Here is a 57,671-nt window from a genome sequence, read left to right as displayed (position 1 = left end):
ATTGAACATCATAGACTTCGATTTTATCGAGCACTTTGATGTCTTTATAGCCTTTGACTGCAAGACCACATTCCATACCAGCACGAACCTCTTCAACCACTTCTTTATAACGGCGAAGTGATTCAAGTTCACCTTGGAACACAACCACGTCATCACGTAAGACACGAATTGGTTTATTACGGTGTAATAAGCCCTCAAGAACCATACAACCTGCTGCAGCACCAAACTTACTCGAGTGGAATACTTCACGTACTTCAGCCACACCAAGAATTGTTTCACGATGTTCTGGTGCAAGCTTACCACTCATTGCATCTTTCACATCATCAATCAATTGGTAAATGATTGAGTAGTAACGGATGTCGATACCATCTGCGTCAGCTTTTTGGCGCGCTGTATTATCTGCACGAACGTTAAAGCCTAATAAGAATGCTTCTGAAGATTCTGCAAGTGTGACATCAGACTCAGTAATCGCACCAACACCTGAACCAATTACACGCACTTTCACTTCATCAGTTGAAAGTTCAGCCAATGCAACATGAAGCGCTTCCAATGTACCGCGAACATCTGTCTTCAGAACAACATTCACAATCGGCACATCTTTTTTGCCCATTGAAGCCATTAAGTTTTCGAGACGCATTGCAGATTGACGCTCTAAACGTTTTTGACGTTCACGATCCATACGCGCATCAGCCACTTCACGTGCTTTCTTCTCATCATTTACAACAAGAACTTCGTCACCTGCCATTGGCGCTTCTGGAAGACCTAAGATTTCAACTGGAATCGATGGACCTGCAGACTTAATACGTTGACCATTTTCATCAGTCATCGCACGTACACGACCGTAAGATGCACCAGCTAGAACAAGGTCACCTACTTTTAATGTACCATTTTGAACAAGAATCGAAGTAACCGCACCACGGCCTTTATCAACACGTGCTTCGATTACAACACCTTGTGCCGCACCTTCTTCAGAAGCTTTAAGCTCTAGAAGTTCAGATTGAATCAAGATCAAGTCAAGAAGTTCATCAATACCTGCACCGGTGTGCGCAGAAACCATCGCGACAGGGACATCACCACCCCATTGCTCAGGCACGATTTCTTTAGTTGTCAATTCATTCAATACGCGATCTGGATCAGCAGATTCTTTATCCATCTTGTTGATTGCAACAATGATTGGCGTACCTGCTGCACGAGCATGGTCAATCGCTTCCGCTGTTTGTGGCATAACACCATCATCAGCTGCGACCACCAATACAACGATATCAGTTGCTTTCGCACCACGTGAACGCATCGCAGTAAATGCTGCGTGTCCCGGAGTATCTAAGAAAGTGATAATACCTTTATCCGTTGTAACGTGATAAGCACCGATATGCTGTGTAATACCGCCCGCTTCACCTTGCGCTACTTTCGCACGACGAATACGATCAAGAAGCGATGTCTTACCATGGTCAACGTGACCCATGATAGTAACCACTGGTGGACGCGTTGTTTGTGCACCACGTGCTTCTTCAGCCGCTTCAAGCAAGTTATCTTCCGCTTGAGTATCTGATACTAGAACTGGGTTATGACCCATTTCTTCAACCACTAGAACTGCTGTATCTTGGTCGATTGATTGGTTTTGAGTGACAAGCTCACCCATTTTCATGAGTGTTTTAATTACTTCACGAACCTTAATCGCCATTTTTGCAGCAAGGTCAGCAACAACAATAGTTGCACCGATTTCAACATCATAAACTTGCTTTTTAACTGGCTTCTCGAAACCATGTTTATTAGCTTGGCTTGATTTCAAACCACGTTTATGAGAGTTGTCACGGAAAGATTGCTCTTCTTGACCACGACGACCGCCTTTCTTAGGAGAACGCGCACCTGGTGTGTTATTACCACGCTTAATGTCACGGTCTTCTTTCGCAAATGAATCTTCGTATGCTTGACCAACAAGACCAGCAGCCAATGGAGAATCATCGACCACACGAATCGTTGCAGTTGCATCTTCATTAGAGTACTTAGAAGCCATCTGACGCATTTGTTCAAGCGTACGTTGTTGTGCTTCTTCAGCTGCTTTACGACGTGCTGCTTCTTCGACTGCTTTTAATTTAGCAGCTTCAGCTTCACGTGCTTTTTTCTGTTCTGCAGTTTCAGTTGGCTTAGTTGCTTGTTTAACAATCGGTTTATTTGTTGACTTGCGCTTAACCACAACCGCAGCTTTAGCAACTTCTTGCTTCTCACTCGATTGTTTCGCTGCAGCACGCATTGCATCTAAGTTCGCTTTCGCTTTACTTACTGCAGGTTGCGCCTTCTCTTCAGCTTGAGCTGGTTTAACTTCAACTTTTTGCTGTGCTTTTGCTTCAGTTTCAGCTTTTGCTTTTGCCAATGCTTCAGCTTTAATTTGTTCAGGATCTGGCTTAGTGAACGTATGCTTCTTACGAACTTCTACGTTAATAGTTTTAGCTTTACCTGATGTACTTGCTACTTTTGCAGTACTCGTAGTTTTACGTTTCAACGTGATTTTTCCTGCGCTGCCGCTGTCTTGCCCATGCGCTTTTTTCAAATGAGCGACTAAACGGTCTTGCTGTTCTACTGAGATTGTGTCTTCTGCCTTAGATTGAGGCAACCCAGCATCTCGCACCTGATCTAATAGTTTTTCAACTGGAAGACCTACGCTGACTGCTAACTCTTTAATTGACTTATCCGTCATGTATGACCTCCTCGTTAATTAAACCATGATTCACGTGCTTTCATGATCAATTGACCTGCTTTCTCAGCACCTAAACCTTCGATATCAGAGATATCATCAGTTGCCTGATCTGCTAAATCATCTACTGTGATTACACCGCGAGCCGCTAATGCATAAGCAAGCTCTGAACTCATTCCTTCCATCGCTAGAAGCTCTTCGCTCGGTTCTTGAATATTTTCTTGCTCTTTCAGTGCATCTGCTAATGCAACTTCTTTCGCACGGCTTTGTAAAAGCTCAACCGTTTCTGCATCTAATTCGATTTCATCAAATGTTTCAGCTGGAACGTAAGCAATCTCTTCAAGTGAAGTAAAGCCCATTTCTACCAATGCCATCGCAAGGTCTTCTTCAATATCAAGACGACCTACAAACATATCGAGATATTGCTGTGCTTCATTTTGTTGACGAGCACGGTACTCTTCTTCAAGCATCATATTGAGCTTGTAACCAGTTAACTCAGAAGCTAAACGTACGTTTTGACCTTGAGAACCAATTGCACGCGCCAATTGATCGCTTGTAGCAAAAATAATATCTGCTGTGCGTTCTTCTTCATCAATCACAATACCCGATACATCTGCTGGCTCTAAAGCACTTGCGATATATTGAGCTGGATCATCTGACCAAACTACAACATCAATACGTTCACCGTTTAATTCTTGCTGTACAGCTTGGATACGTGTTCCACGCATACCAATACATGCACCAACTGGATCAATACGATGATCGTTCGTTTTCACTGCAATTTTAGCACGAACACCCGGTTGACGTGCAGCAGCTTTAATTTCGATGATTTCTTCAGAAATTTCTGGAATTTCTTTTTTCATCAATGCCATTAACATTTCTGGCTTAGCACGAGAAAGTTGTAGCTGCGCACCACGACCTTCACGGTTTACGTTAAATAAAATCGCATTTACACGTTGTTTAGGACGTAAAATTTCTTTTGCGATCATTTCTTCGCGTGCAAGATATGCTTCCGCATTCTCACCGAGGTCAATGATGAAACCATCTTTAGTTTGTTTCTTTACTTCACCGTAAATTAACTCACCAACTTTAGATTCATATGCATCTGCAATAAGCGCACGTTCAGCTTCACGAATTTTCTGAACAATAACTTGCTTCGCGATTTGAGCTGCAATACGACCAAATTCAATTGATTCTACTTCAAGCTCACGCACATCACCGATTGACCATTTCGCTGGGTCCACATCAGAAATCGCGTCTTGGCATGCAGGCATTTCATGATCTTCATCTGCTACTACAGTCCATTGACGGAAAGTACGGTATTCACCAGTCTTACGATCGATTTCAACGCGCAACTGTGCTTCTTCAGAATTTGTGCCTTCGTAGAATTTTTTCTTCGTTGCAGCAACTAGAGCTTGCTCGAGCGCTTCGAAAATCGCTTCACGACTAACACCTTTTTCATTACTAACCGTCTCAGCAACGGTAAGAATTTCACGGCCCATAAGTCACCTACTATTCAAATTCTTTTAGTTAAGATTAATTTAGTCTTGGTAGATCAAGTTGGCCTTATCGATATTGTGACTATCGATCTCGAGCACTTGTTGCTTTTCAACTTCAACTTGGATCATTTCATTTTCTACATCTACAGCAACCAGTTTCGCTTGGAATTTACGGCGGTTATCCACTGCAGAAATCAAACGTAAAGCAACTTGTTGACCAATATATGCTTGCATCTGTTCAAGTTTAAAGAAAGTGCGATCCCAACCTGGTGATGAAACTTCTAATGCATATTCACCAGAAATTGGATCATGAACATCGAGGATTGCACCAACTTGTTGGGTAACACGTACACAATCTTGCACACCCACACCACGACCAAGATCAATTTCACCGTCTTCGGAAATAACAGGTTCTTTGTTTGGATCTTCAGGCTTGTCAATGTAGATACGTACTAGCGAACGCTTACCCTGAGGTGTAAATTCTAAACCCCATAGTTCAACATCGCACGCCTCAACAGCGGGTGCGATCAGTTCATACAATGCTTGGGTTTTATTTGATAACTTCATTTACTCTCGTCATTTATGTGCGATTCAATCGGCCAATAGACCGACACAGACTAACTATAGTGATAGCATGATTATTTGACCAATTGATGTCCACACTACACGATAGATAACAAAAAAGGGCGCATTCGCCCCCATTATTGCACAGAAAAGCAATGCCCACTGTGCAAAAAGGCCCACCTAGTTGTGAGCCTCTTTAGAAACTTGGTAGCGGGAGCTGGATTTGAACCAACGACCTTCGGGTTATGAGCCCGACGAGCTACCAGACTGCTCCATCCCGCATCAACGTGCAAAATTATATCTAAATTTGAATCATTTTTCAATCAGAAAAATTTTCTAATTAGACTTGATTAAGTTGCACCTTAATCAAAAGTGGTAGCGGGAGCTGGATTTGAACCAACGACCTTCGGGTTATGAGCCCGACGAGCTACCAGACTGCTCCATCCCGCATCAACGTGCAAAAAGTATATCTCAACTCAAACCTTGTTTAAGTTGCCTATCTTAAGTTTGCATCTTAATTATAGGATTGATTGGTAGCGGGAGCTGGATTTGAACCAACGACCTTCGGGTTATGAGCCCGACGAGCTACCAGACTGCTCCATCCCGCATCAACAGATTTTGCTGCAAACACCAACTTAAACTTCTGGATTATAAGTTGGTGCGGAAGGGGGGACTTGAACCCCCACGCCCGAAAGCACTACCACCTCAAGGTAGCGTGTCTACCAATTCCACCACCACCGCAGCTGTGACGCATTCTAGTGGTTTCAATGAAAAATTGAAAGCGAAATATTCAATTATTCAGCTGGTTTTGGTGCAGTTGATGAAGTTTCAGGCGATTTTTGATCAACTTGCTCAGTTGTGTTAATCGTTTTCAAACCATAAGCATCTGTCGTTTGCTGCTTTGCAAAGTAAGCCAAACTAATACTTGTAATAAAGAATAAAGCAGTAAGTATCCCGGTTAAACGTGTTAAGAAGTTACCAGAACCAGAAGCGCCAAATACAGTCGCTGCACCGCCACCGCCAAAAGACGCACCAGCATCTGCACCTTTACCATGCTGTACTAGAATTAAAATAATCATCAATAACGCTAAAATGATGTGTAGCACCAGTACAAAAGATTGCATGATGAACTCCTAATTATTTTGATTGAGCAAATGCTTGCGCAATTTGAACAAATGATTCTGCATTGAGTGATGCACCGCCTACGAGGGCACCATTAATATCTGGGCATGCTGCCAATTCAACAGCATTCTCAGGTTTTACACTACCACCATAAAGAATTGCTATATTTTGACCTTCAGGTGTAATTTGACTCAATCCTTCACGAATTTTAGCATGCATTGCTTGTGCATCATCCGGGGAAGCTGTTTTACCAGTTCCAATTGCCCAAATTGGCTCGTAAGCGACGGTAATATGCACCCATTGCTCTGGATTCACAACACCTGCAATGTCACAAATTTGTTGTAACACCACTTGCTCAGCTTGCCCACTTTCACGCTGTTCAAGGCTTTCACCCACACAATAGATGATATGTAAGTTAGCAGCTAAAGCATTTTTTATTTTTTCATTAAGAATCGCAGGCGTGTCATTAAATATTTCACGACGCTCAGAATGTCCAATTAATACATAATCGACTTGGCTATCCTTTAAAAGATCTGCGCTAACTTCACCTGTAAATGCACCAGTACCCGCAATACGTGATACATCTTGAGCGACCACAAACACTTCATGAGCATCTGTTGCAAGTTCATTTTTTACTTGGAGTAAAGCCAATAAAGTTGGCGCAACACCAATTTTACAAACATCATGAGCGATTGAAGCTTGCTCAAGCTGTTGTTTCAAATCAGCTAAAAGCTGTTGCGTGTTAGCCTGCATTGGGTTCATTTTCCAATTGCCTACAACCCACGGAGTAATTGTCGAACCCGACATAGATCTAACCTTCTATCAAAAATGCGCACATTCTACACGGATTTTAAAAAATTAACGTAAAAATTCAATGGATACAGATTCAGCACCTAGAATTCTTTAAAAAAAGACAACATAAGACACAATACCCAACAGAATAAGTGAAAAAATTCAATTTTTTCATAGTTTTCGGATAATATTAATGATTTTAAGTATAGAATTTTCTACTTATAACCGTATAATTTTAATATTCGAATTATAAAATGAATTTAAGGCGTATTGGGGATGACTTTAGATCAAAGTGGGCCAAAATTTTCTGGGTTAAGTCGTCGTTTGGTTGATGAAGGCATTTTGACCTCCCAGCAAATGCAAAATGCTATTATTAATTCAAAAAAATCTCATCAAAAATTAGTACCTTACCTCGTTGAACATCTCAAAATACGAGCAAATACGATTGCTGAAATGGTTGCTCAAGAGTTTGGGGAGCCATTGTTCGATTTAGATGCATATAATGTTGAGTTACTACCCAAAGATATCGTTGCAGAAAATCTTGTTACAAAACATTTAATCTTACCTTTATATCAACGAGGTATATCTTTATTTGTAGCGACGAGTGATCCTACAGATATCGAAGCATTGGAAGCAATTCGATTTAATAGTAAATTAAACGTCGTTCCTATTACTGTAGAACATAATAAACTTGAAAAACTGATCGAAAAGCATTTTTCTGAAAATGAGAATTTCAATTTCGGTGATGAAGATCTTGACGTTAACGTGGTCGAGAACGATACACCGCAAAATAATAACGATGATGGTCCTTCAGGTGATGATTCCCCGATTGTTAAGTACATCAACAAGCTTTTGGTTGACGCCATTCGCATGGGTGCATCAGATTTACACTTCGAACCTTATGAAAAAACGTACCGAGTTCGATACCGCGTTGATGGTGTTTTAAGAACTATTGCAAATCCACCATTGCAACTCGCGAATCGATTAGCTTCACGCTTGAAAGTTATGTCTCAAATGGATATTTCAGAAAAGCGTATTCCGCAAGATGGCCGTATTAAGCTTAAATTATCTCGTACTAAAGCGATTGATTTTCGTGTGAACTCATTACCAACCCTATTTGGCGAAAAAATCGTATTACGTATTTTGGATCCGTCTAGTGCAATGCTCGGTATTGATGCATTAGGTTATGAAGAAGATCAGAAAGCTTTATTCCTTGAGGCACTTGAGAAGCCTCAAGGCATGTTACTGATTACGGGTCCAACAGGTTCTGGTAAAACAGTATCGCTTTATACAGGATTGAATATTTTAAATACTGAAAATGCCAACATCTCTACAGCAGAAGATCCCGTAGAAATTAACTTAGAAGGCATTAATCAGGTCAACGTTAACTATAAAGTGGGCTTAAGCTTCTCAGTCGCATTGAAATCATTCCTGCGTCAAGATCCTGATATTATTATGGTCGGGGAGATTCGAGATCTCGAAACAGCTGAAATTGCAATTAAAGCAGCACAAACAGGCCACATGGTGATGTCTACACTTCATACCAATAGTGCTCCTGAAACCTTAACCCGGTTGCGCAATATGGGGGTTCCCTCTTTTAATATTGCAACTTCGGTGAATCTCGTCATTGCTCAACGACTTGCTAGACGACTGTGTGTACACTGTAAAGTACCTGCTGATATTCCTAAACCAAGTTTGTTAGAAATGGGATTCACAGAACAGGATTTAGCAGATCCAGATTTTAAAATTTATCAACCTGTCGGTTGTCCTGAGTGCCGTGATGGTTATAAAGGACGTGTCGGTATTTATGAAGTCATGAAAGTGACACCTGAAATTTCGAAGATTATTATGGATGATGGCAATGCGTTAGAGATTGCAGCTGCATCTGAAAGACTGGGGTTTAAGAATCTTCGACGTTCAGGATTAATTAAGGTCATGAACGGACTTACTTCTTTACAAGAAGTGAATCGAGTGACCAGTGAATAATTAAAAATAAGGAAATCATTATGGCGGTGAAAAAAGCACAGATGATGCCAACGTTTGTATATGACGGCGTGGATCGCAAGGGAACCAAAGTTAAAGGTGAAATGCCTGCGCGTAATATTCAACTTGCAAAAGTCATGCTCCGCAAACAAGGCATTACGGTGCGTAGTATCCGCGAGAAGCGCAAGAATATTCTTGAAGGCTTAATGAAGAAGAAAGTGTCTACTTTGGACATCACCATCTTTACGCGTCAGCTTGCCACCATGATGAAAGCAGGTGTACCACTTGTTCAAAGCTTTGAAATTGTTGCAGAAGGCTTAGATAATCCTGCAATGCGTGAAGTGGTTTTGGGTATTAAAACTGAGGTCGAAGGTGGTAATACTTTTGCAGGTGCACTACGCAAATATCCTCAGCATTTTGATCAGTTATTCTGCTCATTGGTAGAATCAGGTGAGCAATCAGGTGCGCTTGAAACCATGCTCGATCGAGTCGCGATTTATAAAGAAAAAAGTGAAGTTCTCAAACAAAAAATTAAAAAAGCGATGAAGTATCCAATTGCTGTCATTGTTGTTGCAATTATTGTGACCATTATTTTGATGGTCAAAGTGGTTCCTGTCTTCTCTGAGATGTTTAGCTCATTTGGCGCAGACTTACCTGCGTTCACGCAACTCGTAGTGGCAATGTCTGAGTGGGTGCAAAAATATTGGTTTATTTTAATTATCGGTATCGCGCTGACCATTATCGGCTTTATTGAAGCCAAAAAACGTAGTCAAAAATTTGCGGATGCATTAGATCGCACGGCTTTAAGGCTGCCTATTTTTGGTGATTTGGTTTATAAAGCAATTATCGCACGTTATAGCCGTACACTTTCAACCACATTTGCTGCCGGCGTCCCTTTAATCGATGCACTCCAATCAACAGCTGGTGCAACGAATAACGTGGTATATGAGCAAGCAGTTATGCGTATTCGTGACGACGTTGCGACTGGTCAACAACTTCATTTCGCTATGCGCTCGACCAATTTATTCCCATCTATGGCTGTGCAAATGGTAGCGATTGGTGAAGAATCGGGTTCACTCGATGCTATGCTAGATAAGGTTGCAACCCATTATGAAAGTGAAGTCGACAATGCTGTCGATGGCTTAACCTCCATGATGGAGCCTTTGATTATGGCCATTCTAGGTGTCTTGGTCGGCGGCTTAGTCATCGCAATGTATCTTCCAATCTTCCAAATGGGTTCTGTGGTGTAATGAACGAAATAATTGCGTATTTAATTCAATCGCCTACAGCACTCTATTTAACTGTAGGAATCATCAGCTTATGTGTCGGCAGTTTTTTAAATGTTGTCATTTACCGCACACCTAAAATGATGGAGCAAGAATGGCGTCAAGACTGTCAGATGTTTTTACATCCCGACCAAGCCATAATTGATGAAGATAAGCTCACGCTAAGTAAACCTGCATCGACCTGCCCGAAATGTAAAACACCTATTCGTTGGTATCAAAATATCCCCGTGATAAGTTGGTTATTTTTACGTGGAAAATGTGGTGAATGTGAAAATCCGATTGGCATTCGTTATCCACTGGTAGAAGTTTTGACTGCTGTTTGCTCATTAGTGGTCGTCGCGGTATTTGGTCCAAGCCTACAAATGCTTTTTGGCTTAATTTTAACGTGGACACTGATCGCACTCACATTCATCGACTTCGATACACAACTTTTACCCGATCGATATACTCTCCCCTTGGCTGCACTTGGTTTAGCGGTAAATAGCTATGCACTCTACACCTCACCTACCTCCGCCATTTGGGGTTATTTGATTGGTTTCCTCTGTTTATGGGTGGTGTACTATCTATTTAAAATCGTGACAGGCAAAGAAGGAATGGGATATGGCGACTTCAAATTACTGGCCGCGCTTGGTGCATGGATGGGTCCATTTTTATTACCGCTCATTGTCCTACTTTCATCCTTAGTCGGTGCAATCATCGGCATCATTTTGATGAAAGTCAAAAAAGAAAATCAGCCCTTTGCTTTTGGACCTTATATTGCGATTGCTGGATGGATTGCATTCTTATGGGGTAACGAAATTATGAAGGTTTATTTAGGCGGTTAAGCTAAAATAAGCCCCATTATGATAATTACAAGGTTTTTTACATGCGCTTTATTTTGGGCTTAACAGGTGGTATTGGAAGTGGAAAAACTGCTGCAAGTCAGTGGTTTGAAACACAAGGTATTACTGTTGTTGATGCAGATATCGTAGCACGTGAAGTGGTTGAAATTGGAAAACCTGTACTACAAAAAATTAAAGATCATTTTGGGGATTGGGTGCTATTGGAAGATGGCGCACTCGACCGCAGAGCGTTAAGAGACCATATTTTTAAACATCCTGAAGCTAGAAAGATATTAGAAAATATTACGCATCCTGCAATTCGCCTATCGATTATTGAACAACTACAACGGGCGACCAGTCCTTATGCCATTTTAGTTTCCCCACTCTTATTTGAAACCAATCAACACCAACTTACTCAACGTACTTTACTGATCGATGCATCCACAGAATTACAAATCTTGCGTGCTTCGCAACGTGATCATCAAGACATTGAGCAAATTAAAAAAATAATGAGTGCGCAAATGTCTCGTGAAGAAAAATTAAAACGTGCAGACGATGTTGTTATTAATGATGGTGAACTTGATCATCTCTATCAACAACTCGCAGTAAAACACCAATATTATCTTAGTCTTGCACAACAAGCTTAGATTAAAAAAAAGCAGTCTAAGAAGACTGCTTTTTTTGTTGCTCAAGTTTTTGGCTTAGTGCATCTTGGCGACGCAGCCATCGCCATGGTTGTAATGCGCCTATCGCCATACCCAACAACCCAATTAACATTGCAATACTTAAAGGTTCATTTAACAAAGGCACTGCCAAAATTGCAGCTAAAAAAGGCGCTAAATTGGTAATGCTCCCTGCTTTAAAAGCCCCGAGTCTTTTAATCGCTTCCACATAAGTTAATGTTGCAATAATGACCACGAATATGCCATGAAATATTGTTTGAAACAGTAAATGCTGAGGCTCAGGAGTACTAAGATTTTTGGGTAAAAATAACACGTAAATGGGTACATAAATCACGGCTGACCAGATGGCAACTCCACACATCGCCTGCCATGCACTCAGTTGGAATTTACGCAGTAATACGGTAAATATTGCCCAAAAAATGGCGCTCAAGAAGAATAATCCATCACCAGCACCAAAAGGAATGCCTGATTCACGATACATCAGGAGACTCATAATACCGAGCACGGTGATCATAATGATCAAACTTGCCCATGTATGACGATCAAAAGCCTGCTTCATCAATATAAAAGCCACAATGGCAGTACAAATAGGAATACAACCATTGAGAAAAATTGCAGCATGCGCAGTCGGTGCATAGTGAAATGCGCTATAAGCCAACAAACAATAGATCACACCACCAATCATTGCCAAGATAAATGGTTCTTTTTTAATTAAAAAAGAGGCTTCTCTACGATAAAGTAGAATCGGCATTAAGATCAAAAAAGCCAGTGAAAAACGCAGTGCCACAATGTCCCACGTATTGATATGCCATAGCGCATTTAATCGTGCAGTGAGGGTAAATCCCCCCCAGATGCACATGGTAGTAATAAGAAAAAAATAGCCTTGGGCTCGATCTGAAAGTGCCATCTCTAATTAGGCTTGACGTTGTCTACACGCTTCGTAAAGTGCCATGCCTGTCGCCACACTCACATTCAAACTTTGTAAATTGCCACTCATTGGAATATAAACTTTATGATCACATTGCGCCTGTGTAATCGGTCTTAAACCAGTATCTTCAGCACCCATAATCACTGCAACAGGACCAGTCAAATCACATTCGTGAATAGGTAGAGCATGCTCATCTAACATCGTGCCAATCACTCGTACATTAAAATCATCTTTGATTTTGGCTAAAGTACGAGCCAAATTCGTCACTTGGATAAATTTAACTTTCTCTGCACCACCAGCAGCAACCTTACGAGCCGTTGGTGTTAAGCTCGCAGAACGATCACGAGGAACAACAACCGCGTGTACGCCCATGGCTGCCGCAGTTCGAATACACGCACCCAAATTATGCGGGTCCGTCACTTGGTCAAGCGCCAGTAAAAAAACATTGTCTGTACTTTTGATTAATTGCTCAAGATCATTTTCATTCAGCGTTGGATGAGGACGAACTGCAGCAACGACACCTTGATGAAAAGGTTGTCCAGCCAGTTTTTCAAGGCTGTCTCGGCTCGCTTTTTGAATACTAATTCCGAAAGGTTCAGCCAACTCAAAAATACGTTTTAAACGTTGATCTTCACGACCTTTTAGTGCAAATAGAGTCAAAACGCGTTCAGGTTCTAACTCCAACAATGACTCCACAGAATGAACGCCATAATAATATTCGGGTTTAGCCATGAACGACCTCAACTCACTAAGACAATACAATAATATAGAAAAGAAAAATCCCGCAAAGCCAACTTTACAGGATTTTATATAGCGAATAGTTTAACCGATTTGACCATTGAATGTTGGTCAAATTTTTTTTGGGTAATTAGCCTTCGAAATGACAAACGTAGTCTAATACGTCATCTGTTTCGATTTTGAAACGGCTCTCACCAGGCACGTAAAACGACTGCCCTGCACGGAAAAGCTCATGTTCTTCATTGTCTGCAATTGTGACACGACATTCACCAGAAATAATTTCCATACGCTCTGGTACATGTGTTTCAAAAATAAGCGGTTGTTCCGTCGGTAGAATAACCCCAAGTGTTTTTTTCGTACCGTCTTCAAATTGAACAGTGTGGCTAATACACGTCCCGCCAAAATAAACATTTGATTTTTTTACAACAGATACATGATCAAATTGTGATGACATGCGTATTCTCCAAATAATGCGCATTTTATAAATTTTAATTGCCGTAGTTTAATTGCGCTCGAGCAACTAATCAATCAGTGTTTTGCAATGGTTTTTATAAGCAACTTTTGTTCCCTAATGATGAAATTTAAAGATTTTTTTGATTTCTTCTATATATCTTTTGTACACAGGTAAAAGAATATATTCAGTCACTAGTAATCAACCTAATTTCAGTTAAAATGCAAACTAAAAGTTCTCATATTCAAATGTCGTGACTTGAGACTAAAACAAAATTTCTCTATCTTAGAATCCACACTTTCGCAGCTCGGATGCGTTTATGCTGACACACCTTAATCTGATCAACTTTGCTTTAGCCGATAACTTAGCCATTGATATTGATCAAGGTTTCAATGTTCTTACGGGTGAAACTGGTGCAGGTAAATCTTTATTACTCGATGCATTATCAGCGTGTTTAGGCGAGCGTACTGATACGAATTACGTTCGTTATGGTTCAGATAAGGCTGATGTTACAGCCGTATTTAGTTATCAAGATCAAAGTCCTGAAGCTGAATGGTTAAGCACTCATGAGCTGGCAGATGAATCGGGTGAAATTCATCTAAGACGGGTAATATTTGCTACAGGTCGTAGTAAAGCTTGGATCAATGGACGTCCAAGTAGTCTGTCAGAATTAAAGGAAATAGGCAGACTCTTAGTCCAACTTTACAGCCAGCATAGTCAGCAACAACTGTTAGAACCGCCCTATCCAAAACATTGGTTAGATCGTTACAGCAACTTTGGTCAACATACGCTTGCTGTCAAAGACAGTTATAACACATGGCAAAAAAATATCCGACAGCATCAAGCTGCGCTTGATGCACAGACCACCCGCCTTCAACGCATTGAGACACTTAATCTTCAATTAGAAGAATTAGAAGAAGTGGTTCGACTTGACTATAAAGAAATTGAACAAGAGTTCGATCGCTTAAGTCATCATGAACACATCATGCAAGATTGTAGTTATGCAATCAACGTTTTAGATGAGTCTGATCAAAATATCACTCAGGAAATTTCAAGTATTATTCGCAAGCTTGAATCTCATGCAGGTCGTAGTGATTTACTCTCTGAAATTTATAACTCATTATTAAATGCGCAAAGTGAACTCGATGATGCCAGTGCTAATTTAAAACAATTCATTGACCGTCAGAGTTTTGATCCTGAACGAATGGAAGAGTTAAACACACAACTGGAAATATTCCATCGTTTAGCGCGCAAATATCGAGTACAACCCGAAGATTTAAAATCAGAATACGAACATTGGCAGGCAGAGCTAGAACAATTACATCAGCTTGAAGATCCAGAGACTTTGGCTGAACAAGTTGAAATTTCACATCAACAGTTTATAGAGAAAGCTCAATATCTAGATGATATCCGTCGTAAAGCAGCAGAACCCTTAGCCAAACTCTTAACAGAACAAGTCAAGCAACTGGCTTTACCAGAAGCTCATTTTGAATTCCGTTTTGATCCTCTGGAGCAACCTTCATCTGAAGGGTTTAGTTTTATTCAATTATTGTTCACAGCAAACAAAGGGATTCCACCTCAACCGCTTGCGAAGGTTGCGTCTGGTGGTGAATTGTCACGTATTGCATTGGTCATGCAAGTCATGAATGCAGAAAAAACTGAAGCTGAAGTACTCGTTTTTGACGAAATTGATGTGGGCATCAGCGGTGGAACAGCTGAGATTGTCGGTCGCTTATTGGCTGGATTAGGTCAACATGTTCAAATTCTATGTATTACACATCAAGCCCAAGTTGCAGCGCAATCGGACCAACATTTGTTAGTGAAAAAACTGCAAACAGACCCTGCTAGCAGCACTATCGTTGAGCTTGATGAAGATCAACGGATATTAGAGCTTGCTCGTATGACTGGTGGTGTCGAAATTAGCGAGACTACCCTTCAACATGCAAAACAATTAAGACAATTAAAGTTTCAGACCAGCACATCTTGATTATTTTAAAAGGATTGTTGAAAACCCATAAGTCTAGTATGTTGAAGTATAGTGATACTCAAACATAGGAGAAGCCATTAGGTGAGTAAACAATTTCTAACGCACCGTTGCCTGATTGCCCCACCTGATTTAGCAGATGATTTCTTCGCAAATAGTGTGGTCTATATTGCTCGTCATGATCATGAAGGTGCGCAGGGAATTATGATCAATCGTCCAGCTGGGATTCAGGTTAAAGAACTCTTAACAGATCTTGATATCGTTGCAGATCATGTTCACCCACATGATGTCTTACAAGGTGGTCCTTTACGACCAGAAGCGGGTTTTGTACTTCATACGGGTCAACCTACTTGGCATGCGTCCATCGCTGTAGGTGAAAATCTCTGTTTAACAACTTCAAAGGATATTCTTGATGCAATCGCACACAATGAAGGTGTTGGTCGCTATCAAATTGCTTTAGGCTATGCAAGTTGGAGTAAAAACCAGTTGGAGCAAGAAATCGCTCGAGGTGACTGGCTCATTTGTGACTCTGATATGGATTTGATTTTTAACTTACCCTATGACGATCGCTGGGACGCTGCCTATAGAAAAATGGGGGTCGATCGTACATGGCTTTCATCTGAGATTGGACATGCCTGATTCAACTACCGCTCAACTCATTATGGCCTTTGACTTTGGCACACAAAAAACAGGAATGGCTGTAGGATCGTCCATTATTGAAAGTGCTACGCCACTTTCACTTTTACCGATGAAAGATGGCATTCCCAATTGGGATGATCTACTCAAAATTGTAAAACAGCATTCTCCAAATCTGTTTTTAGTCGGGCTACCACTGAATATGGATGATAGCGAATCGGAACTATCAACACGAGCACGTAAATTTGCTCGTCGTTTAAGACACCAAACCAATATAGAAACATGGATGGTGGATGAGCGATTAACAACTCGCGAAGCGCGTGATGAACTCGATCATTATCAGGCGCAAGGGCGTGGAAAAAAGTTGTCCGCAGACAGCTTGGCAGCTGCTTTATTTATTGAAAGTTGGTATCGTAATCCTCAAGGTATTCAACCTTAATAGAATACTTACCATTTCATCTAGGATAAAAATAGCGAAAGGTTAAATTGATTCTAGGCTCTAATACTTTGGTTGATTTCGCTAAAGTGTGTTTCCAAAAACGCTGTGTTTGACCTTTCATCACAATCAACTGTCCTGATTGTAGATACATTTCCGCAGTATGAGTTTTATCACGATGTTTAAATCTAAATTTTCGTGTTGCACCGAGACTCAGTGAGGCAATGACAGTCTCGCCATTTTCAGGATCTCTTAATGCAGCCTCATCATCACTATGCCATCCTACACCTTGAGTTCCATCTTCATACAAATTGGCCAAACAAGAATTAAATTGAACTCCTGTTATAAGTTCAATTTTTTGCTTGAGTGCTAATAATTTCAAATCCCACATCTGTGCTTGTTTATCCATTCCTGAATAGTGATATTGATAGTTTTGGTCACCATACCATACGACTTTACGACCCGTCTTAAAATATTGGCCGTATAAAATCACTTCATCCTGTTTCCAAGCCAAAGCTTCTAAAAAATAATCGAAATAATCCTGTGATTCAGCATGAGTAAGTATAAGACCGTAATCTTCTACAATCCCATCATAAGGTAGGAGATTTGAATTGGGTTCGGGTGCAAACAGCTCGAAGTTCATAACCAATTTGCCATGAAAATATAACCGTATATTAGCTGAATATTTTAACTGACAAATTGAAACATTGTGAACGCTTGTGACACTGGACAATCAAGCTTAGACTGGCATAAATCTAGACAATAAAAACAATCGCTTATGAATTTATGGCAACTTTTTCTAAAACTTAAACCTTTCGTTCGACCTTATCGCTTTTTAGTGATTGCCACTCTCTTTCTTACGCTCATCGGCTCTTTCACAGCTCAAGTGAATGCACTCACTTTGCAGTATGCGGTTGATGAAATTAATGCACTGGTTGAGAATGGTTTTGGCTTAGCCGAAGGCTGGAATATCCTGATTACCATTACAGCGATATTATTGGGTAAAGAAGTGATTAATGCTTTTGTTCAATTCGGACAAAAGTTTTATGGTGAAAAACTTAGAATTTTTATTTCTCAAGATCTAGCACAAGGCATCATTGAAAAATTTTTGACCTATAGATTAGCTTTTTTCAACGAAGAGAATAATCAGGCGGGAAAATTACAAACACGAATCGATCGTGGTATTGGCTCTCTGACTCGTCTAGTTCAAATATTCTTTATTGACATTTTGCCGTTATTTACCAGTGCGATCGTGGCTTTAGGATTAATGTACTACGCCAACTTTTATGTTGGCTTAGTGGCGACCACTATCGTTCCAATCTACTTCTGGTTAACTTATAAACAAGCACAAAAACTCGGAGGCTGGCGTCGAAATTTACGTGATGGTCGAGAAAAGAAAAGCCAAGGTATCCTCGGAATTATTAATTCAATTACGGTTATCAAATCTTTCAACCGCGAGTCAATAGAATCAACCAAACAACTCAAACTACAAAAAGAACTCACAGATAATCAAATGCAAACCCGTCAAGTCAGCTTTTTATTTGATGGGTTAAAAACCTTTATTGAACAAATAGGCATTGTTTTAATCATCATCCTAACTGCGTATTTTGTGCTTGATGGTCAGATGAGCATCGGTATGATCATGTTTCATGTACTGTTGTTCAATAATGTATCCGCGCCAATTCGCTCCTTACATCGTATATATGATGAAGTAAATGATGCCATGATCTATTCAGAAAGCTTCTTTAAAATTTTAGAAGCAGATGATCAAATTGAACCTACAGGTCAACTCAAACCCGAAATTCAAGGAAAATTTACGCTGAAAAATGTTGAATTCTTTTATCCAAACGGTCACCACGCACTAAAGAATATCAATATGGAGATTCGACCCAATAAAATTACTGCATTAGTTGGCTTATCAGGTGCGGGAAAATCAACCTTAATCAGTCTTTTAGATAAATTTTATGAACCTAATCAGGGATGTATCGAACTCGATGGCATCGATCTCAATCAAATTGATACACAATATTTGAGAGATCATATTGGATTAGTCCTACAAAAAAATCATATTTTCCAAGGGACTATTCTTGAAAATATTCGCTATGGTAAAACAGATGCCACTGAAGAAGACGTGATCATTGCTGCTAAAAAAGCCTCCATTCATGAGCAAATTTTACAACTTCCAGATGGCTATCATTCCGATGCATTGCAACTCTCTGGAGGACAACAACAGCGTATTGCGATTGCTCGTATGTTCTTGAAAAATCCGCCGATTATCTTTTTAGATGAACCGACAGCGAGTTTGGATGCCATCGCTTCGGAACAAATTAAACAAAGCCTTGATGAGATTAAACAAGGACGTACTGTCATTATTATCTCGCACAGCCTGTCGCAAATTATCGATGCGGATTATACCTATGTCATGAAAGAAGGCGAAATTGCCGAGCATGGAGAACATGATGCCCTTTACCATCAAGACGGTGTGTATAAACAAATTTTTGATGCGATGGCTAAAAGTTTGAATATCGAAAAAATTGCAAAAACTTTTGAAGACGATGGAGATGAGGAAACCCATAGTTAAAGTTTAATCTAGGTAACCTTGGCATTGAAGCAGTTGAATCAATACACAGTCATCTGCTTCATATAGCTGACTTAACTTCGTGTAAGGATCACCATCGAGCGCTAATATTTGTGCAAATGCAGGTTCAGTTTTTATATCTTTTTGCTTAAGGCGAATGATTTCCTGTTTAAATTGGTCATTTGCCAAATCTAATATTCTATGTTCAACGTAGAAGTGCTGGAATCCCGCCTGCTGATGAATTGGTGTTGTAGAACAAAATATCTCAATTGACCAAGCACAATATTCGAATCGGCAAATCCAAGTATCACGTTCAAAATAACTTCGCTCAATGCACCATGCCTTATAGGTTTGAAATAATTTTAGTGTTTCAATCAAATGATTCTCTTGCTCAATCGGATAACTACAAATGAGGTCGATATCACTTTGTGCTGTTGCAATTCCTAAAGGTGGCGTACCGACCACTGTAACTTGATACCGCTTGAGTATTTCCAAAAGGTTTAAGTCATCAATGACTTTTTGAAAGTGTATTTTTTCATTGTTATTTTTAATCTCTAAGATGATTCAACTTTAAAGCGGTTGAATCTCCCAATATGAATTACTTTAACCCTCAGCAGAAAAGCTATAACCAATTAATGTTATTTTTGATTTTTCGATAACATCTAACGCATAAACAGTTTTAATATAATTTCGATACTGCGTTGAATAAGAGATTTCCAAACAACGCATAAGGTATGCTTTCTCTTTTGAATGTTGATAGCTGCCTAACGCTTCTTTGAGCGCTTGATCAATATAATTTTGCACTTGTTTTGCCGCCTCATGGCTATGCTCACCGAGTTGAAAATATCCACCTCTCGCAATATTTGCTTCATTTGCATAAATCTCGGAATGAGATAGACAATACGCGATTCCATCATTATGCAAATACTCTTGTGCCATTGATAAATCATCCGCATAAATGCTTGAACTCGACAAGATACTTAAAGCAATAGCAAATTTACTTCTCATTTTTAATCACTTTCTCAACACAATAAAAAAGCGCCTTTTGGCGCTTTAAATATATTAAGGTTGTTTTAGATATGGCCATGCCGCTCTTAAATAAATAAACATGGACCACAGTGTTAAAATTACAGCGGTATACAACAAACCATATGCAACTAATTCAAGTGGTTTCCAATTGAGTAAGAACACAGAAATAGCGATCATCTGGAAAGCTGTTTTATATTTTCCAACCGTTGATACAGCCACATTGGTACGTGCACCGAGCTCAGCCATCCACTCACGTAAAGCAGAAACGGTAATCTCGCGTGAAATAATCACAATCGCAGCAAAAGCCATCGAAATTGTAGGTTGCCATTGCACCAAAACAATCAATGCTGCTGCAACCATTAATTTATCCGCAACAGGATCTAAAAAACGTCCGAATGCAGAAGTCTGATTCAATGTTCTTGCCAAGTAACCATCAAACCAATCTGTGACAGCAGCAATCACAAAAATTGCAGTCAGAATGATATGACGCGTCATACCCCCTTCATGCCCACCCACACCAATCGCAGGAGGCCAATAGGCAATAATTAAAAAAACAGGTATTAACGCAATACGTGCTAGCGTCAAGATATTTGGTATATTCAGGATGCGACCTGTAGACATAGACACCGCCAGTTTGCCCCAATTACAGCTAAAATTTGCAATAAAAACTTGAGCTTTGATTCTTTAATCCGCTTACTTTAAACGATTCACTACCCGCTGTCGACTAGGCAAAAATCGCGACAGTCTGTCTACAAATTGCAACGAGACGGTCATTATGGTCCCAAATATGGGCATATTCAGTAGAATAACCATGCGCAGAATGATCTGTAAATACTTTATATTTAAACCAATCTCGTCGGTCAGCTTGAATAGGTTCTAACAGCGTCACATACCAAGAAATTGAACTTCCTGGTGCTGGTTTTTTTAATATAGGAAAAATTCCTGCAGGCCAAATATCTAACATTGCTATAAATTCAGGCATGCTCAGCGGACCTGCTTCAAATCTAGATTCTGCATATCGAAACCACCCACCAAAATCGGGCTTTTCAGCAGCCGTACAAGGGTATTTCCCTTCAGCCCAAATCAGATCATAGTTCTGATAGCATTGCGGCATAAGAGGATGATAAGGCAACTTAACTAAACTTTCAGGCGAATCATACTGTGGTGCTGTGCGAGTTTGATCCATATTCACAACTGATTCACGGTCTGAACCAAAACTTGCCAGCAGAATTCCCTGTACAGCATCATCCTGCCAAATCCGAGCCTCAATATTAGTCACAGATTTACCTTGCCTTAAAATTTCCACTGTCACTTTGACTGGCTTTTCCTGAACAGGACCCACAAATACCACACTGGTGCTCAATAATCTTTTTTGAGGGTCATGAATCATTTGTGTTGCTTTGTGTAGCATCATCGCCGTGGTTAAACCACCAAAAATGGTACGACCTTGCAACCAACCCTCAGGGATCCCCACCCATTCTTGTTGATCAATTTCTTGAAATACCTGTCCAAATGACATGTGCAACCCTTTTATTTTAAATTTCTTATCGCGCTAGCATGCTGAATTTTCAGATTGAGGTAAATGATCAATGACTCGCAGGTCAATGAGCATTTTGGCAAATTGATATGCATGATTACTCATGCAAGATTTTGTACACAGTCCGAGCGAGATTTGCACCAAAACCTGGGACTAAATTCAGATCCTTTTCAGAGGCTTTTAATACCCCTTGAATCCCACCAAAATGTGTTAATAAATCACGGCGGCGTTTTGGTCCTAGCCCTGGAATGGCTTCTAAAACTGACTGCCCACGACGTTTATCGCGCTTGGCACGATGTTTAGTAATGGCAAATCGATGCGCCTCATCACGAACCTGTTGAATTAAATGTAGCGCTTTATGGTCTTCAGGCAGTTGAATCTTTGTGCCATCAGTGAAATGTAAGGTTTCCAAACCAGGCTTACGTCCTTCCCCTTTTGAAACCCCCACCATGAATGCATCCAATCCAAGATCTTGCATGACCTGCATTGCCATATGTAATTGCCCTTTACCACCATCGATGAGAAGCAAATCTGGCAGCATCGCCTTCTTATACCGTCGTGTCAAAGCCTGACGCATGGCAGCATAATCATCACCGCCAGTGATATCTTCGATAGCAAACTGACGGTAATCGCGCTTGCGAGCCCCTCCACTATCAAAGACAACACAAGAAGCGATCGTTGCTTCGCCCATCGTATGGGATATATCAAAACATTCGATACGATCAATTGGACGTCCGACCACCTCTTCTAACTGATGAAAACGTTCATTCAATTCATAATGGTTAGCAAGTTGTCCTTTAATGGCATGCTGTACATTCATGGTCGCAAGCTCGAGCCATTCTGCACGGGTTTCTCGAACTTTTGATTTAATCAGAATTTTTTTGCCAAAATTTTGTTGTAGTGCCTCTTCTATGTCTTTCTTGTCTGGCAGCTCCACGTTGACGATTAATTCTGTTGGAATCTCATCGGCAACTTGGAAATAAAAGTTCGCGATAAAATCTGCCAGCATTTGTCCCAAATCATCGCCCAACATATCTGGGAAATAACTTTTTCCTCCCAACATCTTGCCATTACGCACATGCATAATCTGAACGCACGTTACCCCCGCTTGGTATGCGATCGCCAATATATCTGCTTCACCTTTGACTTTATAAATCGCTTGTTGCGTTTGGACATCACGCAATAATGCCATCCGATCACGATAAAAAACGGCTTTTTCAAATTCAAGAGCATCTGCTGCCGCTTCCATTTTGGCAATTAATTCTTGATTAAGCTCACGTGTGTCCCCTTGTAAAAAACGAATAGAGTTATCGACATCATCTTTATAATCTTCAGGTGATATCATGCCCACACATGGAGCTGAGCAACGTTTAATTTGATACTGCAAACACGGTCTTTTACGTTGCGCAAAATAACTATTTTCACATTGGCGGACATTGAATAATTTTTGTAAGACCACCAATGTATCACGTGCATTAAAAGCACTTGGATAAGGTCCAAAAAATTTACCTGCTTGATGTTTCCCCTTACCACGACCTGCTGCAATACGTGGATAAGGCTTATCACTGGACACAAAAATATAGACGTAAGATTTATCATCTCGCAGCATGATGTTATACGGCGGTCGATGAAGCTTAATTAAGTTTTGTTCAAGAAGTAATGCTTCCGTTTCTGAGCGGACCACCATGGTTTCAATATCATGAATGCGGGCAACTAAAGCCTGTGTTTTGGGATGCTCAATGGTTTTAACAAAATAGCTAGAAACACGATTTTTTAAATTCTTGGCTTTTCCCACATATAACAACTCTCCATCTTTACCTAACATGCGATAGACACCAGGCAAAGTCGTAAGATTGGCTAAGATTTTTTCAATGTGTTCACGTTCGTTTTCGTTCACAAGCAGCCTTTAATGTAGAGTCAGTCATTCATGCAACAGCATGAGCTTATTGTGATGGTAACGCGCTCTATTTCAAGTGCATTTCGGTAGACGATTTTAAAACCTTGTTGATCCAACAGTTCAGGGCAATGATCGCAGATTTTATAATCAGCTGATTGTTAAAAAGTCTGAGTTGTTAAATTCAAGTTTGATATGCTTTTCAACTGATTCATTCATGGATGCGCCAACATGACTGCGACCGATCGTGCTTTTCACGCCATACAACCTGCACTCTCATCCCATAGTCCTTCAGAAAAAGATCGACTCATTGGAAAGTCTCGCTTTCATTTTGAACCAGCCAAAGTGATGCAGTTATTGCGTGATCGTATCATTGGGCAAAATCCAGCCTTAGATGAAATCGAAAAACTGCTTCACGTGGTCAAAGCTGACTTTTCAAGTCCTGAACGCCCCTTGTCCGTCACCTTAATGCTTGGACCAACAGGTGTTGGTAAAACAGAGACTGTTCGTTTGATTGCTGAAGCGATTTATGGTCGTCCTGATGCATTTTGTCGTATCGATATGAATACACTGGCTCAAGAACATTATGCAGCCGCTTTAACAGGCGCTCCGCCTGGATATGTCGGTTCGAAAGAAGGTCACAGTTTATTCGATGAAACTGCGATTAATGGCTCTCATACCCGTCCTGGCATTATGCTGTTTGATGAACTTGAAAAAGCCTCTCCCGAAGTGATTCGTGGCTTAATGAATGTGTTGGATACAGGTCGCCTAACCCTTACTGCTGGAACAAAAACGATTGACTTTCGTAATTGTATGATCTTTATGACCAGTAATGCAGGAGCACGCGCAGCACAACAATATTTAGATAAATTAAATGTTTTACCGCAAAAACTTCAGAATCTATGTTTAAAACGCTTACCCACGAAAGCCATTATTGAAAAAATACTGCATCGCAGTTTTGATCCCGAATTTCTGAATCGAATTGATCGTGTCCTTCATTATCAACCTGTTCAAGATGATGCACTCCCTAAATTGGTAGATATTGAACTGGAAAAACTCAATATTCGTTTGCAACATCAAAAACGTCAGGTTCATTTATCAGACCTTGCCAAAGCATATTTCTATCAGGGTCATGATATCCGCTTTGGGGCACGTCATTTAGCACGTAAAATAAGAACTGAACTAGAACCCATTATTGCGATCTACTTTCTAAAGCATCCAGATCAACTTCATCTCAAGCTGGATTGCAAAGACGGTCAGCTCACGATCATCAATTAATAAAAAAAGCCCATTATGGGCTTTTTTTTAAACAAATCATCTTAAACCAGGAATCGTGACAAAGGATTCTGCTGCCGTTTTATTATAATACGTACACCCTTTTTCAATATTTGCCATTAACAACTGATAACGCTGTCTATTTTCTGCAACATCATCGTTCATTAACAATTTTTCATAGAGTTTATATTCATCATCAGTCGTACGCTTCAAAGTTTGATGATATTCAGCAGGATATAGTTTGCTTTCAAATTCAATGGCTGTTGAATCATCTAAACTAATCTTCATACTGGTGTCAAAAATACTGCTAAAATTCATACCCATCCAACGATCTTTAGCGAGTTGAAATTTAACAATTGGATTTTTGTCATTTAAAAGATCAAGATACAGCAAGTTATCTTCATAAAATTGGTTAAAACTCTCTTCCAATGGTTCACTCGTGTTTGGATAGAGTTGTAAATAATCTACTCTGTTTTGTTCTGCTTTCTTTCTATAACAATAGCTACCTGAAGAAAAATTTTTAAGACCATCTTTGGCGATAAACAATCTCACATTAGGGCTCAAATCATTTCGATCAATGTTGCGATAACCTGGTAAAACTGTATCAAAAACATTTTTACCCGATAGGTTTACACGCTCCATTTCGATATCCGTTTGGATGTCACCAATGATATTCATCGTCCAATGACTAGGACTATTCACACTGAGCGTATTTTGGGCTTGATCATAGGTTTGATAGATACGATTTCGCGTCACAATCACACTATTCAACGGTTTAAAACTATCCGTATAAGTAAATTGTCCATTTTGAAATTCAATATAATTTAAGCCGAATCGATCATTGGAATTATAGTAAATTGAATAGAGTTGATCACCGTTTCGAAATTGTGTACTCGGTGATGATTCATACGAATCTCCCGACCCACCGCCGCCACAGGCACTTAAAAAAAACGGTAAAACACTTAGTACTAATATTGTTTTTTTGAGATTCATTTGAATTTTCTTTTGTATATTTTACACACAAAAGAATAGCTTTTATTGAACAACTTCTCAATTTTAATTTACATCATTTTAAGTAAAATTAAAAAATGCGCCCTGAGGCGCATTTTGATCTAAATGGTCTTAAAACACATAAGGTCGAATAAAAATCAGGAAGAATATCCCTAACATCAAGAACCATTTTAAAAAGTAATATAACTGACGGTTCTTCGCTTTCAGTGCTTTTGCTTTCACACGCAAGCGATAAATATAACCAAATGCTTTGTTCAGACCACCCGTTTGATCCCCTGCTTCATTCGGTGAACTTGCCGCAGTCATTACATTTTTACCAAACCAATGATTAAACCGTTCCATCCAACGTGTCTTTAAAGGGCGCTCTACATCAGCAAAGAAAATAATACGATTTTGATCCGTCGTGTTTTCTGCATAATGAATGTAGGTTTCATCAAACACAACGCTTTCACCATCTCTCCATGAATATCGCTGACCATCTACATCAATAAAGCAACGATCATCATTTGGCGTCAACAACCCTAAATGATAGCGTAAAGATCCCGCATAAGGATCACGATGACGAACCAATCGACTATCAGGAGCAAGCTCAGTAAACATCGCCGCTTTAATGGTTGGCAATGTTTTAAGCAATGCTGTCGTTTTAGGGCACAGTTCTGCTGCTGAAGGATGTGCAGAGTCATACCATTTTAAATAAAAACGCTTCCAACCAGTTTTAAAAAATGAGTTAAAGCCTAGGTCATCATATTTTTCAGAGGCTTTGATCCCACCCTGCTCATATAAAGCTTTGGCTTCATCACGAATCATTTCCCAATTTTCATCTAACACTTTTAAATCTTTAAAATGCTGTGTGTCGATATAAGGCTGGTTTGGCACCTTAGAGAACATATACATCAAAAAATTAATAGGTGCCAAAATGGTCGAATGATCAAAGAATTGACGATAGAACGAATGTCGTACTTTTCCACGACGTTGAATATACAGTGCCGATATGATGAATATCGCGAGAATAATCCACTTGATCATTGATTGACTCGGTTTATCTTTGGTTAGCGGGTTAAATGAAGAGATGCTGCACCTAAATTGAAAATGAATTGTTCCAATTTAGATGTATAGATAATCACGTAAATTGTATAACGACTACCCCAAACAACGAAACATTGTGTTCTACAAATAGACTTTTGATGGCTTTATATTTCAGTTTATTGACTTTTATGACGAAATTTAAAGTGCAAAATAACTTGAAATTACCTACCTACCCCAGATATAAGTTGAAGTGTTTTTAAATAAAATGCCAATTGAAACAATCGCTTTATTGTAAGAAGAACAAACTCTACATGCGCATCTGCTGTTTTATAACGCATGCTGGTGCAATAAATAGATGACCATTGCGTCACGGCTTGATACAACTTGTTATGTTCTTTTTCGATATAGTTATCGTAAGATTAGCGAAGCTTTAATGTGCGCAGGAAATACGCACTTGCTTCACAACATCAACTTAGAAGTCCTCCAAAAAAAAGGAGATCAGGGCATGATCCACGCTGGCAATGCCATTACCGTCCAAATGCTTTCGGACGGAATTGCAGAATTCCGCTTTGACTTACAAGGTGAGTCGGTTAATAAATTCAACCGCGCAACAATTGACGACTTTAAAGCTGCAATTGCTGCTGTTCAATCAAACGCTGAGATCAAAGGTCTTATCGTTACATCTGGTAAATCTACATTTATCGTTGGTGCAGACATCACTGAGTTTGGTGAAAACTTTGCGCAAGGCGAACAAGTCATTGTAGATTGGGCGATGCCTGTTCATGAAATCTTCAACTCATTCGAAGATTTAAATATTCCTAAAGTTGCTGCAATCAATGGTATGGCATTGGGCGGCGGTTTCGAAATGTGCTTGGTGTGTGACTATCGCGTGATGTCAGAATCAGCACAAGTTGGTCTTCCAGAAATTAAACTTGGGATCATTCCTGGTTTCGGTGGTACTGTTCGTCTAAGCCGTGTAATCGGTATCGATAACGCTGTTGAATGGATGGCAATGGCGAACCCGAAAAAAGCACCTGCTGCACTTAAAGATGGTGCGGTCGATGCGGTGGTTACTGCTGATAAATTACAAGATGCTGCGATCTCTATCGTTAAACAAGCAATCGAAGGTCGTTTAGACTGGAAAGCGAAGCGTCAAGAAAAATTAGATCCAATTAAGTTGAATCCATTAGAACAAATGATGGCTTTCAACTCATCTAAAGGTGTGGTGCTTGCGAAAGCTAATCCTGCACAATACCCTGCGCCAAAATTATTGCTTGATTCTATGCAAGCAGGTTCAAGCTTAGATCGTGCTGGTGCACTTCGCCAAGAAGCTGAACACTTTGCAAAAGCAGCGGTAACGCCACAAGCAGGTGCGTTGATTGGTCTATTCATCAACGACCAAGTTGTGAAGAAAACTTCGAAAAAATATGAACAAGGCGCTCACCCTGTAAATCAAGCTGCAGTGCTTGGTGCAGGTATCATGGGTGGTGGTATTGCTTATCAAGCGGCAAGCAAAGGCACACCAATTATCATGAAAGATATTGGTAACCCACAACTTGCTTTAGGAATGAAAGAAGCAAACGGTCTTCTGACTAAACAAGTTGAACGTAAGAAAATCAAGCCTGCTCAAATGGGTGAAACGCTTGCACGTATCCGTCCGACATTAAGCTATGATGAGTTTAAAGAAGTCGATATCGTGATCGAAGCGGTAACTGAAAACCCGAAAGTGAAAGGCATCGTACTCAAAGAAACTGAATCTAAAGTACGTGAAAACACGATCATTGCATCAAACACTTCTACGATCTCAATCACGCGTTTGGCTGAAAACCTTGAACGTCCTGAGAACTTTGTAGGGATGCACTTCTTTAACCCAGTGCATATGATGCCTTTGGTTGAAGTGATCCGTGGTGAAAAAACTTCACCTGAAGCGATTGCAACGACTGTCGTACTCGCTCAAAAAATGGGTAAAACCCCTATCGTTGTAAACGACTGTCCGGGCTTCCTTGTAAACCGCGTATTGTTCCCTTACTTTGGTGCGTTTGACCTTCTTCTTAAAGACGGCGCTGACTTCCAACAAGTCGACAAAGTAATGGAAAAATTTGGCTGGCCAATGGGTCCTGCATACTTAATGGACGTTGTCGGTATTGATACTGGCGTTCACGGTGCAGAAGTGATGGCTGAAGGTTTCCCTGACCGTATGAAGCCTGATTTCAAAGGTTCAATCCAAACAATGTATGAAGCACAACGTCTTGGTCAAAAGAACGATGTTGGTTTCTACAAATATGAATTGGACAAGAAAGGCAAGAAAGCAAAAACTGTTGATCCAACAGCGTATGACGTGATTGCTTCTGTCGTGACTGGTGAAAAACGTGAATTTGATTCTCAAGAGATCATTGACCGTATGATGATTGCTTTCTGTAACGAAACTGTTCGTTGCTTAGAAGACAACATCGTTGCAACACCAAACGAAGCAGATATGGCAATGATCATGGGTGTAGGCTTCCCTCCATTCCGTGGTGGTCCATGCCGTTACATCGATCAAACTGGTGTAGCTGAGTATGTTGCGCTTTGCGACAAGTATGCGCATTTAGGTAAGGCTTATGAAGCGCCACAAATGTTGCGTGACATGGCTGCTAACAATAAAAAATTCTACGGTTAAGGAGCAACGTGAATGGCTACTTTAAATCCACGTGACGTTGTCATCGTTGATGGCGTACGTTCAGCAATGGGTAAAACCAAAAATGGTATGTTCCGCAATGTACGTGCCGATAACTTATCTGCTGAATTAGTTCGTGCATTGGTTGCTCGTAACCAGTTTGATGTGAACGAAGTTGAAGATGTGATCTGGGGTTGTGTGAATCAAACTCTAGAGCAAGGCATGAACATCGGTCGTAACATCGTGTTATTGGCAGACTTACCAAAAACTGTTGCAGGTCAAACTGTTAACCGTCTTTGTGGTTCTTCAATGCAAGCAATTCATACCGCAGCTGCTCAAATTGCGACAAACCAAGGTGATATCTTCATCATCGGTGGTGTTGAGCACATGGGCCACGTAGGAATGATGCACGGCATCGACTTGAACCCACAAGCATCTAAACATTATGCGAAAGCATCTAACATGATGGGCTTAACAGCTGAAATGTTAGGTCGTATGAATGGCATTAGCCGTGAAGAGCAAGACGCTTTTGGTGTTGAATCTCACCGTCGTGCTTGGGCTGCTACTCAAGAAGGTCGTTTCAAAAACGAAATCATTGGTGTTGAAGGTCATGATGCAAATGGCTTCAAAATCCTATGTGATGTAGACGAAGTGATTCGTCCAGATGCGAACCTTGAAGCATTTAAAGCGTTACGTCCTGTGTTTGACCCTAAAGGCGGTACAGTGACTGCTGCTACATCATCAGCATTGTCTGACGGTGCATCTGCAATGTTATTGATGTCTGCTGAGCGTGCGCAAGCATTAGGTCTTAAACCACGTGCTGTAATTCGCTCTATGGCGGTTGCAGGTTGTGATGCTGCGATCATGGGTTATGGCCCAGTTCCAGCAACTCAAAAAGCGCTTAAACGTGCTGGCTTGAGTATTGGTGACATTCAAACTGTTGAGTTAAACGAAGCATTTGCTGCTCAAGGTCTTTCAGTATTGAAAGGTCTAGGTTTACATGACAAACAAGACATCGTGAACTTAAACGGTGGTGCGATTGCGCTTGGTCACCCATTGGGCTGTTCTGGTGCGCGTATCACAACGACGTTGTTAAACGTGATGGAACAACAAGATACACAAATCGGTCTTGCGACGATGTGTATCGGTCTTGGTCAAGGTATCGCAACTGTGATCGAACGTGTTTAAGTTTTAAATACGTGACCAAAAGAAACCCCGCTTAATGCGGGGTTTTTTCTCTTAAAAAAATCTTGTTAAAAAATTTATAAATATGAAGAAAAAAAAGACATATTTCTATCCAGTATTTTATATCGTTCTCAGTCTTATAATTTTCTATTTTGGATGGAAGTTAGAAAATCAATATGAATTGCCTTTCTTTAATCCTCTATTAGTTTCTAGTATTGCTTATGGATTGGCTATTACTTTTTTAACTCCCATTTTTCTTGTTATTATCAATCAGTTGGCAGAGAAATTGAGGAGAATCGCAAAAAATTCCGTTATAAAAAAATTAATAAATTCATGAATTATTTTATATTTATACTTCTTACAGGGTTTGTGTTATTTTTTGTTTGGAGGTTATTTTCCCCGCAATTTATCACGCTTTCAAACTTCGCTCTGATCAAAATAAATGAGGTCATTGGCAAGCCAGTTATAAAAGAATTTCTATTTAACGGTACGGTACAAGCTAATCCAACTCATCAACAAAAAATTAATATTGGCTCACACAAACATTCTATTTATGTTATTGATACTGTTACTCACAAGATAAATTTTACGCTATCTGATAATAAGAGAGAATACTCATTAAAGCAGTATTGCTTAACTCAAAATTTGAACCTTAATATTCAGAAATATAAAATTCAAATTGAAGGTTATAATTCTTTTTTGGGCTTTAGTGCTCAACAAAATCAACACTTGAGCAACCATGTATCTGCTCAACAAAATATCAATTTAGATCTTAACACTTTAAATTCATGTGAATTAATCTACTATAATTTACCTAGGCTTTAAGATAATTTGCAAATTATCAAACGTGTTTAAGTTTAGATACGTGACTAGAAGCAATCCCGCTGTTTGCGGAATTTTTATACTTTAGAAATCAAATTTTATTTTAGATTACTCCGCCATCCATCACCCAACAACTGATTTAAACGTTGCTCATCAAAGGTCATTGGAATCGCGCCTCCACCCTGTTGGATATGATTCAATGCTTTGTCCCGATCAATCCCTAAAGGCTCCAACATTCTAAAAATGCCTGAACTCGGATCATTCGACTGTAAACCTGCTGCAACAGACAAAACATACTGCTGCTGTAAAGGTGATAGATGACTCATATCAGGCACTGGGGTTTTTGGTTGAATATTCAGTGCAGGTGAACTTTGCTCTAAAGCAGCATTTTGAATATCCTGTTCTTTTTTGATCACTTGATGTTGCAAAGATTGACGCACCTTTTGATCTTCTTGAAAAGGTGTAACAGTCGTCACAACTTCATCACGTAAGTCATCGTCCGCCAACAATTGAATTGAAGGCAGGCTCGCAATATTTTCGGCATGAGTCAAACTCATCAGCAAAGCTGAGATCACACCGAACATCAAACATAATTTAGAATTAGTGATAAGCAAGACTCTGACATGCATCGTTCAAATCGAGCACCAAGAAAGAAGAATAACTAAACAAATAGAGCTATTATTTATCTAAACTACACCAATTTATTTACGTATTCATCAGCACTCAGATAAATGGTTTCAAGTGTTTTTTAAAGGTTTTGCTAAGCAACTGAATTTCAAGACTCGGTCTGATTTTACAAATATGGACTTCAAAGCTTAACTTCAATTCATTATAAAAATAGAAAACTCATACATATCCATCAGCCATGAAAACTAAAATAAAAAACAGCCTACTCGTTATATTTTTATGTCTCACATCACTCTGGGCAATCTTATTCATTTGGACACATCAGCCTGTTAATGCCATTTTCACTTATGCACTAATCTTGTTTTGGGTTGGACTTGCCATCATTACAGGGATATTCCATTTCAAGCAACACAGCTATAAGCCCTATTTCACATGGGCGTATTTGATTATTTTTTTGATTGCCATGATTAGCTTTTTTTCCTTAGAGCCGCGCAATGATCGCGTTTGGCAGGATGAAACCGACAAAATTATTCAATTCCAATTCAAAGATGGCAAAGTGGAATTACAGAATGTCAGAAATTTTATTTGGCACAGTGATAAAGACTACGTGACGCGATGGGAAACACGACAATACGATTTAGAAAAGTTAGATCGTATAGATTTAGTGGTATCTCATTTTATGCAAGGTCCTATTGCGCATGTTTTTATTACATTTGGTTTTGATGGTGGCGAACATCTCGCATTTTCTTTAGAGGTTCGTCAGGAAAAGGATGAAGGTTTCTCCACCATTGGCGGTTTTTTTCGGCAGTATGAATTGGCACTGGTCGTAGGTGATGAAAATGATTTGATTTATACCCGCTCAAATATTCGCGAAGAAGATGTCTATATTTATCCAATTCAAATGAATCAAACCGAAATTCAGATGTTGTTTTTAGAATTCCTGAACAAAGCCAATCGGCTAAATCATACCCCAGTTTGGTATAACACCTATATCAGTAATTGTACGACCATCTTGTTTGATTTATTAGAACATGCAGTAGGACAAATTCCACGAGATTATCGAGTTACCTTACCAGGCTTAATTCCAAACTATTTATATGACAAAAAAGTACTCGATAATGGTATCACCTTAGATCAATGGAAAGAAAAAGCACACATTAATCCCAAAATTGAGCATGTTCATGATGTACATTTACTTTCAAGTAAAGCCTTTTCTGCCTTACTCCGTGAGTAAAGCAGGCGTCCTTTTTTTTATAACCACGCTGAAAGAAACAGCTAAGAAAGAATGTTTATTTCGTTTCTTGCTGAACAGCAGGCTCTGAACTTGGACTTTGATTCACTGTTTGTGCTTCAATCACCTCGGCATTTTGATTTTTTAACTGATCAATTTCGCGTTGTAATTGATTTAATTCACGATATAACTCGTTAAAACGATTCACACTAAGATCACTTTTAAATAGGATCATTTCGTTACGGCGTTGCCAGTCATGATTCTTCAAAAACTCAAACATTTCTTCAGCTTTTTTTGTGATCTTAAGTTCTAAAGCAAACAAAGCTTGATCATTATTATGCTGCCGGCTGAATTTTAACTTTTCTTTCATTGGCTCACGCAAGTCTGCTTTCATCTCCAAAGCATCAAGCGCTTGTAAAGCTGTTGCATAAATTTGTTGGTCACGCATTTGATATTCAGATTGAATTTTCTTCACTTGGACAAACATCTTTTCGGTGTCTTGATATTTATTCTTTTTATCTAATTCTAGGCGCCGAACATTCAGAAACTCATCCCACTTGGCTTGATCTAACTCACGTAAATACATATTTCGTGATTCAATATTGTCTACCCAATACTTCAAAATAAATTCAGAAAGTACTTTATAGTCACCATTCAAACGCTCATCTTCAACTTTAAAATTCAGAGGGGTTTTCCAATCCTTCGCTTGAACATAAAGCTGCTCAATTTTTTCCGTCATCACCAAATCAAATTGTTGACGTTGCACTTCATCATTTTTTTCATTTTGCGCGTAGGCACAATAACCAAATAATAAGGTCACCATGACGATAACCACCGCTAAAATTCCGCGCATCTCAAACTCCTATCCTTTTTTTGTTTGAGTAATGAATCACTTGCGAACAATGACAAGCACATGATGTGTAATGTATAGCATATTTTTTAAGCAGAATTAGGAATGAATTTAGTGAATATTGCTGTGATTTTGTCGATTTATTCGTGATTCTGTGATCAAGTTTCAATAATTTATTACGCAAAATTCATATTTTCGACAGAAATATATCGGATTGAAACTCTGCGTTTCAGATTTAGACCTTTAATTTTGTTGTCATTGCCCACACTATAGATTCATAAATGATGATTAGAGATTTTTTATGCGTGTAGATGTGTGGTCAGATGTAGTATGCCCTTTTTGCTATATCGGAAAAAAACGTTTAGAAGCAGCAGCTGCTGCAACTGGTGTAGAACTTGAAGTCCATTGGCACAGTTTCCAGTTAGATCCTGATGCACCACCACGTCAAGAAGTCTCAAATAGCGAACGTTTGGCATTGAAATATGGGCGTACTGTCGCTGAAGTTGAAGAAATGCAACGCAATATTGCGGAAATGGCAAAAGCAGAAGGCATCGAGTTCAATTGGGAAAATGCCAACTCAGGGAATACATTTAACGCCCATCGAATTATTCATCATGCACAAAGCTTAGGATTGGGTTCGGAAGCAAAAGAAGCCTTTTTCTATAGCTATATGACCCAAGGTTTAGCCATTGGCGAGCGTGAAACCCTCGAAGATGTTGCTTCGCGCATTGGTTTAAATCCAGTTGAAGTGGATGATATTTTGGATTCTGATCAATATGCCGATTTTGTCCAATTTGATGAAGAACTTGCACGTGATCAATTGAAAGTGACTGGCGTACCATTCTTTGTATTCGATCAGCGTGTGGCTTTAGCTGGTGCTCAACCGACTCAAGTCTTCCAAGATGTGATCAACAAAGTATTAACGACTGCCAATGAACAAACAGATCAACCCACTGTTGAAGATGCAGAAACTTGTACTGATGAACATTGTGACGTGCCACCAAGCAAATCATAAAACATCTTCGAGAACCTAAATACTGGCTTAAGGTTGCATGACTTAAGCCATATTTAGACTGTTATAAAAATAGAATTCAGCGTTGCATAAACAAGCCTATTCAAGTGAATCGGAACTGAATATACTTTATGTATAGATTCACTGCATGACTCTATACATGGTAAATTTTTATAGACCTCTTTCCCCAAGGAGGTCTTTTTTTTATCTATAAAACAATTATTTAATAAAATTATTTGAGTTTTAAGTCTTCTCATTATCTGTTCTAATTTTAAATGACTATAAATTCATTGTTGTTTATTGTGAATTTTGTTGAACAATTCATTAGAATAGATCAAACATTGATTTTTAATAATATCACGATGCTTAAGCCCATTTTTTAATTTTATAAATAAATTCAGTGGCTTAACAATGAAAATAACTTAGAGCGAATATGAAAAGAATCATGCAGCAATTCAAACCGTCAACCTTAAGTCTTGTCTTAAGTTGTAGCTTTTTAAGTACTTTCGTGTATAGCCAAGATCAGATAGATCACTTGACTGATCCTTATCAAACAGATGAAATCAGTGTCAGTAGCGAATTCCCTACTTTAGACTATCCTTTAGAATTTCAACAAAAAGACTGGCCAACATCGGATGAAAATAGTTTAGGTTGGATTAACTACGTTCCTCGCATGGTTGATGCAACGCCGACACTATTCCCAGAACAATCCAATAAAAAAATATACGCTCCGACCCAAGCGACTGAAGATTTATCATGGATTGACCGACGTCAAAAATCGATTCGTCACTGGGCAGACCGAACCGCACAGCGAATCGATGGTTGGTTTGGTGAAGGTTATGAAGATGAAACCGCCAAAGCAACGCTACGTGTAATCTTTGATAATAAATGGAATAAGTATGATGATTACGAATTCAAGCCACGTATACGCGGTAAAATCGACTTACCAACCTTAGAGCGTAAATTAAGTTTAGTCTTTGGTGATGATTCACTGGATAATGAAATTGACAACAATATTGCCATTACCAATGAAAATCCCGCTGGTGATCCCGACAAAAATGTCGACACTAAGCGAATCCGTGAAGATAACAGTTCTATCGCCTTACGTTGGTCACAACTGTCTGATAAATTACCTTTCGATTTAGATGCTGACTTAGGTATCCGATCTGGAGATGACATTTATGCCCGCTTAAAGGCAAAAAAAGATTGGACTCTCGGGAATGATTTTTCCTTTCATGCTGAACAAATCTATCGTTATGGTATAGATAGTGAAAATTATCTAAGAACCAATTTGGAACTCACCCACGCACGTCCAAATGAAGCATTTATTTCAAATCAGCTTTATCTAACTTATGCGGATGAGCAGGATGATGATTGGACTTGGGATAATCGTACCTATCGCCAACATCAGTTTTTCCATGATAACCGCTTTAACTACGGTATGTATGTAGGCGGTTATTACAACGAAGATGATTTACGTATGAACAGTTGGGGACCTTTTGTTTCTTGGCGCCAACCCTTATTCCGCGAATGGTTCTTTGTTCAAGGTGATCTTAACTATTTTAATGACAAGCGTGAAGATCGATCACACTATCCTCGTGCTTTAGTTCGTCTTGAAGCTAGATTTTAGCGCTCGATAATAGTCATAAAAAAAGCCCATCACTGATGGGTTTTTTTTGGATTTTAGATTCTCAAATGACAGGCTTTTGAATCACGATACGATCATTACGTGTAATACGTATTTTTTTAGGAGACGCTTCAGCTTCAGTTTTAGGTAAAACATAACCGACACGATCTGTGCGTGCGATACGTTTACTATCCACAAAAGAATTAATATCAAACTGTGGAATTTGATGCTTCACCACGGTTACACGATCATTTCGAACAATTTTTTTCACATCTTGTTCTGCATAAGAGACATTGGTTAAGCTCAGACAAAACATGCTAAATGCGAGCATCATTGAAGTTTTCATAGAATATTCCCAATATTTAATGATCGCTATTATAGATTAATTATTATTTTTTGATATGTTTTACAAATCGAAACTTGGACGTATTTTTTTATCATCAACATCAAAAAAATTTATCTAGTTTAACCCAAAGCTTAAATAGCTCCTTTTGCATCCTACGACGGCGCTGCATTAAAAAAGCCTATCCGAAGATAGGCTTTCGATCACAATTTAAAATATGCGCTTATTTCAATAATAAGCTGTTAATGCGTTTTAAATATGCAGCTGGATCTTCTGGTAACCCACCTTCCGCAATCATCGCTTGATCAAAAATCACATTTGCAAGATCGTCAAATTGTGCTGAACCATCCAACTTTTTCACTAATGGATGCTCAGGGTTAATCTCTAAAATTGGCTTGCTTTCTGGGACTGCTTGACCTGCTTGTTTTAACATGCGAATCAACTGTGGAGACAATTCGCCTTCACCAGTTACCAGACACGCTGGAGAATCAACCAAACGAGTGGTTACGCGCACTTCTTTGGTTTTGTCTTTTAATGACTCAGACAGCTTTTCAACCACAGGTTTAAACTGCTCAGCCGCCGCTTCTAATGCTTTTTTCTCTTCAGCGTCTTGTAAATCACCTAAGTCTACAGCACCTTTTGCGACATTCTGCATTGGTGTCCCGTCAAACTCATGAACAAACTCCATTGCCCATTCATCTACACGTTCAGTCATTAGCAGAACATCGATGCCTTTTTTCTTGAATAACTCAAGTTGTGGCGAGTTTTTAGCAGCGGCTAAGCTTTCCGCCGTTACATAATAAATCGCCTTTTGACCTTCTTTCATTGCTGCTTTGTAGTCAGCCAATGAAGTGGTCACCTCATCATTGTTTGAAGTTGCAAAGCGTAGAAGCTTCAAAATTCGATCACGATTGGTGAAATCTTCACCCAAACCTTCTTTTAAGACAGATCCAAACTCAGCATAAAACTTCTTAAATTTCTCTTGATCTGTTTCATCTTCAGATTTAGCTAAAGTATCTAAAGTTGTTAAGATTCGACGTGTGTTACCTTCACGGATGGTTTTAACATCTCGACTTTCTTGAAGTAATTCACGACTCACATTCAACGGTAAGTCTGCGCTATCCACAACACCTTGAACGAATCGTAAATAGTTCGGGATGAGATTATCTGCATCATCCATGATGAAGACACGTTTCACATAGAGCTTGATACCTGCTTTCGCTTCACGTGAGAAAATGTTGTGCGGTGCTTTACTTGGGATATACAGTAATTGCGTATATTCAGTGCTCCCTTCTACACGGTTATGCGCCCATGTAATAGGTGCTTCAAAGTCGTGACTTAAGTTTTTATAAAACTCAATATACTGTTCTTCAGTAATGTCATTCTTACTACGTGTCCACAATGCGCTGGCAGAATTGATCGCCTCCCATTCACCCGTTTTGACATACTGGCCTGGTTTCGCTTCTTCGCCCTCAGCTGCTTCTTCTTGTTGCCATACCTCTTTTTCCATTTGAATTGGTAAACTGATATGGTCTGAATATTTATTGATAATTTGCTTTACTTTATAACTTTGCAAATAATCTAATGCGTCTTCGCGCAAGTGTAGAATAATATCTGTACCGCGACCTTCTTTCGTAATTTGCTCAACTTCAAATTCGCCTGTACCACCACTGATCCAACGTACACCTTCTGAAGCTTCAGCCCCTGCACGACGTGATTCAACTGTGATTTTATCAGCGACAATAAAGCCAGAATAAAAACCGACACCAAACTGACCAATTAACTGTGCATCTGACTTTTGATCACCGGTTAATTTAGACATAAAGTCTTTAGTACCAGATTTAGCAATCGTACCCAAATTATCAATAGCTTCTTGTTGGCTTAAACCAATACCGTTGTCTGAAATGGTGATGGTTTTATTATCTTTATCCAATTGTACGCGTACACGTAAATCTGGATCATTTTCATAGTATTCAGGATGATTAATCCCTTCAAAACGTAATTTATCACATGCGTCTGAAGCGTTTGAAATTAGCTCACGAAGGAAAATTTCTGGATTTGAATAAAGTGAATGCGTCACTAAATGTAAAAGCTGAGCAACTTCCGCTTGGAAACTATGTTTTTGTGTATTCTGCTCGCTCATAAACTACTCCTTAAACACATCAAAACAATTTTTTTGAATGCTTAATGAATGGTGTAGCTTCTAATTTTTTCAATGGTCAAAATTAAATTTTTTTAAAAAGGACCTTGTTTGTAAATTCGATCAAGATGTATTTCTAGTTTTTGCTGACGCATTTGATAGACATGATTTAAGCATTGCAAATTTGCTTGGCATTGATCACGTAATTCCAGCCATTTGACTTGTTCATTCTGAATGATTGATCGCATTCCCATCGGTACTAAACGACGAAGAATTTGATAAGTGGCAGCCATTTTAACATCTGCATCATTCAGGATACGATGTTCACAAACAGCTTTCTCAGTTTCGGACTGCGCTTTTTTGCAATCAAAACTCGCTGCAAATACTGGAACACTTCCACATGCAGCCAGCACAATGATGAGTTTTATGAATTGGTTCTTCATGCATACTACTCTGTTATGAGCTTTCTAGATTATTGAAAAAAATTGTTTTTTTATATGGTATTTTCTACCTGTTATAGTACGACACATAAAAAAAGCCCTATTGATTAATAGGGCTAGGCGCAACTTTATTTTTAGAATTTGTAGCTGTAACCAATGCTATAGATGACTGGATCTATATCTAGCTTGAACTTTGTTGTTCCATCTACATTCACTTCAGGGTTTAAATCTGCATAACGTACGTCAGCGAATACACCCCAGTTTTTTGCATCAGCTGGTTGGAAATTGAAACCTAACTGCGCTGCATAACCAAAATCTTCTTTTACACTTTGAACGCCTTGCTCATCCCAAGCAATAAATGCTGTTGCACCAAGACCAACATAAGGTGTAAATCCCGAGGTATTTTTAAAATGATATTTCGCAGTCAGTGTTGGTGGTAAATGTTTAATCGTCACTGCATCAGCGCCATTAATCAAAACATCATGGCGAACTGGTGTGGCTAATAATAATTCAGCAGAAATTTGATCATTAAAGAAATATTCCACCGAAGGGGTAAAAGCAAATTCATCATCGGCTTCCACTTTAGCTCCTCCTAGAGCGGCCACAGTGGTATCTTGCGTTGGAGAAATTGCAGATGCACCTAACTTAAGTTGCCATTCTCCTGCCAGTGCATTTGCAGACATTCCAAGCAAAACAATCAGTGCAATTTTATTTAACATTATTATAACCTCTGGAAGATTGATCTAAATAAACCACTATTTAAATATAATAAACATGTCAAAAATTAATATACAACTCTTAAAATTTAAATAAAATAAATTTTATTTACAAATAATTGATTAAAATGATAATTTATTTTAAATCATACTAATTTAGTCAATTATAAAACCATCAATTATTTTAAATAAATTATTAATCATATTATTTTACTCGGGATTTTTTATTTAATCCCACTATTTTAATCTGATTTAAAATAAAAAAGGCGATTATATTAATCGCCTTTTATTCAATCATTTTTTAAATATAGTTATAGCACCATTGCCGCGATCCAACCAAAAATCATCAATGGAATATTGAAATGAATAAATGTCGGAATCACACTGTCTTTCATATGGTCATGTTGACCATCCATATTCAAACCTGATGTTGGACCTAAAGTCGAGTCTGAAGCAGGAGAGCCTGCATCACCTAGAGCTGCAGCAGTACCTATGAGTGCAATTGTTGCTGCTGTACTAAAACCAAACTGAATACATAATGGGACATAAATGATTGCAAGAATTGGCACTGTAGAGAATGATGATCCTATACCTAGTGTAATTAACAATCCGATGAGTAACATCCAGAATGCTGCCCAACCTTGACTATCACCAATCCATGCGACTGAAGCCTCAACTAGCGTTGGAACCTGACCAGTAGCGCCGATCACGGCTGCAAAACCTTGTGCTGCGATCATAATAAAACCCACGAGTGCCATCATACGCATACCAGTAATGATGACATCGTCAGCTTCTTTCCACTTGAAAATACCTGCACAACTTAGGATCGCCACACCGACTAAACCAGCTAAAATCATCGAATCAGAATACAATTGCACTGCAAGCGTTGCTAAAACAGCACCCCCCGCCATATAAATCGTAAATTTAGAAACCTCCGGTCTCGCAGAACCTTCTTGAACACCCATTTCACCCGAAATGCTTTGTGGCTGTTCTTCGACATGAATGTCAAGATATTCTCGTGGTTTACGATAGCTATAAAACACTGCGATTAATAAACCTACGAACATCCCAAACACAGGAATCGCCATCGCAGAAGGGATTTGATCATAATCAATTTGGAAGCCAAGTGGTTCACCAAAAGTATTGATGTTTTGACCTAAAATATCATTTAGGAAAATTGCACCAAAACCGACTGGGATCAACATATAAGTTGCACATAAACCAAATGTGAGTAGACATGCAACCAATCGTCGATCAAGCTTTAAATGGTTGAATACCATCAATAATGGTGGAATCAATACAGGAATAAAAGCAATATGCACGGGAATTACGTTTTGAGAACAAACAGCCGCTATCGCAACCGTTGCAAAGATGGCATATTTGACACGATTTTGTATTTTAAGATTAGCCTCACCTTTAAGTGAATTAATCATTTTATATGCTAGAAGATCTGGCAAACCTGAACGAGCCAAAGTTAAGGCAAATGCACCAAGTACACCATAAGCTAAAGCAATCTGGGCACCCTTGCCCAAACCACCATTAAACGCTTCCATAGTGCCTTGTAAACCAAGACCAGCCAATAGGCCTCCTGTTACAGCACCAATGATCAGTGCAAATACCACAGGCACACGAGCCAAAGAGAGGCCAAACATGACCCCAATGGCAGCAAGAATTGCAAACATAAGAAATAGGAATCAGACAAAAAAACTATTTTATCAGAATTTGTTTGTAATAAATCTGCTCATCAGGGGTTGATACCTTCACTCGTCAGATTCTATTCGCCTTGCGCATTTTTTTTTGCAAATTGTTTAATATACGATGCGATCTCTTGGGCACGACTTAAAACAGCCCAATGATTCGCATCTAGCTCAACACGTTCAAAACCTGTCGCCCATTTTGGAATTTCGTCAATCAACTCTGGACTTACATATTTATCGCGTTTTAAGACTACCGCTTGAACGGGGCAAATCGCATGACGTTGACGAGGCATCGTTAGACGTGGAATAAAGTTTGCCCGATACAGTGCCACACCATACTCACCATCCTTAGAGATATTTTGGTTTACAGGTAAGCCTTTTGTATCTTCAAGAATTTCAAATATTTTGCCCCAGCGATCTGGATTGAGAAAATTCCACATCGTCGGTGCAACTACGGGTAGCTGAAATAGTACGATGTACCAAGACTTAATCAATTGCTTAAAGAACTTTGGTTTTTGATGTTTGAATTGTTCACGCATCCAATAAGCAGCATGGTCCAAGCATGGTCCAGATATAGTGGTATATGAAAGAATACGACCTTTAAATTTAGATTCTGTTACGGATTCCCATGTTTGAATTGAGCCCCAATCGTGTGCTGCCACATGAAAGTTTCGATTTGGCAACAGATAATTTACCACACTCTCCAAATCCAAAGACAGTTGAGCTAATGCATAAGCGCGAATCTTTTTCGGTACGCTCGATTGACCAGCGCCACGCACATCATAAGTTACAACAAAATAATCTTCGATTAAATTCGAAATGATTGGTTCCCATACTTCTTGATTGTCTGGATAACCATGCACAAGCACCAATGCCGGCTTATTCCGATCTCCCCATGTTTTAGCATAGAGTTTTTGTTGATCTGTCGTGTTAATCCAATGCGATTCAAATTGCATAATATGCTCAACCTTTTTTGTTATTGATTGACCGTTTTCTTGGTCTACGATGATTTTCGATCAATGCCAGAATATTTTTTGTACTTTAGTATGCTAACTAATGAAATAAAAATAATTGACCTAAATGAGTATTTTGAAAAAGCTAACGACAATTCCGTTAATCTCCAAGTATATGTTTAATAGCTTTGCACCCTTTCAAGGTGCAGGCATTACTATCGATAAAATCGACTTAAAAAATCATCATATTCGTGTAAAAATGCCACTTACACGAAAAAATAAAAATATTGTGGGTGTCCACTTTGGCGGTAGCCTTTATTCTATGGTTGACCCATTCTATATGACATTACTCATGTATCACTTAGGTGATAAATATATTGTTTGGGATAAGGCTGCAAGCATCGATTTTTTAACTCCTGGTCGTAGCACTGTTTATGCAGATATCCGCATTGATTCCAGTGAAATACAACTCATCAAAGAGCTCGCTAGCAATCATGCTCCTGTTTACCGTAACTATACTGTGAATATTATGGATGAATCAGGCTTACGGATCGCAGAAGTTCACAAAACTGTGTATATCCGTCGCAAGAAGGCAAAAGCCACACGTTTCCGTTAATAAAAAAGCGCTCTATGAGCGCTTTTTTTATCACTTTAGCAAATTAACGATTATTTTGTTCTATCGCTTTTGCTCTATCGCTGCTCCTGCACCGCCGCCAATTGCACCACCAATTGCAGCGCCAGAGTTACCACCAAAAATACTTTTACCGACTGCAGACCCGATTGCACCGCCTACACCACTATAAGTGGCATTACGATCTGAGCCCCCTTGAGCTTTACTACCTACAGCGGCACCTGCACCACCACCAAGCGTTGCACCAACACCACCACCAACATTATTACCAACACCACCACCAAGTGCACCGCCTGCAGCAGCTGCACCAATACGCTGTTGATTCGGCGTCATGCTTTCACAACCTGCAAGTAGCATTGTAGATACGGTTGCCATCGCCATGACAGCTGTTAACTTTTTCATCTTGATGTCCCTCTTTGTCTATTTATATAAGCATATCGCGATCTAGAGAATAAAATTTTCAATTTCTGTTACAAGACAACGCGAAAATGATGCTATTTGTAAAGAGTTTTTTTCAAAATAGATATTTAGCCTCAAATTCACATTATCAAACTCAATAAAAAAGGCACCCGTAGGTGCCTTCTTAATTCAGTTTAGATTAAAACTGATCTTCATTTAATGCTTGTGAGAACGCTTGGTCAACTTCAGAGAAGTCATTAACCAATTCGTGTTCAGCAGCTTCTGCTTCTTGACGACGACGCTCTAAGTGGTAAGCCAAACCTGTACCCGCTGGGATCAAGCGACCAACAACCACGTTTTCTTTTAGACCGCGTAAATCATCTTCTTTACCTGTTACAGCAGCTTCAGTTAACACACGTGTTGTTTCCTGGAACGATGCAGCAGAAATGAACGAGTCAGTAGAAAGTGAAGCTTTCGTGATACCCATCAATTGACGTTCAAACTTCGCAGGGAACTTGTTCTGAGCAAGTACTGCTTGGTTTTCTTGGACAACACGGATGTAATCCACTTGCTCGCCTTTGATGAAGCTTGTATCACCACCATCGATGATCTCAACTTTACGCAACATTTGACGTACGATGACTTCAATGTGCTTATCGTTGATTTTTACACCTTGGAGACGATATACGTCTTGAACTTCATTCACGATGTAGTTTGTCAACGCCACTTCACCTTTCAAACGTAAGATGTCATGTGGATTTTGCGGACCATCAGAAATCGTTTCACCACGGTTAACATGCTCACCTTCAAACACGTTAATCGTACGCCACTTAGGAATTAACTCTTCGTAAATCTCTGAGCCATCATCCGGTGTGATCACCAAACGATTCTTACCTTTAGTTTCTTTACCAAAGCTTACAACACCTGAAACTTCTGCAAGGATCGCATGTTCTTTCGGCTTACGTGCTTCAAACAAGTCAGCTACACGTGGAAGACCACCGGTAATATCACGAGTACGTGAAGTTTCTTGAGGTACACGACCAATTACATCACCCACACCAATTGTTTCGCCATCACGGACAGTCACAATTGTATTTTGTGGTAAGAAGTAGAACTGTTCACCACCATCAACTGTATCTAATACAATCGCTGGACGTAAGTCTTTACCAGAAGCTGGACGAGACGTTACAGGTAAAATTTCAACTGTCGTCATACCAGTTGCATCATCTGTTTTCGATGTTGCAGTCACGCCATCAGCGATTTGGCTGAAACGTGCTTTACCAGCAACTTCTGTTACCAATGGATGCGTATGCGGATCCCAAGTCGCTACAATACCGCCAGCTTCTACCGCACCACCATCTTTAATCAAGATTGAGGCACCGTAAGGAAGTTTATAGCGCTCACGCTCACGACCGATGTCATCAGTGATACCAATCTCACCAGAACGAGATACAGACACTAAGTGACCTTTAGCGTGTTGCACTGTCTTCACATTATGGAAACGGACAAAGCCTGCATTACGTACTTGAACACTGTTCGCAGCAGAAGTTCGGCTCGCAGCACCACCCACGTGGAATGTACGCATCGTTAACTGTGTACCTGGCTCACCAATGGATTGAGCAGCCATTACACCCACTGATTCACCTGGATTCACCAAGTGACCACGTGCAAGGTCACGACCATAACATTTCGCACATACACCAAAAGTAGATGCACAGTTTACTACTGAACGCACTTTAACTTCATCGACACCTTGCTCTTCTAGGTAGTTTGCAAGTTTCTCATCGATGAGTGTATTACGTGGCAGTACTACTTCATCAGAACCTGGTCGCTTCGCATCTTCAGCTAATACACGACCAAGCACACGAGTACCTAAGTTCTCGATAACATCACCACCTTGAATGAATGGCGTCATTACGAGACCGTCAAAAGTACCGCAATCTGGCTCAGTAATCACTAAGTCTTGCGCTACGTCTACAAGACGACGTGTCAAGTAACCCGAGTTCGCTGTCTTCAATGCCGTATCGGCCAAACCTTTACGCGCACCGTGTGTTGAAATGAAGTACTGAAGTACTGTCAAACCTTCACGGAAGTTCGCTTTAATTGGTGTCTCAATAATCGAGCCATCCGGTTTTGCCATCAAACCACGCATACCTGCAAGCTGACGAATCTGTGCTGCACTACCACGGGCACCAGAGTCAGACATCATGTAGATGGAGTTGAATGATTTTTGTTTTTCATCTTCGCCCTGTTTGTTCTTAACAGTCGTGTAAGACAAGTTATCCATCATCGCTTTCGCTACTTGGTCGTTTGTACGTGCCCAAATATCGACAACTTTGTTATAACGTTCACCGGCAGTTACGAAACCTTGTTCGAACTGTTGCTCAATTTCACGAACTTCAACTTCAGCTTTCTCGATGATTGAATACTTCGCAGGTGGAATCACCATGTCTTCCATACCAACAGACACGCCTGAACGTGTTGCTTGACGGAAACCGAGGTACATCAATTGGTCAGCAAAAATAACAGTATCTTTCAAACCAAGCTTACGGTAGCAAGAGTTGATCAATTTAGAGATATTCTTTTTAGTCATCTCAACGTTGATTTGCTCGAAGCTTAAACCTTCTGGCACAACTTCCCAAAGTAAACAACGGCCTGGCGTTGTATCAACGATAATAGTTTGTTGCTCACGCTCACCATTTTCATTGATCACAGTTTGATGTACACGAGCTTTAACGCGAGCATGTAAATCAACTTGACCTGTTGCAAGCGCACGGTTTACTTCGTGAGTATCCGCGAACACCATGCCTTCACCTTTGGCATTGATTGCATCACGCGTGATGTAATACAAGCCTAAGACAACGTCTTGCGATGGAACGATGATTGGTTCACCGTTTGCTGGAGACAAGATGTTGTTCGTTGACATCATTAACGCACGAGCTTCTAATTGAGCTTCAAGTGTTAATGGAACGTGTACCGCCATTTGGTCACCATCGAAGTCGGCGTTGAACGCAGCACATACGAGTGGGTGTAGACGGATTGCTTTACCTTCAATCAGTACAGGCTCAAATGCTTGAAGACCTAAACGGTGAAGTGTTGGCGCACGGTTCAACATCACTGGATGTTGACGAATCACAGATGCTAGAACGTCCCAAACTTCTGGAGTCTCACGCTCAACCATTTTCTTCGCAGCTTTAATGGTAGTTGCTTGACCAGACGCTTGTAATTTCGCGAAAATAAACGGCTTGAATAACTCAAGTGCCATTTTCTTAGGAAGACCACATTGGTGAAGACGTAAAGTAGGACCTACAGTAATTACCGAACGACCAGAATAGTCAACACGCTTACCAAGTAAGTTTTGACGGAAACGACCTTGTTTACCTTTGATCATGTCTGCCAAAGATTTAAGAGGACGTTTGTTCGAACCAGTAATTGCACGACCACGACGACCGTTATCTAACAATGCATCTACAGACTCTTGTAACATACGTTTTTCGTTACGTACGATGATATCTGGAGCAGCTAGATCAAGAAGACGCTTTAAACGGTTGTTACGGTTAATCACACGACGATAAAGATCGTTCAAATCAGATGTCGCGAAACGACCACCTTCAAGTGGTACAAGCGGACGAAGATCTGGTGGAAGTACTGGAAGTACAGTCAACACCATCCATTCTGGTTTGTTATTCGACTCTTTGAACGCTTCCATTAACTTCAAACGCTTAGATGCTTTCTTAAGCTTCGTTTCAGAAGTTGTATTCGGAATTTCTTCACGTAAACGAGAAATCTCAGCTTCAAGATCAATGTCTTTCAACAAATCTTGAACTGCTTCAGCACCCATTTTCGCAGTGAATTCATCACCGTGCTCTTCTAATGCTGTGAAGTATTCTTCGTCATTCAGAAGTTGGTATTTTTCGAAAGGAGTCATACCAGGATCTGTTACAACGTAAGATTCGAAATACAATACACGTTCGATATCACGTAGCGTCATGTCTAAAAGAAGACCGATACGGCTAGGCAGTGATTTTAAGAACCAAATGTGTGCAACTGGTGAAGCAAGCTCAATGTGACCCATACGTTCACGACGAACTTTCGCAGTTGTTACTTCAACGCCACATTTTTCACAAATGACACCTTTGTATTTCATACGCTTGTATTTACCACACAAGCATTCGTAATCTTTTACTGGACCAAAAATTTTGGCACAGAATAAACCATCACGTTCAGGTTTGAACGTACGATAGTTAATTGTCTCTGGCTTTTTAACTTCACCATGAGACCATGACTTAATCATTTCTGGTGACGCAAGACCAATACGGATGCGATCAAACTCTACAGGAGCATGACCGTCTGAATCCGTCTTTTTGCGCATGATATCGAGCAAGTCTTTCAATTTTTTTCTCCGTGTGTTGTGGAGATTTTCACTTCACAACTGGGTCACAAATATTGTTTTTTAACTGAATTGGTAATCTCCCCTAACCCCTCTTTTTTAAAGAGGGGTTAGTCTCCCCCTTATCAAAGGGGGATTGAGGGGGATTTAGTCACCATTTTTCAGTTCAATGTTGATACCTAAAGAACGGATCTCTTTGGTCAATACGTTGAACGATTCAGGCATACCTGGGTCCATATAATGGTTACCATCTACAATGTTCTTATAGATACGGGTACGACCCTCAACGTCATCCGACTTCACAGTCAGCATTTCTTGAAGCGTATAAGCTGCGCCATATGCTTCGAGTGCCCAGACCTCCATCTCACCGAAACGCTGACCACCGAATTGTGCTTTACCACCAAGCGGCTGTTGCGTTACAAGCGAGTAAGAACCTGTAGAACGCGCATGCATCTTGTCATCAACCAAGTGGTTCAATTTCAACATGTACATGTAACCTACAGTTACAGGACGGTCAAAACGTTCACCAGTACGGCCATCATACAGTACTGTCTGACCAGTACGTGAAAGACCAGATAGTTCTAATAACTCTTTGATTTGACCTTCTTCGGCACCGTCAAATACTGGTGTTGCAAGTGGAACACCTTTACGGAGGTTGCCTGAAAGTGCCAAGATTTCATCATCAGTTAAGCTATCAAGATCTTCTTGCTCGCCACCAACTTTGTTGTAAATCTTGTCTAAGAATTCACGAAGTTCAAGTACAGTACGTTGTTCTTTCAACATTTGATCGATCTTGTCACCAAGACCTTTCGCAGCCATACCCAAGTGAGTTTCAAGAATCTGACCCACGTTCATACGTGAAGGTACACCTAGTGGGTTCAATACGATATCTACTGGAACACCATTCGCATCATGTGGCATGTCTTCAACTGGCAAGATGTTTGATACAACACCTTTGTTACCATGACGACCCGCCATCTTATCACCAGGCTGAATACGACGTTTTACTGCTAGGTAAACTTTAACAACTTTCAATACGCCAGTTGTTAACTCATCACCTGTAGAAAGCTTGCGTTTTTTCTCAGCGAATTTCTCATCGATTTCAAGACTCTTCTCTTTCAAGAATACTTGAATTTGAGTTAAACGCTCCGCGATGCCTTCATCTACTGGTTGGATATCAAGTAGATCAACAAGTTCTAGATTTGAAAGAACTTCATCAGTTAACTTATCGCCACGTTTTGTTGTACCGCCGCCATTAGACTCTTGACCGTTCAACAAACGTACAACGCGCTCACGTGCAGCTTCTTCGAAGATTTTGTATTCTTCTTTCAAATCTTTACGGTATGCATCAAGTTGAGCTTTTTCAATCGCTTGAGCACGTTCGTCTTTCTCGATACCATCACGAGTAAACACTTGAACGTCGATGACTGTACCCTTCGTACCAGATGGAACACGAAGTGAAGAGTCTTTCACATCAGCTGCTTTTTCACCAAAGATTGCACGAAGCAATTTTTCTTCAGGAGTCAACTGCGTTTCGCCCTTAGGTGTTACTTTACCAACTAAAATGTCACCAGCAGTTACTTCAGCACCGATATAGACAATACCTGATTCATCAAGCTTAGAAAGTGCAGCCTCGCCTACGTTCGGAATATCAGCAGTAATTTCTTCAGAACCAAGTTTAGTATCACGCGCAACACAAGAGAGTTCTTGAATGTGAATAGACGTCAAACGATCTTCTTGAAGAACACGCTCAGATAATAAGATCGAGTCTTCGTAGTTATAACCGTTCCAAGTCATGAACGCGACACGCATGTTTTGACCAAGAGCCAATTCACCGCCATCAGTTGATGGACCATCAGCAAGTACATCACCACGACCAACTTTGTCGCCTAGGTTCACAAGCACTTTTTGGTTAATACATGTGTTTTGGTTTGAACGTGTGTATTTAATCAAGTTGTAGATATCTACACCTGCTTCACCCGCAACCATTTCATCTTCATTCACACGAATAACGACACGAGATGCATCTACGTATTCAATACGCCCGCCACGTTTCGCGATCACACACACGCCGGAATCATGCGCCACGTTCGCTTCCATACCTGTACCAACAAGAGGCTTGTCAGCAATCAGCGTAGGAACAGCCTGACGTTGCATGTTTGAACCCATCAATGCACGGTTCGCATCATCGTGTTCAAGGAATGGAATCAGTGACGCAGCCACAGAAACAACCTGCTGAGCAGATACGTCCATGTGCGTTACTTTTTCTGGCGGCATACGTACGAAGTCACCTTGGTGACGAACAGATACGAATTCTTCTGTTAAGTTGCCATCTTTATCCAATTGAGAATCGGCCTGTGCAATCACAGTACCTACTTCTTCAATTGCAGATAAATATTCAACTTCATCCGTTACACGACCATCAACAACTTTACGATATGGAGTTTCTAAGAAACCAAAGCTATTCGCTTTCGCATATACAGATAATGAGTTGATCAAACCAATGTTTGGACCTTCAGGCGTTTCAATTGGACAAACACGACCGTAGTGAGTCTGATGTACGTCACGTACTTCAAAGCCCGCACGTTCACGTGTTAAACCACCTGGACCTAATGCTGATACACGACGTTTGTGTGTAATTTCAGACAATGGGTTGTTTTGATCCATGAACTGAGATAACTGGCTTGAACCAAAGAATTCTTTGATTGCAGCCGCTACTGGTTTTGCGTTGATCAAGTCTTGTGGAGACAAATTATCTGTCTCTGCTTGTGATAAACGCTCTTTCACAGCACGTTCAACACGAACTAGACCAACACGGAATTGGTTTTCTGTCATTTCGCCAACAGAACGTACGCGACGGTTACCTAGATGGTCGATATCATCGACTTCACCTTTACCGTTACGGATTTCAACCAGTGTTTTTAATACGTCAATGATGTCATCGTTTGAAAGAATACCTTCAACTTCACGTGACTTCTGATCTGTACCCACTTCGTAAGGACGACCCAAACGACGGTTGAACTTCATACGACCAACTGGTGATAAGTCATAACGTTCAGAAGAGAAGAACAAGTTATTGAATAAGTTTTCTGCAGCTTCTTTCGTTGGTGGCTCACCTGGACGCATTACCTTGTAAATTTCTACAAGCGCTTCTTCACGACCAGAAGTCGTATCAGCACGTAATGAATCAGCTACGAATGAACCGCGATCAATGTCATTGGTATAAAGTACGTTAAATTGCTTAACGCCGCCTTCAGCGATTTTAACCATCACTTCATGGCTAAGAACCGTGTTTGCAGCAATCACATCACCATTGTGTAATGTAATATCTTCAGCAGTAATACGCTCATATAAATATTCATCAGGTACTGGAAGTTTAGTTAAGCCTGCAGCTTCCATTTGACGAACATGACGCGCATTAATACGTTTACCTTGCTCAACGATTGTCTTACCGTCATTGTCTGTGATATCAAATTGTGCCATTTCGCCACGCAGACGCTCTGGAACCAAATCAATTTGATAGCTGCCCATGTCTAGATATACAGGAACTTTTTCATAGAACATGTCTAGAATTTGTTCGTTTGTATAGTTCAAGGCACGAAGAATCACAGTCGCAAGTAACTTACGACGACGGTCAATACGAACGTATACTAAATCTTTAGCATCAAACTCAAAGTCTAACCATGAACCACGGTAAGGAATGATACGTGCTGAATAAAGCACCTTACCACTTGAATGCGTCTTACCCTTGTCATGATCAAAGAACACACCAGGTGAACGATGTAATTGAGATACGATTACACGCTCAGTACCATTGATCACGAACGTACCATTCTGTGTCATAAGTGGCATTTCACCCATGTACACTTCTTGTTCACGTACGTCTTTAATTGATTTCGTTTCGCGATCCTTAATGATCAAACGAATTTTTACGCGCATTGGTGCCGCATAAGTTGAGCCACGAAGAATACATTCGCGAACGTCAAACTCTGGTTTACCAAGGCTATACTCAACGAATTCTAAAGCAGCATTCCCAGAATAACTTTCAATTGGAAAAACTGAACGAAATGCGGCTTGGAGACCGATATCTTCGAGGTTTTTTGGTGTTTTGCCATCTTGAAGGAACGTTCTGTACGAGTCGACTTGAATCGCGAGCAGGTACGGAGCATCCATCACTTGGGGCAATTTACCAAAATTCTTACGGATCCGTTTCTTTTCGGTATATGAGTATGCCATCTGGAGTCCTCGGAAAGTAAACTAAACCCGCCTGCAGAACGGGTCTAGAAGGAATTACGCAGGTCGATATGACCACCACTTTGTTCAAATGCTGCAATGTTCAGTGGTATTAAAACGCTTAACAATATTTTTAAACATGGAAAAATATTGGTAAGCGTTTGATTTTATTCAATTATAGTTAGTATTGATGATTTTTACACCAAGTTAACAAAAATCGAGCCGATAATTGTAACGCAAAAAGGCTGATGACCCAAGAGCCATCAGCCAATTTTTGGGGTCAAATTAATAATGACCCCATGGCGAAATTACTTAACAGTAACTTGAGCACCAGCTTCTTCAAGTTTCTTCTTAAGTTCTTCAGCTTCTTCTTTAGAAACACCTTCTTTAAGAAGAGCTGGAGCGCCTTCAACTAAATCTTTAGCTTCTTTAAGACCAAGACCAGTAGCTTCACGAACTGCTTTAATTACAGCAACTTTGTTAGCACCGAAAGAAGTCAACTCTACATTGAATTCAGTTTGTTCTTCAGCAGCAGCAGCGCCAGCACCTGGAGCAGCAGCTACAGCTACAGCAGCAGCAGATACATTGAATTTCTCTTCAAAAGCAGAGATAAGTTCAACAAGTTCAAGAACAGTTTTTTCAGCAACTGCGTTTAAGATTTCTTCGTTAGTTAAAGCCATGAGAATAACTCCAAATGGATATTGAATGGTGTGGAAATTGATTTATTAAGCTTAAGCAGCTTCTGACTCGTTTTTCTCTTTGAGCGCAGTAATAAGGCGACCCAATTTCGAAATAGGAGCTTGAAGAACATTTGCAAGCATAGTAAGCGCTTTTTCTTGGTTCGGAAGGTTCGCGATTACGCTAACTTCAGCACCTTGATAAACCTTGCCATCGAATGCAGCAGCTTTAAGTTCAAATGCTTTATTAGTTTTAGCAAATTCTTCAAACAAACGAGCAGCTGCGCCCATGTCGTCTTCAGAAGTCGAGAAAGCTAAAATTGTTGGGCCAACAAGGTTGTCGTTCAAGATATCGAACTGAGTATCTTGAAGAGCACGTTTAGCTAAAGTATTACGCACGATACGTGTAGTAACACCTAGTTTACGAGCTTCAACACGAAGAGCAGTTAATTGCTCAACAGTTAAACCTTGGTAGTCAGCAACAACAGCAGTGAAAGCAGTAGAAGCAACAGCGTTAACTTCAGCTACGATCTGTTTTTTGTCTTCGATAAGAAGAGCCATTGTAAAACCTCCTAACGGTGATTTATGTACTCACGCGAAGTACACTCCCAGTTCGTTAACTCATCACTGAGTCAACACGCGGAGGATGAACTAAATCACACCACCGCGTCTACGCAGGCTGGAATATTAAGAGCGAAGCATAAAACTCCCCTCGCCTGAGGTCTTTGACGCTGATAAATTCTCATTTACCAATTCAAAGTTTGCCTAAGTTCGCAAGAAATCCAAAACCGGTATCTTGCGTAAGATTTGAAGCAGCGCTTCAAATCTTACTCAGGGCTTTAAAATTCTGTCTAAGTTAAACTTAGTTAGAAACGTTAGTTACATCAATAGTAAGACCAGGACCCATAGTTGAGCTTAAAGTGATCTTTTTGATATAAACACCTTTAGAAGTTGCAGGTTTTGCTTTCTTAAGGTCAGCTACAAGAGCTTCAACGTTTTGACGAACAGCTTCAGCAGTGAAACCTACTTGACCGATCGCAGCATGGATGATACCCGCTTTGTCTACACGGTAACGTGCTTGACCAGCTTTTGCATTTTTAACTGCAGTTGCTACGTCAGGAGTTACAGTACCCACTTTAGGGTTTGGCATTAAGCCACGTGGACCAAGGATTGTACCTAACTTACCTACAACGCGCATTGCATCTGGAGCAGCAATCACTACGTCAAAGTCAAGGTTACCCGCTTGAATGCTTTCAGCAAGGTCATCAAAACCAACTACGTCCGCGCCTTCAGCTTTAGCAGCTTCAGCAGCAGCGCCTTGAGCAAACACAGCTACACGTACAGTTTTACCAGTACCTGCAGGAAGTGTAGTCGCACCACGAACAACTTGGTCAGATTTACGAGGATCAACACCTAGATTTACAGCTACATCCAAAGATTCTTTGAATTTAGCAGCTGGAAGGCTAGAAAGTACTGCTACAGCTTCTTCCAAAGTATAAACTTTGTTCGCTTCTACAGCAGCTGCAATCGCTTTTTGACGTTTAGTTAATTTAGCCATGTCTTAAAGCTCCACTTCCAAGCCCATAGAACGTGCAGAACCAGCAATGGTACGTACACGCGCGTCTAAGTCAGCACCAGTTAAATCTGGTTCTTTAGTAGTCGCGATCTCTTCTAATTGAGCACGAGTCAACTTACCAACTTTAGTTTTGTTAGGTACAGCTGAACCCTTTTGGATACCAGCAGCTTTCTTAAGCAGAATAGCAGCAGGCGGAGTTTTCATGATAAATGTGAACGACTTGTCGTTGTACACAGTGATCACTACAGGAATCGGAAGACCAGCTTCAAGTTTTTGTGTAGCAGCATTGAATTCTTTACAGAATGCCATGATGTTTACACCACGTTGACCTAGTGCAGGACCGATTGGTGGAGATGGATTCGCTTTACCAGCTGGAACTTGCAGCTTGATATAGCCGTCAATCTTCTTAGCCATTTCAATTACCTCTGGGTACAAACGCCGATTAAGGCTCCCCAATATTTACAAGTAACGATACCGTTACAACAACAATGCCCGATTAATAAAATCGGGCGTTTTCAACCAATTCAGATTAAATTGTTTTTTCGACTTGGCGAAATTCCAATTCAACTTGAGTTGGTCGATTGAATACATTAATCGTCAACGTTAAGCGTGACTTTTCGTACTGAACTTCTTCCACCACACCTTTAAAGTCTGTGAATGGACCATCAGTAACCAATAATTCTTCGCCTGGCTCGAACATTGTCTTAGGACGAGGTGCTTCGCCAGTATTGCGTACACGTGCAAGAATCGCGTCAGCTTCTTTTTGCGTAATTGGAGCAGGCTTTTCTGCCGTACCACCAATAAATCCGAGCACTTTTGGACATTCTTTAACAATGTGCCAAGTATCGTCATTCATTTCCATTTCAACTAACACATAGCCTGGAAAGAATTTACGCTCTGACTTACGTTTCTTACCATCCTTCATCTCTACCACTTCTTCAGTAGGAACAAGGACTTCACCAAAGCTATCGGCAACAGCGCTACGCTGGATTCGATCATTAAGCGAACGCATCACTTGTTTTTCATAACCTGAATAGGCATGAATAATGTACCAACGTTTCATAGCTCTTTTACCCGATAATAAACTTCATCAACCAACTAATAATGTAATCAAAACACCATAAACCAATAGCGGTGATTACAACAACAAGTAACACTTGCCATGATGCAGTTACTGTTTCTTGCTTTGTTGGCCAAATCACTCGACGCAGTTCAATGCGTGAGTCTTTCAACAAACGAACAAAGCCTTTGCCTTGATGGGTGGCGTATAATAAACCTAAAGCCACAACGATACAAGCCAAAATTACCCCAACACGCACCCAAATATTGTTTGCGGGAACCCAATATGCTGGAAGATGTTGATTTACCATAAGTGCACCAGCAAGTAATGCCAATGCAATAATCCATAAAATCACGTCAACTGGTGAACCAGATTTAACGACTTCAGCGGAATTGTTTCTTTGAGGAATTGGCGCGTCGCTTAATGCGTCACGCGATTTATCATTCGACATTTTTGTACTCGTCGTTGAATTCGCGACTTATTATATGACCAGTTTAGCCAGCATCAAGCTTTTTATCAAAAATAATTTGGCAGGCCAGGAGGGACTCGAACCCCCAACATTCGGTTTTGGAGACCGACGCTCTACCAATTGAACTACTGACCTATAACAAAACCGAGAATCGAAACTCTCGGTTTTCGTTTGTACTTCTATTATGCAGTTACTTTAGCAACAACACCAGCACCAACTGTACGACCACCTTCACGGATCGCAAAACGTAGACCTGGGTCCATTGCGATTGGGTGGATTAATTCTACTGACATTTCTACGTTGTCACCAGGCATAACCATTTCAACGCCTTCTTTTAATTGAATCGCGCCAGTTACGTCAGTTGTACGGAAGTAGAACTGTGGACGGTAACCGTTAAGGAATGGAGTGTGACGACCACCTTCTTCTTTAGAAAGTACGTATACTTCTGCATCGAATTTAGTGTGTGGCTTGATTGAACCTGGTTTAGAAAGTACTTGACCACGTTGTACATCTTCACGCTTAGTACCACGTAATAAGATACCACAGTTCTCGCCCGCACGACCTTCGTCTAGAAGTTTACGGAACATTTCAACACCAGTTACTGTCGTTTTAACTGTGTCTTTGATACCTACGATTTCAACTTCTTCGCCTACTTTAACGATACCAGTTTCTACACGGCCAGTTACTACTGTACCACGACCAGAAATAGAGAATACGTCTTCGATTGGCATCAAGAATGCTTGGTCTACAGCACGTACTGGCTCTGGGATGTAAGTGTCAAGCGCTTCAACAAGAGCAACAACAGCATCTTCACCGAACTGACCAGCTTCACCGTTAAGTGCAGCAAGAGCAGAACCACGGATAACTGGAGTGTCATCACCTGGGAAGTCATAAGTAGAAAGAAGCTCACGAACTTCCATTTCAACTAGCTCAAGAAGCTCTTCGTCGTCTACAAGGTCACATTTGTTTAAA

The 57,671-nt window shown here is 40.1% G+C and carries 50 protein-coding genes and 5 tRNA genes (1 of these 55 running past the window's edge); 16 read left to right on the top strand and 39 right to left on the bottom strand.

Annotated elements, in window-relative coordinates; all coding sequences use genetic code 11:
* The 9 genes from infB to tpiA form a co-directional block, all read right to left on the bottom strand.
* Window positions 1-2,695, bottom strand: partial view of a translation initiation factor IF-2 gene (infB, locus tag CL42_RS05755; RefSeq protein WP_035266024.1) — the 5' portion only. The gene continues 20 nt to the left of window position 1, outside the view; 2,695 of the gene's 2,715 nt are visible here — the first part of the coding sequence; it begins with the start codon at window positions 2,693-2,695; its stop codon lies off the left edge, out of view.
* Between the two features lie 14 nt (window positions 2,696-2,709).
* Window positions 2,710-4,194, bottom strand: a complete 1,485-nt coding sequence (gene nusA, locus CL42_RS05750) for a transcription termination factor NusA (RefSeq protein ID WP_035266021.1) — start codon at window positions 4,192-4,194, stop codon at window positions 2,710-2,712.
* A 39-nt stretch (window positions 4,195-4,233) separates the two neighbouring features.
* Window positions 4,234-4,758, bottom strand: coding sequence for a ribosome maturation factor RimP (rimP, locus tag CL42_RS05745; RefSeq protein ID WP_035266019.1), 525 nt, complete (start codon window positions 4,756-4,758; stop codon window positions 4,234-4,236).
* Between the two features lie 202 nt (window positions 4,759-4,960).
* Window positions 4,961-5,037: transfer RNA gene (locus tag CL42_RS05740), tRNA-Met, on the bottom strand.
* 91 nt (window positions 5,038-5,128) lie between these two features.
* Window positions 5,129-5,205 (bottom strand) — tRNA-Met (locus CL42_RS05735).
* 81 nt (window positions 5,206-5,286) lie between these two features.
* A tRNA-Met gene (locus tag CL42_RS05730) sits at window positions 5,287-5,363 on the bottom strand.
* A gap of 48 nt (window positions 5,364-5,411) precedes the next feature.
* Window positions 5,412-5,496: transfer RNA gene (locus CL42_RS05725), tRNA-Leu, on the bottom strand.
* A gap of 53 nt (window positions 5,497-5,549) precedes the next feature.
* A complete protein-coding gene (gene secG / locus CL42_RS05720; RefSeq protein ID WP_035266018.1) occupies window positions 5,550-5,879 on the bottom strand; it encodes a preprotein translocase subunit SecG in 330 nt (109 codons plus the stop codon).
* A gap of 13 nt (window positions 5,880-5,892) precedes the next feature.
* Window positions 5,893-6,684: a triose-phosphate isomerase gene (tpiA, locus tag CL42_RS05715; RefSeq protein ID WP_035266016.1), complete on the bottom strand. Its 792-nt coding sequence runs from the start codon at window positions 6,682-6,684 to the stop codon at window positions 5,893-5,895.
* A gap of 261 nt (window positions 6,685-6,945) precedes the next feature.
* Between tpiA and pilB the strand changes: the two genes are divergently transcribed.
* From pilB to coaE, 4 genes are read left to right on the top strand one after another with little or no spacing between them, the layout of a single operon-like run.
* Window positions 6,946-8,655 carry a type IV-A pilus assembly ATPase PilB gene (gene pilB, locus CL42_RS05710; protein ID WP_035266015.1) on the top strand — a complete coding sequence of 570 codons (1,710 nt, stop codon included), beginning with the start codon at window positions 6,946-6,948 and terminating at the stop codon, window positions 8,653-8,655.
* Window positions 8,656-8,675: 20 nt separating this feature from the next.
* Window positions 8,676-9,902: a type II secretion system F family protein gene (locus CL42_RS05705; RefSeq protein WP_035266014.1), complete on the top strand. Its 1,227-nt coding sequence runs from the start codon at window positions 8,676-8,678 to the stop codon at window positions 9,900-9,902.
* On the top strand, window positions 9,902-10,762 hold the full coding sequence (locus CL42_RS05700) for a prepilin peptidase (RefSeq protein ID WP_035266012.1): 861 nt from the start codon (window positions 9,902-9,904) through the stop codon (window positions 10,760-10,762). The genes CL42_RS05705 and CL42_RS05700 overlap by 1 nt, the downstream gene beginning before the upstream one ends.
* Before the next feature lie 41 nt (window positions 10,763-10,803).
* Window positions 10,804-11,406: a dephospho-CoA kinase gene (gene coaE, locus CL42_RS05695; RefSeq protein ID WP_035266010.1), complete on the top strand. Its 603-nt coding sequence runs from the start codon at window positions 10,804-10,806 to the stop codon at window positions 11,404-11,406.
* Window positions 11,407-11,422: 16 nt separating this feature from the next.
* On the opposite strand, the gene CL42_RS05690 is transcribed toward coaE, so the two are convergent.
* From CL42_RS05690 to CL42_RS05680, 3 genes are all read right to left on the bottom strand, one after another.
* Window positions 11,423-12,349, bottom strand: a complete 927-nt coding sequence (locus CL42_RS05690; RefSeq protein ID WP_035266008.1) for a DMT family transporter — start codon at window positions 12,347-12,349, stop codon at window positions 11,423-11,425.
* A gap of 6 nt (window positions 12,350-12,355) precedes the next feature.
* The gene (rlmB, locus tag CL42_RS05685) at window positions 12,356-13,102 is read right to left on the bottom strand and encodes a 23S rRNA (guanosine(2251)-2'-O)-methyltransferase RlmB (RefSeq protein ID WP_035266007.1); all 747 of its coding nucleotides are present in this window, start codon (window positions 13,100-13,102) and stop codon (window positions 12,356-12,358) included.
* A 136-nt stretch (window positions 13,103-13,238) separates the two neighbouring features.
* The gene (locus CL42_RS05680) at window positions 13,239-13,562 is read right to left on the bottom strand and encodes a pyrimidine/purine nucleoside phosphorylase (RefSeq protein ID WP_035266006.1); all 324 of its coding nucleotides are present in this window, start codon (window positions 13,560-13,562) and stop codon (window positions 13,239-13,241) included.
* 316 nt (window positions 13,563-13,878) lie between these two features.
* Between CL42_RS05680 and recN the strand changes: the two genes are divergently transcribed.
* The 3 genes from recN to ruvX all read left to right on the top strand — a co-directional run bounded on the left by recN (window position 13,879) and on the right by ruvX (window position 16,618).
* Window positions 13,879-15,546: a DNA repair protein RecN gene (recN, locus tag CL42_RS05675; RefSeq protein WP_035266004.1), complete on the top strand. Its 1,668-nt coding sequence runs from the start codon at window positions 13,879-13,881 to the stop codon at window positions 15,544-15,546.
* A gap of 81 nt (window positions 15,547-15,627) precedes the next feature.
* Window positions 15,628-16,182: a YqgE/AlgH family protein gene (locus CL42_RS05670; RefSeq protein WP_035266003.1), complete on the top strand. Its 555-nt coding sequence runs from the start codon at window positions 15,628-15,630 to the stop codon at window positions 16,180-16,182.
* The gene (gene ruvX, locus CL42_RS05665) at window positions 16,175-16,618 is read left to right on the top strand and encodes a Holliday junction resolvase RuvX (RefSeq protein ID WP_035266001.1); all 444 of its coding nucleotides are present in this window, start codon (window positions 16,175-16,177) and stop codon (window positions 16,616-16,618) included. The genes CL42_RS05670 and ruvX overlap by 8 nt, the downstream gene beginning before the upstream one ends.
* 16 nt (window positions 16,619-16,634) lie before the next feature.
* Here the strand turns inward: ruvX and CL42_RS05660 are convergent, their stop codons facing one another.
* The gene (locus CL42_RS05660; RefSeq protein ID WP_035265998.1) at window positions 16,635-17,258 is read right to left on the bottom strand and encodes an alpha-ketoglutarate-dependent dioxygenase AlkB family protein; all 624 of its coding nucleotides are present in this window, start codon (window positions 17,256-17,258) and stop codon (window positions 16,635-16,637) included.
* Between the two features lie 135 nt (window positions 17,259-17,393).
* Between CL42_RS05660 and CL42_RS05655 the strand changes: the two genes are divergently transcribed.
* A complete protein-coding gene (locus tag CL42_RS05655) occupies window positions 17,394-19,196 on the top strand; it encodes an ABC transporter ATP-binding protein (protein WP_035265996.1) in 1,803 nt (600 codons plus the stop codon).
* A gap of 3 nt (window positions 19,197-19,199) precedes the next feature.
* Here CL42_RS05655 and CL42_RS05650 read toward each other — a convergent pair whose 3' ends face one another.
* From CL42_RS05650 to uvrC, 5 genes are all read right to left on the bottom strand, one after another.
* Window positions 19,200-19,706 carry a DUF4269 domain-containing protein gene (locus CL42_RS05650; protein WP_228133232.1) on the bottom strand — a complete coding sequence of 169 codons (507 nt, stop codon included), beginning with the start codon at window positions 19,704-19,706 and terminating at the stop codon, window positions 19,200-19,202.
* A gap of 90 nt (window positions 19,707-19,796) precedes the next feature.
* Window positions 19,797-20,201 carry a hypothetical protein gene (locus CL42_RS05645; protein ID WP_035265995.1) on the bottom strand — a complete coding sequence of 135 codons (405 nt, stop codon included), beginning with the start codon at window positions 20,199-20,201 and terminating at the stop codon, window positions 19,797-19,799.
* Window positions 20,202-20,255: 54 nt separating this feature from the next.
* Complete coding sequence (gene pgsA / locus CL42_RS05640; RefSeq protein ID WP_035265993.1) at window positions 20,256-20,843, bottom strand: CDP-diacylglycerol--glycerol-3-phosphate 3-phosphatidyltransferase; 588 nt, start codon at window positions 20,841-20,843, stop codon at window positions 20,256-20,258.
* A 103-nt stretch (window positions 20,844-20,946) separates the two neighbouring features.
* Complete coding sequence (locus CL42_RS05635; protein WP_035265992.1) at window positions 20,947-21,741, bottom strand: acyl-CoA thioesterase; 795 nt, start codon at window positions 21,739-21,741, stop codon at window positions 20,947-20,949.
* A 115-nt stretch (window positions 21,742-21,856) separates the two neighbouring features.
* A complete protein-coding gene (gene uvrC, locus CL42_RS05630) occupies window positions 21,857-23,656 on the bottom strand; it encodes an excinuclease ABC subunit UvrC (RefSeq protein WP_035265990.1) in 1,800 nt (599 codons plus the stop codon).
* 228 nt (window positions 23,657-23,884) lie between these two features.
* Here uvrC and CL42_RS05625 point away from each other — a divergent pair, with 228 nt between their 5' ends.
* Complete coding sequence (locus CL42_RS05625) at window positions 23,885-24,931, top strand: AAA family ATPase (protein WP_035265988.1); 1,047 nt, start codon at window positions 23,885-23,887, stop codon at window positions 24,929-24,931.
* 36 nt (window positions 24,932-24,967) lie between these two features.
* On the opposite strand, the gene CL42_RS05620 is transcribed toward CL42_RS05625, so the two are convergent.
* Entirely contained in the window at window positions 24,968-25,921 is a 954-nt protein-coding gene (locus CL42_RS05620; RefSeq protein WP_035265985.1) for a hypothetical protein, read from the bottom strand.
* A gap of 129 nt (window positions 25,922-26,050) precedes the next feature.
* Complete coding sequence (gene lpxO / locus CL42_RS05615) at window positions 26,051-26,965, bottom strand: lipid A hydroxylase LpxO (protein WP_035265982.1); 915 nt, start codon at window positions 26,963-26,965, stop codon at window positions 26,051-26,053.
* 505 nt (window positions 26,966-27,470) lie between these two features.
* On the opposite strand from lpxO, the gene fadB reads away from it, so the two are divergent.
* The 3 genes from fadB (at window position 27,471) to CL42_RS05595 (ending at window position 31,631) form a co-directional block, all read left to right on the top strand.
* Entirely contained in the window at window positions 27,471-29,624 is a 2,154-nt protein-coding gene (gene fadB / locus CL42_RS05610) for a fatty acid oxidation complex subunit alpha FadB (protein WP_035265980.1), read from the top strand.
* Window positions 29,625-29,636: 12 nt separating this feature from the next.
* Window positions 29,637-30,809, top strand: coding sequence for an acetyl-CoA C-acyltransferase FadA (gene fadA, locus CL42_RS05605; protein WP_035265978.1), 1,173 nt, complete (start codon window positions 29,637-29,639; stop codon window positions 30,807-30,809).
* A 330-nt stretch (window positions 30,810-31,139) separates the two neighbouring features.
* Complete coding sequence (locus CL42_RS05595) at window positions 31,140-31,631, top strand: hypothetical protein (protein WP_035265974.1); 492 nt, start codon at window positions 31,140-31,142, stop codon at window positions 31,629-31,631.
* A gap of 95 nt (window positions 31,632-31,726) precedes the next feature.
* Here CL42_RS05595 and CL42_RS05590 read toward each other — a convergent pair whose 3' ends face one another.
* Complete coding sequence (locus CL42_RS05590) at window positions 31,727-32,242, bottom strand: hypothetical protein (protein ID WP_171076756.1); 516 nt, start codon at window positions 32,240-32,242, stop codon at window positions 31,727-31,729.
* Between the two features lie 251 nt (window positions 32,243-32,493).
* On the opposite strand from CL42_RS05590, the gene CL42_RS05585 reads away from it, so the two are divergent.
* On the top strand, window positions 32,494-33,489 hold the full coding sequence (locus CL42_RS05585) for a DUF4105 domain-containing protein (protein WP_035265971.1): 996 nt from the start codon (window positions 32,494-32,496) through the stop codon (window positions 33,487-33,489).
* A gap of 55 nt (window positions 33,490-33,544) precedes the next feature.
* Here the strand turns inward: CL42_RS05585 and CL42_RS05580 are convergent, their stop codons facing one another.
* On the bottom strand, window positions 33,545-34,339 hold the full coding sequence (locus tag CL42_RS05580; protein WP_051586533.1) for a hypothetical protein: 795 nt from the start codon (window positions 34,337-34,339) through the stop codon (window positions 33,545-33,547).
* A 298-nt stretch (window positions 34,340-34,637) separates the two neighbouring features.
* On the opposite strand from CL42_RS05580, the gene CL42_RS05575 reads away from it, so the two are divergent.
* Both CL42_RS05575 and CL42_RS05570 read left to right on the top strand, forming a co-directional pair.
* Window positions 34,638-35,351 (top strand): DsbA family oxidoreductase, encoded by a 714-nt coding sequence (locus tag CL42_RS05575; protein WP_035265969.1) that lies wholly within the window; start codon window positions 34,638-34,640, stop codon window positions 35,349-35,351.
* Window positions 35,352-35,781: 430 nt separating this feature from the next.
* A complete protein-coding gene (locus CL42_RS05570) occupies window positions 35,782-36,978 on the top strand; it encodes a hypothetical protein (protein WP_228133231.1) in 1,197 nt (398 codons plus the stop codon).
* 61 nt (window positions 36,979-37,039) lie between these two features.
* Here the strand turns inward: CL42_RS05570 and CL42_RS05565 are convergent, their stop codons facing one another.
* The 6 genes from CL42_RS05565 to CL42_RS05540 form a co-directional block, all read right to left on the bottom strand.
* On the bottom strand, window positions 37,040-37,321 hold the full coding sequence (locus CL42_RS05565) for a hypothetical protein (protein ID WP_035265966.1): 282 nt from the start codon (window positions 37,319-37,321) through the stop codon (window positions 37,040-37,042).
* 220 nt (window positions 37,322-37,541) lie between these two features.
* The gene (htpG, locus tag CL42_RS05560) at window positions 37,542-39,461 is read right to left on the bottom strand and encodes a molecular chaperone HtpG (protein WP_035265965.1); all 1,920 of its coding nucleotides are present in this window, start codon (window positions 39,459-39,461) and stop codon (window positions 37,542-37,544) included.
* A gap of 92 nt (window positions 39,462-39,553) precedes the next feature.
* On the bottom strand, window positions 39,554-39,901 hold the full coding sequence (locus CL42_RS05555; RefSeq protein WP_035265964.1) for a lysozyme inhibitor LprI family protein: 348 nt from the start codon (window positions 39,899-39,901) through the stop codon (window positions 39,554-39,556).
* Between the two features lie 131 nt (window positions 39,902-40,032).
* Window positions 40,033-40,617, bottom strand: coding sequence for an OmpW/AlkL family protein (locus tag CL42_RS05550; protein WP_035265961.1), 585 nt, complete (start codon window positions 40,615-40,617; stop codon window positions 40,033-40,035).
* A gap of 308 nt (window positions 40,618-40,925) precedes the next feature.
* Window positions 40,926-42,296 (bottom strand): Na+/H+ antiporter family protein, encoded by a 1,371-nt coding sequence (locus CL42_RS05545; RefSeq protein ID WP_035265959.1) that lies wholly within the window; start codon window positions 42,294-42,296, stop codon window positions 40,926-40,928.
* A gap of 92 nt (window positions 42,297-42,388) precedes the next feature.
* Window positions 42,389-43,267, bottom strand: a complete 879-nt coding sequence (locus tag CL42_RS05540; RefSeq protein WP_035265956.1) for an alpha/beta fold hydrolase — start codon at window positions 43,265-43,267, stop codon at window positions 42,389-42,391.
* Window positions 43,268-43,391: 124 nt separating this feature from the next.
* Between CL42_RS05540 and CL42_RS05535 the strand changes: the two genes are divergently transcribed.
* A complete protein-coding gene (locus CL42_RS05535) occupies window positions 43,392-43,880 on the top strand; it encodes a DUF4442 domain-containing protein (RefSeq protein ID WP_035265952.1) in 489 nt (162 codons plus the stop codon).
* Between the two features lie 60 nt (window positions 43,881-43,940).
* Here CL42_RS05535 and CL42_RS05530 read toward each other — a convergent pair whose 3' ends face one another.
* The 11 genes from CL42_RS05530 to CL42_RS05480 form a co-directional block, all read right to left on the bottom strand.
* Window positions 43,941-44,297 carry a hypothetical protein gene (locus tag CL42_RS05530; protein ID WP_035265949.1) on the bottom strand — a complete coding sequence of 119 codons (357 nt, stop codon included), beginning with the start codon at window positions 44,295-44,297 and terminating at the stop codon, window positions 43,941-43,943.
* Between the two features lie 196 nt (window positions 44,298-44,493).
* Window positions 44,494-48,687 carry a DNA-directed RNA polymerase subunit beta' gene (rpoC, locus tag CL42_RS05525; protein WP_035265945.1) on the bottom strand — a complete coding sequence of 1,398 codons (4,194 nt, stop codon included), beginning with the start codon at window positions 48,685-48,687 and terminating at the stop codon, window positions 44,494-44,496.
* Between the two features lie 144 nt (window positions 48,688-48,831).
* Window positions 48,832-52,920: a DNA-directed RNA polymerase subunit beta gene (gene rpoB, locus CL42_RS05520; protein WP_035265943.1), complete on the bottom strand. Its 4,089-nt coding sequence runs from the start codon at window positions 52,918-52,920 to the stop codon at window positions 48,832-48,834.
* A 305-nt stretch (window positions 52,921-53,225) separates the two neighbouring features.
* The gene (rplL, locus tag CL42_RS05515) at window positions 53,226-53,597 is read right to left on the bottom strand and encodes a 50S ribosomal protein L7/L12 (protein ID WP_035265942.1); all 372 of its coding nucleotides are present in this window, start codon (window positions 53,595-53,597) and stop codon (window positions 53,226-53,228) included.
* Between the two features lie 51 nt (window positions 53,598-53,648).
* A complete protein-coding gene (gene rplJ, locus CL42_RS05510) occupies window positions 53,649-54,155 on the bottom strand; it encodes a 50S ribosomal protein L10 (protein ID WP_035265941.1) in 507 nt (168 codons plus the stop codon).
* Between the two features lie 301 nt (window positions 54,156-54,456).
* The gene (gene rplA / locus CL42_RS05505) at window positions 54,457-55,152 is read right to left on the bottom strand and encodes a 50S ribosomal protein L1 (RefSeq protein WP_035265940.1); all 696 of its coding nucleotides are present in this window, start codon (window positions 55,150-55,152) and stop codon (window positions 54,457-54,459) included.
* 3 nt (window positions 55,153-55,155) lie between these two features.
* The gene (gene rplK, locus CL42_RS05500) at window positions 55,156-55,584 is read right to left on the bottom strand and encodes a 50S ribosomal protein L11 (protein ID WP_004813566.1); all 429 of its coding nucleotides are present in this window, start codon (window positions 55,582-55,584) and stop codon (window positions 55,156-55,158) included.
* A 115-nt stretch (window positions 55,585-55,699) separates the two neighbouring features.
* The gene (nusG, locus tag CL42_RS05495; RefSeq protein ID WP_035265938.1) at window positions 55,700-56,233 is read right to left on the bottom strand and encodes a transcription termination/antitermination protein NusG; all 534 of its coding nucleotides are present in this window, start codon (window positions 56,231-56,233) and stop codon (window positions 55,700-55,702) included.
* Window positions 56,234-56,240: 7 nt separating this feature from the next.
* The gene (gene secE / locus CL42_RS05490; protein ID WP_035265936.1) at window positions 56,241-56,681 is read right to left on the bottom strand and encodes a preprotein translocase subunit SecE; all 441 of its coding nucleotides are present in this window, start codon (window positions 56,679-56,681) and stop codon (window positions 56,241-56,243) included.
* Between the two features lie 77 nt (window positions 56,682-56,758).
* Window positions 56,759-56,834, bottom strand: a tRNA-Trp gene (locus tag CL42_RS05485).
* Between the two features lie 47 nt (window positions 56,835-56,881).
* Window positions 56,882-57,671 (bottom strand): elongation factor Tu (locus CL42_RS05480; protein WP_035265934.1); only part of this gene is annotated, 790 nt, incomplete at its 5' end.

The sequence above is a fragment of the Acinetobacter sp. Ver3 genome (assembly GCF_000632455.1).
Taxonomy (GTDB): Bacteria; Pseudomonadota; Gammaproteobacteria; order Pseudomonadales; family Moraxellaceae; genus Acinetobacter.
This window is presented reverse-complemented; position numbering and strand designations above follow the sequence as displayed.

Excerpts from the sequence above, each read along its gene's own strand:
- secE (WP_035265936.1), bottom strand. The coding sequence starts at position 56,681 with ATGTCGAATGATAAATCGCGTGACGCATTAAGCGACGCGCCAATTCCT.
- recN (WP_035266004.1), top strand. The coding sequence starts at position 13,879 with ATGCTGACACACCTTAATCTGATCAACTTTGCTTTAGCCGATAACTTA.
- CL42_RS05595 (WP_035265974.1), top strand. The coding sequence starts at position 31,140 with ATGAATTATTTTATATTTATACTTCTTACAGGGTTTGTGTTATTTTTT.
- CL42_RS05585 (WP_035265971.1), top strand. The coding sequence starts at position 32,494 with ATGAAAACTAAAATAAAAAACAGCCTACTCGTTATATTTTTATGTCTC.
- CL42_RS05530 (WP_035265949.1), bottom strand. The coding sequence starts at position 44,297 with ATGAAAAAGTTAACAGCTGTCATGGCGATGGCAACCGTATCTACAATG.
- CL42_RS05655 (WP_035265996.1), top strand. The coding sequence starts at position 17,394 with ATGAATTTATGGCAACTTTTTCTAAAACTTAAACCTTTCGTTCGACCT.
- CL42_RS05660 (WP_035265998.1), bottom strand. The coding sequence starts at position 17,258 with ATGAACTTCGAGCTGTTTGCACCCGAACCCAATTCAAATCTCCTACCT.
- rplA (WP_035265940.1), bottom strand. The coding sequence starts at position 55,152 with ATGGCTAAATTAACTAAACGTCAAAAAGCGATTGCAGCTGCTGTAGAA.
- rpoB (WP_035265943.1), bottom strand. The coding sequence starts at position 52,920 with ATGGCATACTCATATACCGAAAAGAAACGGATCCGTAAGAATTTTGGT.
- ruvX (WP_035266001.1), top strand. The coding sequence starts at position 16,175 with ATGCCTGATTCAACTACCGCTCAACTCATTATGGCCTTTGACTTTGGC.
- nusA (WP_035266021.1), bottom strand. The coding sequence starts at position 4,194 with ATGGGCCGTGAAATTCTTACCGTTGCTGAGACGGTTAGTAATGAAAAA.
- CL42_RS05620 (WP_035265985.1), bottom strand. The coding sequence starts at position 25,921 with ATGAATCTCAAAAAAACAATATTAGTACTAAGTGTTTTACCGTTTTTT.
- lpxO (WP_035265982.1), bottom strand. The coding sequence starts at position 26,965 with ATGATCAAGTGGATTATTCTCGCGATATTCATCATATCGGCACTGTAT.
- tpiA (WP_035266016.1), bottom strand. The coding sequence starts at position 6,684 with ATGTCGGGTTCGACAATTACTCCGTGGGTTGTAGGCAATTGGAAAATG.
- CL42_RS05690 (WP_035266008.1), bottom strand. The coding sequence starts at position 12,349 with ATGGCACTTTCAGATCGAGCCCAAGGCTATTTTTTTCTTATTACTACC.
- CL42_RS05700 (WP_035266012.1), top strand. The coding sequence starts at position 9,902 with ATGAACGAAATAATTGCGTATTTAATTCAATCGCCTACAGCACTCTAT.
- fadA (WP_035265978.1), top strand. The coding sequence starts at position 29,637 with ATGGCTACTTTAAATCCACGTGACGTTGTCATCGTTGATGGCGTACGT.
- pilB (WP_035266015.1), top strand. The coding sequence starts at position 6,946 with ATGACTTTAGATCAAAGTGGGCCAAAATTTTCTGGGTTAAGTCGTCGT.
- CL42_RS05570 (WP_228133231.1), top strand. The coding sequence starts at position 35,782 with ATGAAAAGAATCATGCAGCAATTCAAACCGTCAACCTTAAGTCTTGTC.
- CL42_RS05565 (WP_035265966.1), bottom strand. The coding sequence starts at position 37,321 with ATGAAAACTTCAATGATGCTCGCATTTAGCATGTTTTGTCTGAGCTTA.
- CL42_RS05580 (WP_051586533.1), bottom strand. The coding sequence starts at position 34,339 with ATGCGCGGAATTTTAGCGGTGGTTATCGTCATGGTGACCTTATTATTT.
- fadB (WP_035265980.1), top strand. The coding sequence starts at position 27,471 with ATGATCCACGCTGGCAATGCCATTACCGTCCAAATGCTTTCGGACGGA.
- CL42_RS05575 (WP_035265969.1), top strand. The coding sequence starts at position 34,638 with ATGCGTGTAGATGTGTGGTCAGATGTAGTATGCCCTTTTTGCTATATC.
- CL42_RS05545 (WP_035265959.1), bottom strand. The coding sequence starts at position 42,296 with ATGTTTGCAATTCTTGCTGCCATTGGGGTCATGTTTGGCCTCTCTTTG.
- CL42_RS05555 (WP_035265964.1), bottom strand. The coding sequence starts at position 39,901 with ATGAAGAACCAATTCATAAAACTCATCATTGTGCTGGCTGCATGTGGA.
- CL42_RS05540 (WP_035265956.1), bottom strand. The coding sequence starts at position 43,267 with ATGCAATTTGAATCGCATTGGATTAACACGACAGATCAACAAAAACTC.
- CL42_RS05645 (WP_035265995.1), bottom strand. The coding sequence starts at position 20,201 with ATGAGAAGTAAATTTGCTATTGCTTTAAGTATCTTGTCGAGTTCAAGC.
- CL42_RS05535 (WP_035265952.1), top strand. The coding sequence starts at position 43,392 with ATGAGTATTTTGAAAAAGCTAACGACAATTCCGTTAATCTCCAAGTAT.
- coaE (WP_035266010.1), top strand. The coding sequence starts at position 10,804 with ATGCGCTTTATTTTGGGCTTAACAGGTGGTATTGGAAGTGGAAAAACT.
- rlmB (WP_035266007.1), bottom strand. The coding sequence starts at position 13,102 with ATGGCTAAACCCGAATATTATTATGGCGTTCATTCTGTGGAGTCATTG.
- CL42_RS05680 (WP_035266006.1), bottom strand. The coding sequence starts at position 13,562 with ATGTCATCACAATTTGATCATGTATCTGTTGTAAAAAAATCAAATGTT.
- htpG (WP_035265965.1), bottom strand. The coding sequence starts at position 39,461 with ATGAGCGAGCAGAATACACAAAAACATAGTTTCCAAGCGGAAGTTGCT.
- CL42_RS05705 (WP_035266014.1), top strand. The coding sequence starts at position 8,676 with ATGGCGGTGAAAAAAGCACAGATGATGCCAACGTTTGTATATGACGGC.
- secG (WP_035266018.1), bottom strand. The coding sequence starts at position 5,879 with ATGCAATCTTTTGTACTGGTGCTACACATCATTTTAGCGTTATTGATG.
- nusG (WP_035265938.1), bottom strand. The coding sequence starts at position 56,233 with ATGAAACGTTGGTACATTATTCATGCCTATTCAGGTTATGAAAAACAA.
- CL42_RS05550 (WP_035265961.1), bottom strand. The coding sequence starts at position 40,617 with ATGTTAAATAAAATTGCACTGATTGTTTTGCTTGGAATGTCTGCAAAT.
- rplK (WP_004813566.1), bottom strand. The coding sequence starts at position 55,584 with ATGGCTAAGAAGATTGACGGCTATATCAAGCTGCAAGTTCCAGCTGGT.
- rplJ (WP_035265941.1), bottom strand. The coding sequence starts at position 54,155 with ATGGCTCTTCTTATCGAAGACAAAAAACAGATCGTAGCTGAAGTTAAC.
- pgsA (WP_035265993.1), bottom strand. The coding sequence starts at position 20,843 with ATGTCTACAGGTCGCATCCTGAATATACCAAATATCTTGACGCTAGCA.
- rplL (WP_035265942.1), bottom strand. The coding sequence starts at position 53,597 with ATGGCTTTAACTAACGAAGAAATCTTAAACGCAGTTGCTGAAAAAACT.
- CL42_RS05625 (WP_035265988.1), top strand. The coding sequence starts at position 23,885 with ATGACTGCGACCGATCGTGCTTTTCACGCCATACAACCTGCACTCTCA.
- CL42_RS05635 (WP_035265992.1), bottom strand. The coding sequence starts at position 21,741 with ATGTCATTTGGACAGGTATTTCAAGAAATTGATCAACAAGAATGGGTG.
- rimP (WP_035266019.1), bottom strand. The coding sequence starts at position 4,758 with ATGAAGTTATCAAATAAAACCCAAGCATTGTATGAACTGATCGCACCC.